Annotated in this window: 58 protein-coding genes and 1 tRNA gene (2 of these 59 running past the window's edge); 40 read left to right on the forward strand and 19 right to left on the reverse strand. The window is 45.2% G+C overall.

Going from position 1 to position 56,577, the window contains the following annotated elements; all coding sequences use genetic code 11:
- Positions 1 to 1,214, forward strand: the 3' portion of a protein-coding gene (locus tag T456_RS0100865) for a GDSL-type esterase/lipase family protein (protein WP_024864464.1). It extends 265 nt beyond the left edge of the window; the window shows 1,214 of its 1,479 coding nt (coding positions 266-1,479); its start codon lies off the left edge, out of view; its stop codon occupies positions 1,212 to 1,214.
- A 14-nt stretch (positions 1,215 to 1,228) separates the two neighbouring features.
- Here T456_RS0100865 and T456_RS18865 read toward each other — a convergent pair whose 3' ends face one another.
- From T456_RS18865 to tnpA, 6 genes are all read right to left on the reverse strand, one after another.
- Positions 1,229 to 1,618, reverse strand: coding sequence for a hypothetical protein (locus T456_RS18865; protein WP_051464939.1), 390 nt, complete (start codon positions 1,616 to 1,618; stop codon positions 1,229 to 1,231).
- A 34-nt stretch (positions 1,619 to 1,652) separates the two neighbouring features.
- A complete protein-coding gene (locus T456_RS0100875) occupies positions 1,653 to 2,657 on the reverse strand; it encodes a phosphodiester glycosidase family protein (RefSeq protein ID WP_024864466.1) in 1,005 nt (334 codons plus the stop codon).
- A gap of 1 nt (position 2,658) precedes the next feature.
- Complete coding sequence (locus T456_RS0100880; RefSeq protein ID WP_024864467.1) at positions 2,659 to 3,072, reverse strand: glycosyltransferase; 414 nt, start codon at positions 3,070 to 3,072, stop codon at positions 2,659 to 2,661.
- Positions 3,073 to 3,226: 154 nt separating this feature from the next.
- Positions 3,227 to 3,421 (reverse strand): hypothetical protein, encoded by a 195-nt coding sequence (locus T456_RS0100885; RefSeq protein ID WP_024864468.1) that lies wholly within the window; start codon positions 3,419 to 3,421, stop codon positions 3,227 to 3,229.
- Entirely contained in the window at positions 3,402 to 3,668 is a 267-nt protein-coding gene (locus T456_RS0100890) for a type II toxin-antitoxin system Phd/YefM family antitoxin (protein ID WP_024864469.1), read from the reverse strand. The genes T456_RS0100885 and T456_RS0100890 overlap by 20 nt, the downstream gene beginning before the upstream one ends.
- A 303-nt stretch (positions 3,669 to 3,971) precedes the next feature.
- Entirely contained in the window at positions 3,972 to 4,457 is a 486-nt protein-coding gene (gene tnpA / locus T456_RS0100895; protein ID WP_051464940.1) for an IS200/IS605 family transposase, read from the reverse strand.
- A gap of 96 nt (positions 4,458 to 4,553) precedes the next feature.
- Here tnpA and T456_RS0100900 point away from each other — a divergent pair, with 96 nt between their 5' ends.
- Positions 4,554 to 5,957, forward strand: a complete 1,404-nt coding sequence (locus tag T456_RS0100900) for an RNA-guided endonuclease InsQ/TnpB family protein (protein ID WP_024864471.1) — start codon at positions 4,554 to 4,556, stop codon at positions 5,955 to 5,957.
- A 37-nt stretch (positions 5,958 to 5,994) separates the two neighbouring features.
- Here T456_RS0100900 and T456_RS0100905 read toward each other — a convergent pair whose 3' ends face one another.
- Positions 5,995 to 6,579 (reverse strand): TetR/AcrR family transcriptional regulator, encoded by a 585-nt coding sequence (locus tag T456_RS0100905; RefSeq protein WP_024864472.1) that lies wholly within the window; start codon positions 6,577 to 6,579, stop codon positions 5,995 to 5,997.
- A gap of 164 nt (positions 6,580 to 6,743) precedes the next feature.
- Between T456_RS0100905 and T456_RS0100910 the strand changes: the two genes are divergently transcribed.
- Together T456_RS0100910 and T456_RS0100915 are read left to right on the forward strand one after the other, a co-directional pair.
- Positions 6,744 to 8,231, forward strand: coding sequence for a radical SAM protein (locus tag T456_RS0100910; protein WP_024864473.1), 1,488 nt, complete (start codon positions 6,744 to 6,746; stop codon positions 8,229 to 8,231).
- Positions 8,232 to 8,248: 17 nt separating this feature from the next.
- Positions 8,249 to 9,091, forward strand: coding sequence for a DegV family protein (locus tag T456_RS0100915; protein ID WP_024864474.1), 843 nt, complete (start codon positions 8,249 to 8,251; stop codon positions 9,089 to 9,091).
- Positions 9,092 to 9,239: 148 nt separating this feature from the next.
- Here T456_RS0100915 and T456_RS0100920 read toward each other — a convergent pair.
- Positions 9,240 to 9,313 (reverse strand) — tRNA-Met (locus tag T456_RS0100920).
- A gap of 167 nt (positions 9,314 to 9,480) precedes the next feature.
- Here T456_RS0100920 and T456_RS0100925 point away from each other — a divergent pair.
- From T456_RS0100925 to sigH, 13 genes are all read left to right on the forward strand, one after another.
- On the forward strand, positions 9,481 to 10,785 hold the full coding sequence (locus T456_RS0100925) for an alpha-amylase family glycosyl hydrolase (protein ID WP_024864475.1): 1,305 nt from the start codon (positions 9,481 to 9,483) through the stop codon (positions 10,783 to 10,785).
- A 113-nt stretch (positions 10,786 to 10,898) separates the two neighbouring features.
- Entirely contained in the window at positions 10,899 to 12,737 is a 1,839-nt protein-coding gene (locus tag T456_RS0100930) for an EAL domain-containing protein (protein WP_024864476.1), read from the forward strand.
- Complete coding sequence (locus tag T456_RS0100935) at positions 12,734 to 13,171, forward strand: hypothetical protein (protein ID WP_024864477.1); 438 nt, start codon at positions 12,734 to 12,736, stop codon at positions 13,169 to 13,171. Before T456_RS0100930 ends, T456_RS0100935 begins: the two co-directional genes overlap by 4 nt.
- Positions 13,171 to 13,722, forward strand: a complete 552-nt coding sequence (locus T456_RS0100940) for a GNAT family N-acetyltransferase (RefSeq protein WP_051464941.1) — start codon at positions 13,171 to 13,173, stop codon at positions 13,720 to 13,722. The genes T456_RS0100935 and T456_RS0100940 overlap by 1 nt, the downstream gene beginning before the upstream one ends.
- 158 nt (positions 13,723 to 13,880) lie before the next feature.
- A complete protein-coding gene (locus tag T456_RS0100945) occupies positions 13,881 to 14,399 on the forward strand; it encodes a CarD family transcriptional regulator (RefSeq protein ID WP_024864479.1) in 519 nt (172 codons plus the stop codon).
- 64 nt (positions 14,400 to 14,463) lie between these two features.
- Positions 14,464 to 15,663 (forward strand): alanyl-tRNA editing protein, encoded by a 1,200-nt coding sequence (locus tag T456_RS0100950; protein ID WP_035801011.1) that lies wholly within the window; start codon positions 14,464 to 14,466, stop codon positions 15,661 to 15,663.
- Positions 15,660 to 16,406, forward strand: coding sequence for an AzlC family ABC transporter permease (locus tag T456_RS0100955; protein WP_024864481.1), 747 nt, complete (start codon positions 15,660 to 15,662; stop codon positions 16,404 to 16,406). Before T456_RS0100950 ends, T456_RS0100955 begins: the two co-directional genes overlap by 4 nt.
- Positions 16,406 to 16,720, forward strand: coding sequence for an AzlD domain-containing protein (locus T456_RS0100960; RefSeq protein ID WP_024864482.1), 315 nt, complete (start codon positions 16,406 to 16,408; stop codon positions 16,718 to 16,720). Before T456_RS0100955 ends, T456_RS0100960 begins: the two co-directional genes overlap by 1 nt.
- Positions 16,721 to 16,753: 33 nt before the next feature.
- Positions 16,754 to 17,278 (forward strand): 2-C-methyl-D-erythritol 2,4-cyclodiphosphate synthase, encoded by a 525-nt coding sequence (gene ispF, locus T456_RS0100965; protein WP_024864483.1) that lies wholly within the window; start codon positions 16,754 to 16,756, stop codon positions 17,276 to 17,278.
- Between the two features lie 40 nt (positions 17,279 to 17,318).
- Positions 17,319 to 18,743, forward strand: coding sequence for a cysteine--tRNA ligase (cysS, locus tag T456_RS0100970; protein ID WP_024864484.1), 1,425 nt, complete (start codon positions 17,319 to 17,321; stop codon positions 18,741 to 18,743).
- Entirely contained in the window at positions 18,728 to 19,165 is a 438-nt protein-coding gene (locus T456_RS0100975) for a Mini-ribonuclease 3 (RefSeq protein ID WP_024864841.1), read from the forward strand. The genes cysS and T456_RS0100975 overlap by 16 nt, the downstream gene beginning before the upstream one ends.
- Before the next feature lie 21 nt (positions 19,166 to 19,186).
- Positions 19,187 to 19,951: a 23S rRNA (guanosine(2251)-2'-O)-methyltransferase RlmB gene (gene rlmB, locus T456_RS0100980; protein ID WP_024864485.1), complete on the forward strand. Its 765-nt coding sequence runs from the start codon at positions 19,187 to 19,189 to the stop codon at positions 19,949 to 19,951.
- Positions 19,951 to 20,577 carry an RNA polymerase sporulation sigma factor SigH gene (gene sigH, locus T456_RS0100985; RefSeq protein ID WP_024864486.1) on the forward strand — a complete coding sequence of 209 codons (627 nt, stop codon included), beginning with the start codon at positions 19,951 to 19,953 and terminating at the stop codon, positions 20,575 to 20,577. Before rlmB ends, sigH begins: the two co-directional genes overlap by 1 nt.
- Here sigH and T456_RS0100990 read toward each other — a convergent pair.
- Positions 20,574 to 21,758 (reverse strand): hypothetical protein, encoded by a 1,185-nt coding sequence (locus tag T456_RS0100990; RefSeq protein WP_024864487.1) that lies wholly within the window; start codon positions 21,756 to 21,758, stop codon positions 20,574 to 20,576. The genes sigH and T456_RS0100990 overlap by 4 nt on opposite strands.
- A 188-nt stretch (positions 21,759 to 21,946) precedes the next feature.
- Between T456_RS0100990 and T456_RS0100995 the strand changes: the two genes are divergently transcribed.
- From T456_RS0100995 to T456_RS22255, 3 genes are all read left to right on the forward strand, one after another.
- The gene (locus tag T456_RS0100995) at positions 21,947 to 22,918 is read left to right on the forward strand and encodes a cyclic nucleotide-binding domain-containing protein (protein WP_024864488.1); all 972 of its coding nucleotides are present in this window, start codon (positions 21,947 to 21,949) and stop codon (positions 22,916 to 22,918) included.
- Positions 22,919 to 22,949: 31 nt separating this feature from the next.
- Complete coding sequence (locus T456_RS18870; protein ID WP_197026843.1) at positions 22,950 to 24,314, forward strand: adenylate/guanylate cyclase domain-containing protein; 1,365 nt, start codon at positions 22,950 to 22,952, stop codon at positions 24,312 to 24,314.
- 277 nt (positions 24,315 to 24,591) lie between these two features.
- Positions 24,592 to 24,774 (forward strand): hypothetical protein, encoded by a 183-nt coding sequence (locus tag T456_RS22255; protein WP_155837996.1) that lies wholly within the window; start codon positions 24,592 to 24,594, stop codon positions 24,772 to 24,774.
- A 28-nt stretch (positions 24,775 to 24,802) separates the two neighbouring features.
- Here T456_RS22255 and T456_RS0101010 read toward each other — a convergent pair whose 3' ends face one another.
- Positions 24,803 to 26,131, reverse strand: coding sequence for an IS30 family transposase (locus tag T456_RS0101010; RefSeq protein WP_024864491.1), 1,329 nt, complete (start codon positions 26,129 to 26,131; stop codon positions 24,803 to 24,805).
- A gap of 235 nt (positions 26,132 to 26,366) precedes the next feature.
- Here T456_RS0101010 and rpmE point away from each other — a divergent pair, with 235 nt between their 5' ends.
- The 5 genes from rpmE to T456_RS0101035 all read left to right on the forward strand — a co-directional run bounded on the left by rpmE (position 26,367) and on the right by T456_RS0101035 (position 30,034).
- Positions 26,367 to 26,573, forward strand: a complete 207-nt coding sequence (rpmE, locus tag T456_RS0101015) for a 50S ribosomal protein L31 (protein ID WP_024864492.1) — start codon at positions 26,367 to 26,369, stop codon at positions 26,571 to 26,573.
- 83 nt (positions 26,574 to 26,656) lie between these two features.
- The gene (locus tag T456_RS0101020) at positions 26,657 to 27,625 is read left to right on the forward strand and encodes a DUF1385 domain-containing protein (RefSeq protein WP_035800920.1); all 969 of its coding nucleotides are present in this window, start codon (positions 26,657 to 26,659) and stop codon (positions 27,623 to 27,625) included.
- Entirely contained in the window at positions 27,622 to 28,464 is an 843-nt protein-coding gene (gene prmC, locus T456_RS0101025) for a peptide chain release factor N(5)-glutamine methyltransferase (protein ID WP_024864494.1), read from the forward strand. The genes T456_RS0101020 and prmC overlap by 4 nt, the downstream gene beginning before the upstream one ends.
- A gap of 18 nt (positions 28,465 to 28,482) precedes the next feature.
- The gene (gene prfA, locus T456_RS0101030) at positions 28,483 to 29,553 is read left to right on the forward strand and encodes a peptide chain release factor 1 (protein ID WP_024864495.1); all 1,071 of its coding nucleotides are present in this window, start codon (positions 28,483 to 28,485) and stop codon (positions 29,551 to 29,553) included.
- 121 nt (positions 29,554 to 29,674) lie between these two features.
- Positions 29,675 to 30,034 (forward strand): Hpt domain-containing protein, encoded by a 360-nt coding sequence (locus T456_RS0101035; RefSeq protein ID WP_024864496.1) that lies wholly within the window; start codon positions 29,675 to 29,677, stop codon positions 30,032 to 30,034.
- Here T456_RS0101035 and T456_RS0101040 read toward each other — a convergent pair whose 3' ends face one another.
- A complete protein-coding gene (locus tag T456_RS0101040; RefSeq protein WP_024864497.1) occupies positions 30,035 to 30,547 on the reverse strand; it encodes a DUF5721 family protein in 513 nt (170 codons plus the stop codon).
- Positions 30,548 to 30,734: 187 nt separating this feature from the next.
- Here T456_RS0101040 and T456_RS0101045 point away from each other — a divergent pair, with 187 nt between their 5' ends.
- Positions 30,735 to 31,754, forward strand: coding sequence for a substrate-binding domain-containing protein (locus T456_RS0101045; RefSeq protein ID WP_024864498.1), 1,020 nt, complete (start codon positions 30,735 to 30,737; stop codon positions 31,752 to 31,754).
- Positions 31,755 to 31,871: 117 nt separating this feature from the next.
- Here the strand turns inward: T456_RS0101045 and T456_RS0101050 are convergent, their stop codons facing one another.
- Genes T456_RS0101050 through T456_RS0101060 form a run of 3 tightly spaced genes read right to left on the reverse strand, consistent with a single transcriptional unit; the run spans position 31,872 to position 34,135 of the window.
- Positions 31,872 to 32,603: a response regulator gene (locus T456_RS0101050; RefSeq protein ID WP_024864499.1), complete on the reverse strand. Its 732-nt coding sequence runs from the start codon at positions 32,601 to 32,603 to the stop codon at positions 31,872 to 31,874.
- Positions 32,604 to 32,614: 11 nt separating this feature from the next.
- On the reverse strand, positions 32,615 to 32,908 hold the full coding sequence (locus T456_RS0101055; RefSeq protein WP_024864500.1) for a DUF1294 domain-containing protein: 294 nt from the start codon (positions 32,906 to 32,908) through the stop codon (positions 32,615 to 32,617).
- Positions 32,909 to 32,911: 3 nt separating this feature from the next.
- Positions 32,912 to 34,135, reverse strand: coding sequence for an argininosuccinate synthase (locus T456_RS0101060; protein ID WP_024864501.1), 1,224 nt, complete (start codon positions 34,133 to 34,135; stop codon positions 32,912 to 32,914).
- Between the two features lie 198 nt (positions 34,136 to 34,333).
- On the opposite strand from T456_RS0101060, the gene argC reads away from it, so the two are divergent.
- The 11 genes from argC (at position 34,334) to T456_RS0101115 (ending at position 47,146) form a co-directional block, all read left to right on the forward strand.
- Positions 34,334 to 35,386, forward strand: coding sequence for an N-acetyl-gamma-glutamyl-phosphate reductase (gene argC, locus T456_RS0101065; RefSeq protein ID WP_024864502.1), 1,053 nt, complete (start codon positions 34,334 to 34,336; stop codon positions 35,384 to 35,386).
- A 38-nt stretch (positions 35,387 to 35,424) separates the two neighbouring features.
- Positions 35,425 to 35,868 (forward strand): GNAT family N-acetyltransferase, encoded by a 444-nt coding sequence (locus T456_RS0101070; RefSeq protein ID WP_024864503.1) that lies wholly within the window; start codon positions 35,425 to 35,427, stop codon positions 35,866 to 35,868.
- 27 nt (positions 35,869 to 35,895) lie between these two features.
- Positions 35,896 to 37,119: a bifunctional glutamate N-acetyltransferase/amino-acid acetyltransferase ArgJ gene (gene argJ / locus T456_RS0101075; RefSeq protein WP_024864504.1), complete on the forward strand. Its 1,224-nt coding sequence runs from the start codon at positions 35,896 to 35,898 to the stop codon at positions 37,117 to 37,119.
- Between the two features lie 18 nt (positions 37,120 to 37,137).
- Complete coding sequence (gene argB, locus T456_RS0101080) at positions 37,138 to 38,037, forward strand: acetylglutamate kinase (protein ID WP_024864505.1); 900 nt, start codon at positions 37,138 to 37,140, stop codon at positions 38,035 to 38,037.
- Between the two features lie 72 nt (positions 38,038 to 38,109).
- Entirely contained in the window at positions 38,110 to 39,309 is a 1,200-nt protein-coding gene (locus T456_RS0101085; RefSeq protein WP_330369667.1) for an aspartate aminotransferase family protein, read from the forward strand.
- Positions 39,306 to 40,799: a sugar ABC transporter substrate-binding protein gene (locus T456_RS0101090; RefSeq protein ID WP_024864507.1), complete on the forward strand. Its 1,494-nt coding sequence runs from the start codon at positions 39,306 to 39,308 to the stop codon at positions 40,797 to 40,799. Before T456_RS0101085 ends, T456_RS0101090 begins: the two co-directional genes overlap by 4 nt.
- A 60-nt stretch (positions 40,800 to 40,859) precedes the next feature.
- Positions 40,860 to 41,576 (forward strand): helix-hairpin-helix domain-containing protein, encoded by a 717-nt coding sequence (locus tag T456_RS18875; protein WP_051464942.1) that lies wholly within the window; start codon positions 40,860 to 40,862, stop codon positions 41,574 to 41,576.
- 22 nt (positions 41,577 to 41,598) lie between these two features.
- Positions 41,599 to 42,279: a response regulator transcription factor gene (locus tag T456_RS0101100; protein WP_024864509.1), complete on the forward strand. Its 681-nt coding sequence runs from the start codon at positions 41,599 to 41,601 to the stop codon at positions 42,277 to 42,279.
- 3 nt (positions 42,280 to 42,282) lie between these two features.
- The gene (locus T456_RS0101105) at positions 42,283 to 43,800 is read left to right on the forward strand and encodes a sensor histidine kinase (protein WP_035800922.1); all 1,518 of its coding nucleotides are present in this window, start codon (positions 42,283 to 42,285) and stop codon (positions 43,798 to 43,800) included.
- Between the two features lie 22 nt (positions 43,801 to 43,822).
- Positions 43,823 to 44,749 carry a GerMN domain-containing protein gene (locus tag T456_RS0101110; RefSeq protein WP_024864511.1) on the forward strand — a complete coding sequence of 309 codons (927 nt, stop codon included), beginning with the start codon at positions 43,823 to 43,825 and terminating at the stop codon, positions 44,747 to 44,749.
- Positions 44,750 to 44,773: 24 nt separating this feature from the next.
- On the forward strand, positions 44,774 to 47,146 hold the full coding sequence (locus T456_RS0101115) for a ComEC/Rec2 family competence protein (RefSeq protein ID WP_024864512.1): 2,373 nt from the start codon (positions 44,774 to 44,776) through the stop codon (positions 47,144 to 47,146).
- Between the two features lie 89 nt (positions 47,147 to 47,235).
- Here the strand turns inward: T456_RS0101115 and T456_RS0101120 are convergent, their stop codons facing one another.
- The 3 genes from T456_RS0101120 to T456_RS0101130 all read right to left on the reverse strand — a co-directional run bounded on the left by T456_RS0101120 (position 47,236) and on the right by T456_RS0101130 (position 50,996).
- The gene (locus T456_RS0101120) at positions 47,236 to 49,275 is read right to left on the reverse strand and encodes a methyl-accepting chemotaxis protein (RefSeq protein ID WP_024864513.1); all 2,040 of its coding nucleotides are present in this window, start codon (positions 49,273 to 49,275) and stop codon (positions 47,236 to 47,238) included.
- A 157-nt stretch (positions 49,276 to 49,432) separates the two neighbouring features.
- Complete coding sequence (locus tag T456_RS0101125) at positions 49,433 to 50,428, reverse strand: DUF4003 family protein (RefSeq protein WP_024864514.1); 996 nt, start codon at positions 50,426 to 50,428, stop codon at positions 49,433 to 49,435.
- Positions 50,429 to 50,489: 61 nt separating this feature from the next.
- On the reverse strand, positions 50,490 to 50,996 hold the full coding sequence (locus tag T456_RS0101130) for a hypothetical protein (RefSeq protein ID WP_024864515.1): 507 nt from the start codon (positions 50,994 to 50,996) through the stop codon (positions 50,490 to 50,492).
- Positions 50,997 to 51,524: 528 nt separating this feature from the next.
- On the opposite strand from T456_RS0101130, the gene T456_RS18880 reads away from it, so the two are divergent.
- Positions 51,525 to 51,833, forward strand: a complete 309-nt coding sequence (locus T456_RS18880; protein WP_024864517.1) for a helix-turn-helix domain-containing protein — start codon at positions 51,525 to 51,527, stop codon at positions 51,831 to 51,833.
- Between the two features lie 32 nt (positions 51,834 to 51,865).
- On the forward strand, positions 51,866 to 52,528 hold the full coding sequence (locus T456_RS0101145) for an alpha/beta hydrolase-fold protein (protein ID WP_024864518.1): 663 nt from the start codon (positions 51,866 to 51,868) through the stop codon (positions 52,526 to 52,528).
- Here the strand turns inward: T456_RS0101145 and T456_RS0101150 are convergent.
- Entirely contained in the window at positions 52,523 to 54,931 is a 2,409-nt protein-coding gene (locus tag T456_RS0101150; protein WP_024864519.1) for a ribonucleoside triphosphate reductase, read from the reverse strand. The two genes, T456_RS0101145 and T456_RS0101150, sit on opposite strands and share 6 nt — an antisense overlap.
- Before the next feature lie 122 nt (positions 54,932 to 55,053).
- Complete coding sequence (locus T456_RS0101155; protein WP_024864520.1) at positions 55,054 to 55,743, reverse strand: anaerobic ribonucleoside-triphosphate reductase activating protein; 690 nt, start codon at positions 55,741 to 55,743, stop codon at positions 55,054 to 55,056.
- A gap of 97 nt (positions 55,744 to 55,840) precedes the next feature.
- Here T456_RS0101155 and holA point away from each other — a divergent pair, with 97 nt between their 5' ends.
- Positions 55,841 to 56,577: the 5' portion of a DNA polymerase III subunit delta gene (gene holA, locus T456_RS0101160; protein WP_024864521.1), read on the forward strand. The gene runs 289 nt beyond the window's last position; the window shows 737 of its 1,026 coding nt (coding positions 1-737); it begins with the start codon at positions 55,841 to 55,843; the stop codon falls past the right edge of the window.

Raw genomic sequence — 56,577 nt, forward strand, 5'->3', positions numbered from 1 at the left:
CAACCGAAGGAATGAAGAGCGAATCAACTCCGGATACAACTGTGCTTGCGAAAAAAGAAGGTGCGAAGGACGGATATCTTAACAGATGTGTATTCCTGGGCGATTCCAGAACGGTTGCGATGGTCAACTACGGCTTTTTCAACGATGATGCCGCTTTGGCGCAGATCGGAATATCCCATCCATCATTTTCATCCAATAAATTTATTAACAATGCCGGTAAAGAATACACTTTAAAATCTTATCTGGAGTCTCATCAGGCTCCGGTTATCTATATTCTTCTGGGAGTAAACGGAATCAATGATCCCAGCGAGACCCATTATCAGAATACATTTCTTACACTCATAGATAATGTGGCAAAGATGGCGCCTAATTCCAATCTTGTACTTGTGGCGATAGGCCCCGTCGATGATAACGGAATTTACAAAAAGACTGTCCAGAACGCATGGATAGACAAATATAATGCTTTTCTGCTGGAAACGGCTAAGGAGAAACACATTTTCTATCTTGATATAGCCGAAATCCTCAAAGGATCCAACGGGCAGGTCAAGTCTGAGTATAATGGCGGTGACGGACTTCATTATTCCGGAAAAGGATGCGAGGCAATATTCAGGTACATAGTAGAGCATCCTGTGCCCGGAATATCTGATGAAGGTGAATATGTAGTTAAATATATTAAGCCTGATCCAAACAGAATCAAGGCTACGATAACCGATGATTCGGGAATTGACGAAGGCAATATTCAGGATCTTATGAACATGATGATGGGAACCTCGGAAAATCAGAATACCTCTGATGCCGGTGCTCAAAGCAGTGAGGAAACGGAAGAGGAACTTCGTTTAAAAGAAGAGGAAGAAGCAAAAAAGAAAGCGGAAGAGGAAGAAGCAAGAAAGCGGGCAGAAGAGGAAGAAGCAATAAAGAAAGCCAAAGAAGAGGAAGAGAAAAAGAAAGCCGAAGAGGAAGAAGCAATAAAAAAAGCCAAAGAAGAGGAAGAGAGAAAGAAGGCCGAGGAGGAAGAAGAGAGAAGAAAGGCGGAAGAGGAAGAGAAAAAGAAGGCGGAAGAGGAAGAAAAGAATAAAGACAACGCATCCGAAGAAGGTTCCGATGAAGAATCAGATAAGGATAAAGAAGAGGATGCAAGCAGCGCGAGCAGCTCCGAGGAAATCGAAGAAGATCTGTCCAATCAGTCTGAAGAGGAAAACGTTAATAATCCGTAAGAAACATATGGCAATCAGAGAGCATTACGACTTTTTGCAAAAGGATTTTGGGTTTTTATTGACAAAAGACTTATGAGCACCAGTACAACACCTGCAATAGGATAAACAATTATCAGCCGGTTTGTGGTGCCATAGATTTCCAGAACGCCTTTAAATACACAGCCTATGCTTAATGTGGCTATGGCTGTATTCCATATGTCAGCAAAGGCTTTGCCGGGAAATTTATCTTTGATGAGCATAACTTCATAAGGTAAAACACCCATGATTAGCGGCAGGGCAAAGGCGTAAATCATGTAGTAGGATGTTACGCCATGGCTGAATAATTCATATATGGCGCCAAAGAGCGCAAGAAATGCTGCCCAGACAGTATTGTAGAATAAGTTCTTCTTTATTTCTTTTTCCATAGTCAGATCCTTTCTGATCGTTTATCACCGGTCCTCAAATATATACGATATCGCTGACGCTTCGTTCTTTGATGCTTCCACCGGAAGTGGGATTGTTGATAACATAGCCATTGAAATACATGGTAGACGATCCGCCTCCATCAAGGTTGTAGGCAGTTGTTACCCCCAGATCTTTCATGAAGTTTGCAAGCTCATACAGGCTTAAGCCTTCGCTCTCGGAGGTTCTTCCGTCTGATACCACAAAAACAAAATGGTTGGCATCAATGACTCCGATGGCAGTTCGCGGGTTGCTGGTCTTGGCTCTGTCTACCTCAGTGTTTGTATCTACTGCAACTTCACTGTCTTCTATAAGAGCAGGGCCGAAAGTAAATGCCTGCCAGACACCCATTGAAACGAGTTCCTCTGCTGTATATTCGGCATCATTTACTACTTCCATTGTGCCGTCGGCATATATGCACAACACGTCGGAACCGTTTGCCGTGCTTCTATAGACGACGCCATTTCTTATAACATATCCACTTTCCTGAACTCCGTAATAGTCTCCGTTTATGGCCAGTACGGCTCCGTTGCTTTCTGCGATAGATGAAGTGGTTGCCGTCACATTTTTTCCATAGGTGTCATCTGCGAAAGCGGTCTTTAAAAATCTGGCAGAAGAGAGGGTTACATCGGCAACGTAGATCCTGGTTTCATTCTGATAATATTCAGACAACGTAATAGTGTAGTCATCTGTAGATACGGTATTTTCTCCGGTATAGCCGTTAGCTGAATCTGAAATCGCATAGGAGGCTGAAGTATCATCAGATGTGGCGTTTTTTTCGGAAGACGAAGAATGATGCTTTCCGGACCCTTTACTGTGTTTTGATGCGATGCTGCCTGCTGATTCATCAGAAGTATCGGCAGCCTCTGCAAACATTGCAGTGTTCATTTCTGTAGCATTTGTATTATAGCCCTTGCTGATAACAAAGGTGTCCAGTGTGATGTAGATTGTAAAAGCCGCTAGCAGGACTGTTGAAACTACCGGCCAAAGATTCTTTTTCATGCTATGATCCCTTCCTTTCGTGAATATAAAGCTTCGCTGGATAAGATAGCTGAACGCAAAAAGAACTATCTCTGTGAGTATCTTTGCTGCATAGAACGGTATATTCATGCCGGTCAGCATCTCTAAGATCAGTGTGTTGCTGTCCGTCTGCGTCGACAGTGACAATGGTATAAGGAGCTTCATAAATGCTGTTTATGAATTCAAGACCTGTTTTCAGCGCTTTACCTTTTCCCTGGTTTTTCTCATGACTAAGCACTTTGGCATATCGCGAAGCCTCTTCAAATACTCTGATGCAATCATCTGAACTGCAATCATTTACAATGATGATTTCAAAACCCGCGTCATATAGCTGCCTGACAATTGCAATCATTTTGTCATCCGGCATATAAGCAGGAATAAGGGCAATTCTCTTCATATCAGTTTTACCTCCCTCAATTTAGTGTTTGCCTCTTATGATGAAATTGTATTCGAGTATCCTAAAAAGAACTTAAAAACTTCATTAGGGGTATAGAGAAAAAAGAGATGGTCTTAGGGACAACAAAAAAGGAAAGCAACGAATGCTTTCCTTTTTAAGCAGTAGCGAGAGGGGGACTTGAACCATTTGTTCTCCCGTAAACAAGCATAAATACAGGGCCTGCGGCTTCATCAGCCAGGTCTGATGCAGCTTCAGGATTGTTCAATGTATCACTGATATATGAGAATGTGAGATCGATATCAGCTTCGGCAGATTCAGTAAAAATATATTCATAGTTCTGAGATGCCATGTTTCTGCCTCAGTTTCTTCAAAGATTCCTTGCCATTAACGACCTTGCCAGCTTCATAATCTGTAATGCCTTTATTCACAAGACTTGCTTCATTGATTTTTTGCATGGTCCGCTCATAATAGTCAATATCCATTACTACGAGCCTTCCATATCCGTTCTTGGTGACAAATACCGGTTCATTGGATTCTGCACATAAACGTTCGATTTCTACAGTGTTTTTAAGGTCTCTCATTGGAACTATCTGCATACTTTTTACTCCTTTCTGTGGCCAAATTATACATTATATTTGGGCACACAACAAGTGATCGTGTTGCTTAAAAAGCAAGTGGTACTTTTTATGTTTGCGGTCATGAAAATAACCCCTGGTCGTTGATTCAACATTTAAATCTGTGATTTGCAGTCAACAAAAATCAGTCCATCTGTTGACTCATCAGCTACAATACTTCATTTGGGGTCAACAGTTTACATTCTACAAAGTTGACCCTTCTGGGATTATAAATTACGTGCGAGAAAACCCCTTCCGATGAAGTCGGTTGCGGGATGAATCGAACTAGCTTTTCTTTTTGTACTTCCCGGTCTTAATGTATTTTCGTTTGTGCTCTTCCGCTCGCTGATCTTCAATGTATTTCTTAATAGTATCAAGTGAAACGCTCCCGGTGGTAGCACAAAAGTAACTTGCACTCCAGAAGGGAGAATCTCCCCACAGATACTTTTCTACATGTGTTCTATATGTGTTTCTTACTTCCTTGGATAATTGCGATTTTAATGAGTTGATTAGTTTTACAGGTGCCACATCAGGTGGCATGGAGATCAAAAGATGCATATGATCGACATCTGTCTCTGCAGAGATGAGCTCACTGTTCATGCGTCCACAGAGGTAAGCAGCGTAATTCTTCATGAAATCACCGATCTCATCTGTGATCACTTTCTTTCTATATTTAGTCACGAAAATTACATGGTATGTGAGTTTGTATACTGAATGTGAGCCTCTTCTGTACTCGTTCAGGATATCTGATTCTACTATTGATTTCTGCATAAATTTACTTCCTATCCAAAGAGAACAAATGTTTGCATATTTCTGAAAAGTGTGCTATAATACTAACTATAAAATACTAATAAGGAATTTTCAACCGTGTACAGAACAAGGCAATACAGGATAAGCAAAAACCACATACTCTATGACTACTGCAGGGATATCTGCAGATCATCAGCCGTTCTGTACAACAGGGCAAATTTCATCTTAAGGCAGTATTCGTCATCGGTTGATTCAATGGCTGAGTTCAAGCCTCTTTTCCCAAATCAGATGATGGTTTACAGGCTCGTAAGAGATAATCTTTCAGGGACTAAATATCTTGGTAACAGTAAGCGGCTCTCATACAATGGTCTGGACTATCTGCTAAAGGTTACAAGGGATAAGGCGTACTATGCCCTTCCGGCACAGGCTAATCAGCAGATACTGAAACTCCTCCTTCGGGACTATAAGTCTTTCTTTGAAGCTGTAAAAGCATATGGAAGAAATCATGAAGCTTTCACGGGGCGCCCCAGGATGCCGGGATATATGTCACGGGGCTCGTTCAAAACAGCCATCCTGACAAATCAGATCTGCAGGATCAATAATGGCTGTCTTAAGTTTCCCGGTACCAGGGATAAGCTGTCTCTTGGCCAGCTCCATGAAGAAGCATGCCTTAAGGAAGTGCGTATAAAGCCCTGTGGAAACAGCTTTGTCCTGGATGTAGTCCTGTCGGTTCCAGACAAGGGGCTGATCCCTATGGGCGATAAGGATATCCTCTCTGACCTTTCGGATATAGTGGATCTGAAAGATTTGAGGGTGATGGCCATCGATCCCGGGACAGACAACATAGCAGCTGTAGTGAATACGTTTCGTGCAAGGCCATTTGTGATCAAGGGAGGAGTGATCAAATCAATAAATCAGCTTTACAACAAGGAGATGAAAAGACTCTCATCCTGTGCCATGACCTGTAACAACAGGTACAGGACAAGAAAGATGAATGCGATTACTGAAAAGAGGAACAGGAGGATAAAGGATCAGTTCCATAAGGTGAGCAGACAGCTTGCAGACTATGCAAGGGATAACCATGTGGACGTTGTGGTGATGGGTCATAATACATACCAGAAACAGGAGATAGGTATTGGACATGTCAATAACCAGAACTTTGTGCAGATACCAATGCTGATATTTGCAGACATGCTCAGATACAAACTTGCTGAATATGGTATAAGGTTTGCCCTCACGGAAGAAAGCTACACATCAAAGGCAGACTACCTTGCAAAAGACTATATCCCTGTGTATAAAAAGAATGCGAAAGAGAACTTCGCTTTTTCAGGCAAGAGGATACAGAGAGGTCTTTACAGACACTTCGATGGCACAATAACAAATGCAGACATAAATGGAGCTGCAAATATCTTAAGGAAAGTATTCCCAAAGGTAAACCAATGGGATAGAGGCATAGTGGACATGCCCTGTTCTGCAGGCTGCGTAGAGCATCCTGCAGGTTCATGCCGCTCTGCGGCATAACAGAAACCCTTTCCGACGTGGAGTCGGTGAGGGTAGTTCATGGCAGTTTTTTCAATGTGTTATCAAACATTTCTACGCATATATCAGCCATGCGCTGTTCGCTTTCCTGCATCCCTTCTCTGAACCAGCTGATAAGTATCTGGAAAAAAGCTGCTTCTGTAGCAAGCTTGATGTATTTGATCTCTGTATCTGTTGTAGGATACAGAAGTTCTGATATGGACCTGCTGGAAAAGAGCTCACGTTTCAATATACCTGCCTGATCAAACAGGGCAATGGTTTCTTTATCCTCGCGGATGGTACGGAAAACATCTTCAAACCACTGATGAGGATTCTCATGCAGTTCTGGTTTTTCACAAATTTCTGCTATTCTTTTTATCAGTCTGTTACCGAGTTCATGCAAAATATCTTCCTTGTCAGTATAGTTGCGGTAGAAGGCAGTACGTGAAACTCCAGCACGACGCACGATCTCACTGACAGTGATCTTTTCATACGGGTGTTCGCCCATTAGGTGCATAAGCGCAAGCTGAAGGCATTCTCTGGTCAGCTGGTTAGACTCTTTGTTATTCATTCGCAGAACTTCTTTTTTCTGCATTTCTGTCAAAGGCTCTTTAGTGGCTTTCATATTTCTTTTCCCCTGTTGTTACAAAATAAGTGATTATGTCACGTCGCGCCAATTGACACTTCTACTGTCATGTCCGAGAGTAGAGCCGTTGTATTGCATCTCCTGCGGCGTTACACTTGTAACATCAAAACGATTGTAACACTTAAAGGGGAGGAATAACAAGTATGGAATTAGTAGAAAACTTATCTCACAAAGCGCAGAGACAGGCATTTAGCCTATTGATCGATAGATTTCTTGCAAATCTCGACAAAGCTGAGAACAGAACAGAAACGTATTTAAAACTCGTAGATCAGGCAGAGAAATTCTGGGGGAAAGATGGAGCAAGAAAGGACAAGCTTGATCAGGTAAGAGCAGCTTTCAAGGACCCTGACAATAGATGGGTCAAGTTTATAAATAAAGTAGTTGATGAGACAGATCCTCACGTTGCAAAGATGACAATGCTCAACCTTGGTTATGAGGCCTTTTTCAGAGGTACCAAGATGATCAGGGCAAACAGGGAAAAGTACGGATGCAATATCCCATGGCTTATTCTCTTTGATCCTACAAGTGCCTGCAACATGCATTGCCAGGGCTGTTGGTCCGGTACTTATGGCCCTAAGCACAACCTGTCTTTTGAAGACATGGATAAGATCGTTACCCAGGGAAAAGAGCTTGGTGTTTACCTATACATGATGACAGGCGGGGAGCCTCTTGTAAGAAAAAAGGATGTACTGCGACTTGCTGAAAAGCACAATGATGTTGAGTTCTCTATTTTTGACAACTCCACTTTAATTGATGAGGACTTCTGTAAGGAAGTTGTAAGACTTGGAAATATCACGTTCCAGCTTTCTATCGAGGGTACTCCTGAAACAAATGATGCGAGACGTGGAATTGGTCATTATGACGCTGTAATGAAAGCCATGGACCTGTTTAAGAAATACGGAATTGTCTATGGAACTTCCATCTGCTATACAAGAAATAATATCGAGGCAGTAACTGACCCTAAGTTCATCGAGTTCATAGCTGAAAAAGGCGCAAGATTTGGATTCTTTTTCCACTATATGCCAGTAGGAAATAATGCGGTACCAGAGCTTATGCCTACTGTAGAGCAGAGAAGAAAGATGGTAGATCAAATCAGATACCTTAGAAGTGACAAGTGCGATATAGGGTTCTTCCCTATGGATTTCCAGAATGATGGAGAGGCAGTTGGTGGCTGTATCGCTGGCGGAAGAAACTACTTCCACATCAATTCAAGTGGAGATGCAGAGCCCTGCGTATTTATCCACTTCTCCAACACTAATATTCATACTCATTCAATACTTGAGATGCTTCAGAGCCCTCTTTTCATGGAATATCACAAGGGACAGCCTTTCAATAAGAACCATTTAAGACCATGCCCAATGCTTGAAAATCCTGAGCTTCTTCGTGAGATGGTGGCAAGATCTGGAGCCCATGGTACCAATGAAGAATCAGAGGAAAGCGTTGAGCACCTCTGCGCAAAGTGCGATAATTATTCAAAAGAGTGGGGACCTGTAGCAGATGATATCTGGGCTCGCCAGAAGCACTATAGAAAAGCATACGAAAACTATGCAAAAGAAAATATAGAAAGCACCGAGAAGTTGGAATTTCCTAAGACTTTGGAAATCAAGAAAGAAGAGAACAGAGGCGCTTGATTGTTGGGGAAAAGAAAATGATAAAAATACTTTCAGATAGTACTTGTGATCTGTCAAAGGAACTGGTTCAGAGATACAACATAGGAATAATTCCGCTTTATGTAAGACTAGGAGATGAGGAGTACCTGGATGGCGTCAATATTACTCCTGAACAGATCTATAAGTGGTCTGATGAACATGGGGAAACGCCCAAGACAGCAGCAGCCAGCATTGAAGATATCTCAAAATTCCTGGATCCTGCGGGTTCGGATGAATATATTGTTTTTACTATATCTTCGTCCATGTCAGTAAACTTCAATAATGTAAGGCTTGCGGCGCAGGAACTTGGCATGTCTGACAGAGTTCATGTCATAGATTCAGCCAATCTTTCCACCGGAGTTGGCCTGTTGGTAGTATATGCGGCAGAACTGGCTAAAGAGGGAAAGGCAGCAAAAGAAATTGTTGAAGAGATAGAGAATACCAGGGATAAGGTCAGAGCAAGTTTTGTAATCGATACCCTTGTCTACCTTCATAGAGGTGGTCGCTGTTCGGGGCTTGCAGCCTTCTTTGGTACGACATTAAAGATCCATCCACGCATTGCAGTAACTGACGGAGCAATGCACCCGGAAAAGAAATATCGCGGATCCAGCAGACGCTATGTGCTTGATTATGTCAAAGACATGGAGGCTGATCTAGAGAATGCCAGACCTGAGCGTGTGTTCATAACCCATTCAGGATGCGACAGGGAAGTTGTTGAAGCTGTAAGAGAGTATCTTAGCGGCCTCGGCGTGTTTAAAGAAATCCTTGAAACCCGCGCAGGAAGCGTTGTTTCATCTCATTGTGGTCCAGGAACATTGGGAGTACTGTTTATCTCAAAATGATGGGAACAAGGTAATATTTTTCTTTTTCCAGGAAATATTTCCAAGTGACGCCGGCGGAAGAGATTGCGGGGGTGACGAGCAAGCTGCGATGCAAATTAGCAATGCCAGAAGACACAAAAAAAGGAAGCGATAAACGCTTCCTTTTTAGTAGCGAGAGGGGGACTTGAACCCTCGACACCGCGGGTATGAACCGCGTGCTCTAGCCAGCTGAGCTATCTCGCCATATTCATTCGGAAGTGACTGTTTGTCACAGCCGACTAAGATAATATACCGCGAAGAAAGTCTGTTGTCAACACAAAAAATTAAAATTTTCGGAAGTTATTCCGGGTACACTTTTTAATGTAAAATAGAAATATGTAATGATGTTAACTATAAGGAGGAAACAATGCATGTGGGCTTATGAAACTTCTTTTTATCAGATATATCCCCTGGGCTTTTGCGGTGCACCCTTTGAGAATGACGGAAAGCTTGAGCACAGGATACTTAAGGTTTTAGACTGGATCCCGCATCTTGAAAAGCTGGGAGTGGGAGCGGTACTCTTTAATCCGGTATTCGAGTCCGATACCCATGGATATAACACCAGGGACTACCAAAAGATCGATGTGCGTCTTGGAACCAATGAAGATTTCAAAAAGGTCTGCAACGCTCTCCACAAGAAAGGTATAAAAGTAGTGCTTGACGGAGTGTTCAATCATGCAGGCCGCGGTTTTTTCGGATTTAAGGATGTCCTTGAAAAGAAATGGGACTCCCCTTACAAGGACTGGTTCCATATAAGCTTTGACGGGAACAGCAATTATAATGACGGCCTCTGGTATGAGGGCTGGGAAGGCAATTTCGACCTGGTTAAGCTGAATCTTCGAAATCCCGCTGTTACCGACTACCTAATGGAAAGCGTCAAATTCTGGATCGAGGAGTTCGGGATCGATGGCCTTCGTCTTGACGTGGCTTACTGCGTGGAGACAGATTTTTTAAGACGCCTTCGCCACGAGACAGCCTCCTGGAAAGAAGACTTCTTCCTTATGGGAGAGATGATAGGCGGCGACTATAACCGCATCATGGGGGATGATCTATGCCACAGCGCCACCAACTACGAGTGCTACAAGGGCATGTTCTCGGCCATGAACAGCATGAACATGTTTGAGATAATCCATTCGCTGCTCAGGCAGTTCGGACCTGAGAACTGGACACTGTACAAGGGAAGACATCTGCTTAGTTTTGTGGACAATCACGATGTAAGCAGGATTGCCAGCACACTGAATAATCCAAATCATCTGAAGCTGATCTATACCCTGATGTTTGGCATGCCCGGAATTCCCACTATCTACTACGGAAGCGAGTGGGGTGAAAAGGCAGACAAGAAGCAGGGAGATCCGGCTCTGCGGCCGTGCTTTGACAGCCCGCAGTGGAATGACTTAACGGATCACATCGCAGCACTGTGCAAGGCTCAAAACGGCTCCAAGGCCCTTAATTACGGCGGCTTCAAATCACTGGTACTTACCAACCGCCAGTGCATTTTCGAGAGAGAGACAGAAGATGACAGAGTTTTAGTGGTGATAAATGCAGATGAGAATCCCTACCATGCTCACTTTGATGCAAGGGCCGGCCGTGCCACGGATCTTATCACGGGAAAAGCGATAGATTTCGGCGGAGGCCTTGAGATTCCCGGATACACTTCCTACCTGCTTCAGATATAGTTGAAGTTGTTGTTGTTTGCTAAATGTAATATAATAAATTTATGGAAATACGCACACCTATTATTGCAATTATGGTATTAACTGTATTGGTTCTTATCTACATGAGGAACACAATGCCTCAGGTTTATTCCACCCGGGTATTTTTCCTCTTTGTTGTTGCGGCCTATATTAATATCATCTGTGAAATAGTAGAGTGTGCTGTTTTTTTGTATCTGGTAAATGTTAATAATGAGTTCTCCTCACTGAAACGAACGTCTCAGAATCTTTATGTGGCATCGCTTTTGGTCTGCGCAGCCATAATATCCGTATATGTCTATGCCAAGATCAAATACGGCGGAAAAGTTCGTAAAGGAGTTGTGGCTTCGATATGCGTTCCTGCTATTATTGGCATTACCGTAATCATGGTCAGCAGAGTATATTATGCCACCAATGACCTTGGTGATTACTATAATACAGGCCCGGGAATCAACTTCTGTTATTTCATCGGATTTATATATATCTTTACTACCATGATAATTGCGGTGGCTTTTAGGAAAAGGTTGAACAAAAACGATGCCAGGGCCATAATCCTGGGACTTGTAATGTGGGCTATTCTGGCACTTTTCCAGTTCTGGTACAAGGGACTTCAGGTTTCATCCATAGCGATAATGCTTATGGCGCTGACTCTTTTCCTGACCATGGAAAATCCCAAGGAATACTATGAAAAGAGTATGCCAAAGATCAGAAACAGGGACGCCTTCCAGATGGTGCTTACTGACTGGTTCTGCTACAAGAAACACTTTTTCATAGCATCTGTTATATTTACCGGAAAGACCAATGTTCTTTCGGGAGAGGACAGGCAGGTATTTTATGACCTTCAGTCCGGAGTGGCTGAAATGGCGGACAGGTGCATAGGGGAGGCGGCATATCTCTCCAACTGGAATACCTTAAGCTTTTTCATGACGGATCCTGCGAAGGTTGAGTCCCTTATGTCAGTGGTAAACAACTACAAAGATGAGGTGGCCAATTATAAACTCACATTTTCAATTCTGGAGATTCCCAGGCATACCTCGCAGTATGATGAGGCTTTGCAGGTTCTGTCTTATGTATCTCAGGAATATGTTCTTGCCCAGTCATCTCCTAATCTTGTAATAGATGAGAAGATAATTGACAGGATGTCCTACAGGAACAGCATAGAGGATGTAGTAAGACAGGCCATTAAGGACAAGGCCTTTGATGTATATTATCAGCCGATCCTGAATGTGGCAGAGGGCAAATTCTATTCCGCGGAGGCGCTGGTAAGACTTCGAAGACCCAGCACGGAGAATTTCATTTCTCCCGAGGACTTCATTCCCATAGCGGAGCAATGCGGACTGGTCCAGGATATAGACGATCTGGTATTTGAGAAGGTATGTTCCTTCATTGCCAGGGAAGATCTCATAAGTTACGGCATAAAGAGAATTGAGGTTAACTTATCCGGGAACGAAGCCGTGGACAGACAGACCTTTGGGAGACTCAGGACCAAGATGGAGAAGTACCATATTCCGCCAAAGTTCATCAACTTTGAGATCACCGAGACAGCTTACATCAACAATGACGAAGCATTTAAGGATAATGTCAGAAGGCTCAAGGAGCTTGGAAGCTCTTTTTCCATGGACGATTTCGGATCGGGTTATTCAAATCTTCTGGAACTGCTCAAAATGGATTACGTACTGGTCAAGATGGACAAGGAATTCATCTGGAACTGCCTTGATAAGAACAAACCCGAGAACCTCAGGATGCTGGAATACTCAATAAGCTTCCTTAAAGATTACGGACTGCATGTGCTGGCCGAGGGTATTGAGACCCTGGAGCAGGCACAGACCCTGATAGATTTCGGAGTTGAGTATCTGCAGGGATTTTACTACTCAAGACCGCTCCCCGAGAGCGAATATGTTGAGTTTCTTAAGACACAGAAAGGAGACAGACTATGAACGAAGGACTCTATGAGGCGGTTTTTTGCTACGGAGAGAATAAGGTTGACCCCTTTGCGCAGACCTGTGTTGATTTTGACAGGATCATCGGGGACATGAGACTGGTGGGCTATGAGCTTACATCCTTTAACATTGCGCATCATATCATGCTTGAGCAGATCGATTCCATGATCAAGACCAAGGGCAGAATTGTCGAGGAGACCATGGACATGGATAACAGAGATGAGTTCTGTCGTGAGAAATACGGTCTGTCCTTTAAGGATATCGATGCCTTAGATCCCAGAAACGACATCGAGTGCGACATCAAGAGCGGAAAAGTCATATATTATCTGGTCCCGGAAGCGCAGCATAAAGAGGCACAGTATTTTGTCCTCTTCAAGAAATCCCTTGATGCATTCACACAAAAGACCGGCTTTGAGTATATAAGCCAGTAATGGGAAAAGATATGGTGCTTGAAACCGACAGACTGATACTTCGAGGCTGGAGAGACGATGATGCCCCCAGCCTCTTTGAATATGCAAAAGACGAGAGAGTCGGTCCTGTTGCGGGATGGGCCGTTCACAGGGATGTCGCCTACAGCAGAGCTGTGATCAGAACGATCCTGGGTAGGGAGGAGACCTATGCCATCTGCTTAAAGGGCAGTGACACTCCCATCGGCAGTATAGGGCTGGTTTTAAAGGGAAGCCCCGAAAGGCCTCTTGGCGCCGGCGAGGCAGAGCTTGGCTACTGGCTTGGAGTTCCCTTCTGGGGAAGAGGCTTTGCCACTGAAGCGGGAAAAGAGCTGGTAAGGCACGGATTTACGGATCTTAAACTGAAAGGTATTTACTGCTGTTATTTTGAGGGCAATTTAAGATCAAAAAATGTGCAGCAAAAGTGCGGCTTCAAACCCCATCACGTCAATCCGAAATGCCATATCCCAATGCTCAAAGAGACCCGTGTGGAATATATAAATTATCTGACCTTTGAGGAGTGGAAAGGCTTATAAAAAGTCACAAAAAAGTCACATTTTTTTGTGACTTTAAATATTACAAAACTCGTAATAATGTGATATAATTAGTCTTGTTCCTGTCAATGAAAGCGCTTACTTCGGGGGCGCTTTTTATGTCGGTATTTCGTTTGGATTTCTTTGTAAGGAGGAACAAGATGCTGGGAATTGGTGAGTGTGTGATTTACGGAAGTCACGGTTTGTGCAGAGTGCAGGATATTCTGGTGCCTTCTTTCCTTGAGAGAGGCAAAGAGAAGGAATATTATCAGATGGAATCTGCAGTAGATACAGGTAGTGTACTTTATGTTCCGGTGGACGGAGCAGAGGACAAGGTAAGAGATGTTATTACAGCTGACGAGGCTGAGGGACTTATTGAAGAGATCGAGGCAACACCTGAGCTGGAGCTGCCCGAGGGCAAGAAGGCTGAACCCGCCATCATGGAAGTGATCAAGAGGAATCTCACAGATGAGATGATGAGCCTTGTTAAATCCCTTCGTAAGATCAAGGCTGTAAGAGAGGCCCACGGCAAGAAGTTCGCCGCCCTCAATGAGAAGTACCTCAACATAGCTGAGAAGCTGCTTTATACCGAGCTTGCATTTTCACTTAAGTCCGAGAAGGATGTTATCAAGAGAAGAGTTCTTGAGGTGCTTTCACAGCTGCCTTTGGAAACCGCATAAATTCGCACATAATTAGGGAGACTGCTTAATGCAGTCTCTTTTTATTTGTGGTACAATGTGTTCTATGGTTAAAACAAGAGAGATTTATTACGAAGACGCATATATATCGGAATTTGACGCCACTGTCCTTGAATGCACCAGGAGGGACAAGGGCGGTTTTTCAGTGATACTTGATGCCACAGCCTTTTTTCCCGAGCAGGGAGGACAGAGCAGCGACATCGGAGTTTTTCGCATGGAGGACGGCTCACAGATTCCTGTATCCCATACATCCATAAGGGACGGTGTCATAAGCCATATCACCGATGAGGGAATTGAGCCGGGCAGTGCGGTCCACGGCATAATCGACTGGGAACACCGCTTCTCCAACATGCAGCAGCACACCGGAGAGCATATCTTCTCGGGTATCGTCAATTCAAGGTTTGGCTATGACAATGTGGGCTTTCACCTTAGCGACTCGGAAGTTACCATGGACTACAGCGGCCCAATAAGCGATGAGGATATCAGCAGGATTGAGCTTGCGACTAATGAAGCCATCTGGCAGAATGTTGCCGTAAGATGCGAGTTCCCAACAGATGAAGAGCTTAAGGACATAGATTACAGAAGTAAGAAAGAGCTATCGGGGCAGATCCGTATCGTAACGGTGGAGGGGTACGATGTATGCGCCTGCTGCGCGCCTCATGTCCTTAGAACCGGAGAGATCGGGCTTCTTAAGGTCGTTGGCTGCCAGAACTACAAGGGCGGCGTAAGGGTCAGTATTTTATGCGGCAAAAGAGCCTTAGACTACCTTTCAGGCTGTCAGAAACTGGTAAGTGACCTCACAGGCTTTTTTACCACAAAGAGCTCCAAGATCATGGATGCCGTAACCAGGCAGAAGGATGAGATATTTGAACTCAAGGGAAGATTAAGCGAATCTACCGATAAGCTTCTTAAGTACGAAATGGAGGATCTTGCGGCTTCTTCTGAAAAAGACGGAGTGTTCCTTGTAAGAGACCATGCTCTTGAAGGAAATGATATGAGAAAAACGGCCAATGCCATTACCGAGAGGTTTCCGGGATTATCGGGTGTGTTTGCTCCGGCGGAAGGCGGCGGTTACAGATATATTCTTGCATCGGGATCGGCCGGTTTAAATGCCAAAGATCTCCAGCAAAGACTTTTTGAAACTTTCGGTGCCAAGGGCGGGGGAAGCCCACAGATGGTGCAGGGAAGTATAAGCTGTGATAATATATCAGAAGTTATTAAATGGTTAGAGGAAGCAAAGGTATGAATGGTGGGAGCAATAAGGACTTCAGGCAGGGGCTTGCCGACGGCATTCCGATATGTCTCGGATATATAGCTGTTTCTTTTGCCTTTGGAATTGAAGCCTCAAAGATCGGCATGACAACATTTCAGGCTGCCATGACATCTTTACTGAACGTAACAAGCGCAGGGCAGTTTTCGGCACTGGAGATAATAGCCCGGAATGGCAGCTTTATCGAGCTGGCCATACTTCAGTTCATAATCAATCTAAGATACATGCTGATGAGCTGTGCTCTGTCCCAGAAACTTGACAGCAGTGTCGGAACTCTTCACAGAATGGGTATTTCCTACGGCGTTACCGACGAGATATTTGCCCTTAGTGTAATGAAAAAGGGAAGGCTGTATCCCGCTTATTCCTACGGACTTATAGTGATATCGGTTTTCGGATGGGTATTCGGTACAGTTCTTGGAGCGTATTCGGGACAGATCCTGCCCCAGAGACTTATAAGCTGTCTGGGACTGGCTATTTATGGCATGTTTATTGCCATCATCATTCCTGATACCAGGACCAGCAGGGCGGTCATGGCGGTTGTACTTTCCGCTATGGGCCTTAGCACTGTGTTTACCTATGCGCCTTTCCTTAAAGCCCACATTTCATCCGGCTTCAGGATAATTATAATAACAGTTGTTGTGGCTGCACTTGCTGCCGCTATCGCTCCAAGATCTGATGAAGAGGGTTCCGAGGAAGAAGCAAAAGGGGGTGAAGGCTGATGGAAAAGATCTACCTTTACATTCTTTTGATGGCAGTGGTGACATACCTTATCAGGGCCCTTCCCCTTACTCTTATCAGGAAGGAAATAAAGAGCACCTTCATAAAGTCTTTTCTTTATTATGTGCCCTATGCGACTCTGGCGGCCATGACTTTCCCGGCGATACTTAGCGCCACCGATTACCTTGTTTCATCTGTGATCGGATTTATTGTGGCTCTGGTGCTGGCATTTAACAAAAAGAGTCTAATCGTGGTGGCAGCCGCTTCCTGTGGCGCAGCTTTTATAGTTGAGCTGTTCCTGCCCTATATATTATGATAGTAATGACGATTATTCAGTGAGGTGAAATATATGCGAGTTGGAATGGGATATGATGTCCATAAACTTGTTGAAGGAAGAGATCTCATAATAGGCGGTGTTAAGATTCCTTATGAGAAGGGGCTTCTTGGCCACTCCGATGCGGATGTTCTTCTGCATGCGGTAATGGATGCTCTGCTTGGAGCAGCTGCCCTCGGGGATATAGGTAAGCATTTCCCCGACAGTGATGAGAAATACAAGGGAGCTGATTCCCTGGAGCTTCTTAAGGAAGTTGCTTCGATCATCGACAAAGAGCACTACACGGTTGAGAATATTGATGCAACCATAATAGCTCAGGCACCTAAAATGAGACCTTATATAGATGAGATGAGGATCAATATTGCTCAGGCACTTAGGATAGAAATGAGCAGGGTAAATGTGAAGGCCACAACGGAAGAGGGCCTTGGATTTACCGGAAGCGGGGAGGGAATATCCTCACAGGCCATCTGTCTTTTGTCAAAGCCAATGGAAGGCAGTGACGGGGGATTTGCACGATGTACAGGCTGTGACAGAGGCTGACACAGGTTAAGATAAATAATTATGGCGAGGAGTTAGAAAAATGGCGCAGGATTTTAGTTTTTACAATTCACTTACGAGAAAAATAGATAAACTTGAGACCAATGAACCCGGCAAGGTGTCCATATACACCTGCGGACCTACTGTTTATCACTATGCACATATCGGAAATATCAGGACCTACATCATGCAGGATGCTCTTGTGAAGTCTTTGGAGTATGCAGGCTACGAAGTTAAGCGTGTCATGAACATAACCGATGTTGGACACCTTTCCTCCGATGCGGATACAGGTGAGGACAAGATGCTTGCCGGAGCCAAGAGAGAGCACAAGTCCGTAATGGAGATTGCCAAGTTCTACACAGATGCATTCTTTAAGGATTTCCAGGCAGTGGGCAATAAAATGCCGGATGTTATTGAACCGGCAACCAACTGCATTCCCGAGTTTATTCATATGGTTGAGGTGCTGCTTGAGAAGGGCTTTGCTTATCAGGCAGGCGGCAACATCTATTTTGACACCAGCAAACTGGATGATTACTATGTCTTTTCCTCAGCTCTTGAAAAAGAGCAGCTGGAAGTAGGCGTTAGAGATGACGTTGAAGAGGACACCAACAAGAAGAACAAGACAGACTTCGTTCTCTGGTTTACCAAATCCAAGTTCGAGGACCAGGCTCTTAAGTGGGACAGCCCTTGGGGCGTCGGATATCCCGGCTGGCACATAGAGTGCTCCTGCATCTCCATGAAGCATCTTGGAGAGAGACTTGATATCCACTGCGGCGGCGTTGACAACATGTTCCCTCATCATACCAATGAGATTGCCCAGTCCGAGAGCTATCTTGGACACAAGTGGTGCGGCTACTGGTTCCACAGCAATCACTTAAATGACAGGGCGGGCAAGATGTCCAAGTCCAAGGGAGCGGTTCTTACGGTATCCCTTCTCAAGGAGAAAGGTTATGATCCGCTGGTTTACAGATTCTTCTGCCTCCAGTCTCATTACCGCAAGCCTTTGGAGTTCTCCTTTGAGGTACTGGACAGCACTGTTGCCGTATACAACAAGCTTGTAAAAAGAGTCGCCGAGTTCAAGGAAGACGGCGTTGTAGACGAGAAGGTCAAAGAGGAGTTTGAGGCAAAGTTCAGAGAGACTCTCTCAAACGATCTTAATACCTCCATGGCTATCACAATCCTTTATGATGCACTTAAGGCAGATACAAATGATGCCACAAAGCTTGCCATTGTTAAGAGTTTTGATAAGGTTCTTTCCCTGGATCTCATAGGCCACGCAGCAGCTCTTTCAGAGGAGGCAGAGGTTGATCCCGAGCTTCTTAAGTATATCGAGGAGCAGATCGCAAAAAGAACCGAGGCCAAGAAGGCCAAGGACTTTGCTACAGCCGATGCCATCAGAGAGGAGCTTCTTTCGAAGGGCGTGGAGATCAAGGATACTCGCGAGGGAGTTAAATGGCAGCTGATTTAAACAGATATATAAATGATGAATTTGGCATAGAGGCCAAGGATATCAGGACCTATTCGCCTCTGACGCTGGCTTATATAGGAGATGCCCTGTTTGACCTTATCATCAGATCCGTTCTGGTGAACAAAGGTAATACCGCGGTGAACAATCTTCATAAAAGAGCAAGCGCTATTGTTAAAGCCCCCTCCCAGTCTGCCATAGCAGCTGCTATTATGGATGATCTTACGGAGGAGGAAAAAGACATCTACAGAAGAGGACGAAATTCCAAGCCACACACCAAGGCCAAGAATGCCTCCACCATGGAATACCTTGAGGCAACCGGGTTTGAGGCGGTAATGGGTTATCTGTACCTCTCCGGGAACATGGACAGGGCAATGGAACTTATTAAGCTTGGGGCCAAAAGGCTTGGACTTGATATCGTCTGACTTAAGATTTGAGGATTTGAAATGGATAAAGACAATAAGGAAATACTTGGTTCAAACGAAGAAAAAATAGAGGGAAGAAACGCTGTCATAGAGGCTTTTCGCTCAGGCAAGACTATAGATAAGATATATATCCTTGACGGATGCCAGGACGGACCTGTGGCTACCATAAGGCGTGAGGCCAAAAAGCAGGGAAGCCTTATAAAGTTTGTAAGCCGCGAGAGACTGGATCAGATGTCGGAGACGGGCAAGCACCAGGGAGTTATCGCCATTGCCGCTGCCTACAGCTATTCGGAGATGGAGGATATCTTTGCTCTTGCAGAGAACAGAAATGAAGATCCCTTTATCTTTATTCTGGATAATATAGAGGATCCCCACAATCTGGGAGCTATTATAAGAACAGCAAATCTTTCCGGAGCTCACGGAGTCATCATCCCCAAGAACAGGGCGGTGGGACTTACCGCTACGGTTGCAAAGGCTTCCGCCGGAGCGCTTAATTATACTCCCGTAGTTAAGGTTACAAATATCGCACAGACCATTGAGGAGCTTAAAAATAAGGGACTGTGGTTTGTCTGCGCCGATATGGGCGGCACCACCATGTACAAGCTTAATCTCAAGGGACCCATCGGTCTGGTTATAGGAAATGAGGGAAGCGGCGTAGGCCGTCTTGTAAAAGAGAAGTGTGATATGATAGCTTCCATTCCCATGAAGGGAGATATCGATTCCCTGAATGCATCAGTGGCAGCCGGAGTACTGGCTTTTGAGATCGTCAGACAGAGGTCAATGTAATGGGTAATGACAAGTACAGCGACATCGATGATGAGCAGCTTATCGTCCGTATCCATGACGGAGATGAGAGCGATGCTGTGGAGTACATAATGAACAAATATAAGGGGCTGGTTCGTAAGAAGGCAGCCTCTATGTTTATATTGGGCGCTGACAGGGATGACCTTATCCAGGAGGGAATGATAGGTCTTTTTAAGGCTGTCAGGGACTACGATTCGGGAAGAGATGCCAGCTTCTCCACCTTTGCGGATCTTTGCATATCAAGGCAGATGTATTCCGCAATCAAGGCTCTGGCCAGGAAGAAGCACGCACCTCTTAACAGTTATATTTCAATCTATGCCAGCAGGGTAGGGGGAGAGATGGGCCCTGAGCCTCCTCTGGAGGAGATGCTTGAATCCAATCCCGGGCTTATCCCGGAGCAGCACGTGATCGACCAGGAGAATCTTCAGGATCTTGAAGACGGCATAGAAAGGGAGCTGAGTGACCTTGAAAGACAGGTACTTGACCTTTATATCACCGGAATGAGCGTAAAAAATATCTCTGCAGTGCTGGGCAGGGATGAGAAATCCACTGACAATGCAATGCAGAGAATAAGGCATAAGTTAAAGAAGTATCTTAAAAAGAATTAAACAAAGGCATCAAAGCTTACGCCGCCCCCTTCACCTCCATAGCTTCCGGGAACAGTAACGGATATGGGAGTAGGGGAGAAGGAAGCGCCTGATCCCGATACAGGGGATTGGGATGAAGCTGCCGCACTTGCAGCAGAAGCTCCCTGGTGGGCAGCGTCCTTTTCATATTTGTCAAAAATGGCTTTCAAATAGGCACCGTCTGCCTCGGAGATCTCTTTCATCTCTTTGGTGCGGTGTTTTATTTTGAGCATTTTCAGATCGTCCTCGGACATATTTGGATTGGGGGCGACCATTGAGGAGGCCAGCTCTGTGAGGTCAAGTGCCTCGGTCATTTCCTCCATGGCATCCTGTACCATGCTCATCATATCTGCGTTTAGCTCATCCATGGACTGGGAGGAGTTTTCCTGAACCTCGGCTATCTGCTCCTGCATTTGGGCTGCCAGTTCTTCCATTCTGTAAGCCATTTCTTCCTGAAGATCCGACATCTCAATCTGGAACTGACTTACATATTCTTCGGGGTAGCCTTCTTCTAAGACCTGTTCTTCTTCGAGAGCAGCAGCTTCTTCCTCTGACAGGGCCTCATCCTCGTACTCCTCATTTTCCCTGATCTCTTCCTCTTTTTCCTCAAGAGAGGCCATGGCACCGTTTTGACCCCGCTCTATCATCTCTTCCTGGGCAAGGTGAGCAGCTTTCTTTTTTGCCACCCGCTCCATGGACTTGGCGTGCTCTATGGAAATCTGAAGCTCTTCCTCATCGTACTCACCGCTGTTCTGGAGGCGCTTCAAGCGCTGAACCTCGCGTCTTGCGGCAGAAGCGGCTCTTTTGGCGCTGGTTGAGTTTTTGCTTCGAACTATCTGAGAAGATATCTTCTTGTAGCTGTATTGAAGTTTCTTTTTCTCAAGGGAGGCATCCTTTTGTTTGGTACGGGAAGCCTTTAATGTATTTGCATAAGCCATTGCCTGATCAACAACGCTTGCCGGCTTTTGAGCTTGCTTTTGCTGATACTCAAGGGACCGGGCAGTAGCAGTCTTTTTTCCATCAAAGGAAGACCCCGATCCGCCGGTCCGGGCCTTGTTATCCTGCAACTTATTACTGCTCGCGGGATTGTATTGAGCCGAGCGTATTTGATTTACGTTGATACCTACACTCATTACATCCTCCCTGATGTTTGCTCCTGCCATAAATCCTTTTATGCATATTTTCAGTTTTCTTATTACATATTTCGGATTTATTCGTATAAATATTTATAGTGACATTAAAAAAAGTCACAGAAAATCGTAATTATGCATATTTGTGTGTAAATTATGGTATAATATCAATGTATGAAATAGTACAATTCTACGGTATTGAAGGAAGGAAGGTCGCATCTATGGCTACAAAAAACTTTGCAAAAGGCGAGATCATCTTTAAGGAAGGAGCAAACGGAGACAGCTTTTTTGATGTCCTCAAGGGAAGTGTGGGGATCTTCATAAATTACGGCGAAGCCGATGAGCAGAAGCTTACAGAAGTTAAGGAAGGCGGTATTCTCGGTGAGATGGCTCTTATCGATGCTTTCCCCCGCAGCGCTACAGCTGTTGCACTGGACGACGTTGAGGCCGATGAGGTATCCGTTGACCAGGTAAAAGAGTATTTCAACTCCAACCCCAACAAGATCGAGAGAATTCTCAATGTTCTCTGCCAGACACTGGCAAGACTTACCAATGATTATACTGAAGTATGCGATACCATCAGAGAGCTTTATCCCGAAAGCGGAGAGAGAAAAGAGTCTCTTGCAGATAAGATCAAGAAGTTTGCCGGGTATTATAAGAGACTTGGCAAGAACAATCAGCCCAGTGCCGAGTTCCTTCGTGAGACAGGCCAGTCCGGACACAAGAACGGATATGCCAAGAAGGTTGAGTCCTACAGCGAAGGCACAGTTATCTTCAGAGAGGGCGAGGCCGGAAGATGCATGTATGATATTCACGCAGGAAGCGTTGGAATCTACACCGACTATGGCAAGCCTGAGGAGAAACTCCTCACCAAGCTTCATGTAGATACATTCTTTGGCGAACTGGGAATGCTTGAGGATATGCCCAGATCAGCTACAGCAGTAGCTCTTGAAGACGGAACAACCGTTGAGAGCATCTACTCATCAGAGTTTGCTGAGCTGTTTGAGAAGAATCCCGCCAAGATCGAGATGATCTTAAGACATCTGTCCTTCAGGATCAGAAGACTTACAGGAGAGTATGAGAATGCCTGCAAGATGATCAGTGATGTAGCTGATGCAGAGGCTTCCAATATGAATGTAAGCGATGAGATGAGACAGAAAGCAAGAGAATTCAAGTCAAAATTATATGATTGATAATTCATCAGATGTTTTTCAGAAGAATATAATGCTGAATATGTCCGAGGGTGTTATGACCATAAGCTTCGACGGCGTCGTAGCTTATGCTAACCCCTCGGCTCTTGACATACTCGGGTTTAGTGAAGATGAGCTTGTGGGCAAAAAGTTTGCAGGCTTATTTTTTGACCGCGAAGAAAACGATAAGTTCTCCCAGGCCATACTGGACGCCATATATGACAGGGAGCATCCTCATGACGCGATCGCGCCTTACACCACTGATGGCATTACAAGGCAGCTTCGTGTTGTCACATCTTTTTTGCAGGATAACGGTGAAAAGATAGGCATTATCGTTGTGTTCAGCGATCTTAGTGAGCTTATGGACCTTAGAGACGCCGTGAAGTCCATGGAGAAGATCCGGGCTCTCAACGAGCAGCTGAATCTTAGAAATAAGCTCCTTAATGAGACCTTTGGACGGTTCCTGTCGGATGAGATAGTAAAGCAGCTTCTTGATACACCGGATGGACTTAACCTTGGTGGAAGCAAGAAAAAGCTTACCATCATGATGAGCGACTTAAGGGGATTTACCGCCATCAGCGAGAGGATGGATCCCGAGGAGCTTATCACCATGCTCAATCATTATCTTGGAGAGATGACTGAGATAATCCAGCGTCATAACGGCACCATTATTGAGTTTATGGGGGACGGCATATTTGCGATCTTCGGCGCTCCGGTGGCTTCCGATACCCATGCGGATGATACCGTTGCGGCGGCTCTGGAGATGCAGGCCCGTATGGAACCCATAAATGAATGGAACAAAGAGCGGGGCTATCCTGATCTGCAGATGGGAATCGGCATAAATACAGGTGAAGTCATTGTGGGCAACATAGGCTCCGAAAGACGAACCAAGTACGGCGTTGTTGGCAGCGATGTAAACCTCTGCGGCAGGATCGAGAGCTATACAATAGACGGACAGGTATTGATATCACAGTCTACCCTGGATAATGCCAAGGCAGAAATAGTAATAGAAAAAGAAATTGTGGTAACTCCCAAAGGGGCGGCCCAGTCCATGACCCTTCGAAGAGTCACAGGAATCGGAGAGCCTTACAATATCTATGTTCAGGATAAGGTGGAGGAAGCTCCCGAGAAACTTGAGAGGATAATCCCCGTTACCTTCTACAGGATAGAGGGCAAGCACAACCTGCAAAAGCCATTCTTTGGCGGTATTGTGGCTCTTGCTCCTGATAAGGCAGTGCTGGATACTTCAGCAGAGCTTAAGGAGTATGACAACATTACCATAGATGTGGGAGAGAAGCTTTACAGCAAGGTTATCGAGAAGACTGATGACGGCTTTCTTATCGGTTTTACCTCTGTTCCGGCAAGCTATAAGAAGTGGCTCGAGATCAATAAAAAATAAGGATTGAATGAATAGTTAAATTCCACATGTAAAAGTAAATTCCATACTGAAGACTAAATTCAGCTTTTTAGAGGGTTTGACATATTTTGTCAGACCCTTTATTGTGGAATTTAGCCACTTATGCATTTGCTAAAATAAAAAAGAGTATGCGGTCGCTGACAACTGGAATTGGGTTCTGCAAGACTAAATTCCACTTATCTCGTGGTGAACATATGGTGGTCTCGTCCGCAGATTTCTTTCAAATTTTGTAATGCTTAGTGGCTTTTGTATTTATGTATTGGCACCGTCCGCCACCCTTGACAGGCACCTGAAGAAACGCTTCGCAGCCGTTGCCGACGATGAGGAACTCAGGAACAGCTTCAATAGCTTCATCGTCGGAATGAGCATTGTAGCGTTTCTTCAGGCACCTATCAAGGGCACAGCCTCGCAGGAGCGAGGTGGCTGCTTTAACTGCCTCTGACTCAGAATCTAGGAACAGCTTCTGAGCTTTAAACCTCGATTTTTCCTTTTAAAAGCGCGGGAGTGAGGATTACTTCGTCAGAGGGTATTTCCCACAAGCCAAAGTGTTTTAAGAGCTTTTTAGGAAGCATCATCTTGGCTAGTTTAAATGGTGTGAGCCCTCCAAGGCTTTCACGGTTTGCACTGTTTATGTGACTCATCATGAGATTGACATCATCCTGGGTAAGTCTGTCGAAGGTAGTTGTTGTCTGAGGGCATATCTTGCGGATGTATTCATGATTCTTTTCACAGTGAGGCTTCTGCCATGAAGCCATAGGATCACAGTAATAGATGCTTGTTCTCAATACGTTATCTATTCCACACTCAAGAGCTTCAGGATGCTTGAATTCTCTTCCGCGGTCTGTGACGATCAGAGGCATGGTTTTGCAGAACAGCTCAGTGCCTATAGCTCTATTGATATCATCAAATGTATTCTCAACGCCGATGGCTTCTTTTGAATTAAGCAGATATGCCATCATAAAGTCAGCATTGCAGAAGTGAAGTGTCAGGAGCACCTTATGACTTCCTTCCGGACCTATGACTGTATCCATCTCGGTTATCTTTGTGTCAGGGAATTCCTTGATAAATGCCTCATAATCCTTGTAGGATCTTCCTTCAAATATGCCGGTATCATCGATTTCTGAGGCATGAGCTTTACGAGGTTTGTACTTGACCAGCTTCGGGAGGTCAAGGTTACTGACAGATAAAGCTCCCTGATCAATGTAGTTGTAGATGGTTTTCTCACACTGGGATATCTCCGGGTGATTCTGAAGTATCATGTAAGGTGACTGCCCGTTAAGGATCAGAGGGCTTACAGTTGCATCAAGTGTTGCGAGATCCTCCTCGGTTATGTTTATGCCACGCCTTGCTTCAACAAGGATTGCCTTGTATTCACTCTGAGCTCTAACAGCGCGATAGAAGTACTTGTCTAACCGGCAGCCTCTCTTCTTATCGCAGCCATTGCATACAAAGGGGGCTTTATCTGTCAAAGGGCAGTGATAATCATAGGGAACATAGTCCTTACAATAGCTGTGACATTTATTGCAGCGTTTACATTCACGGTTGCAGAAAGGCACTGTTGTGCATACATGTTTTCTATGACAGTCTTTTGCATTGGCACATTTAAATAGCTTCTCATTGAATGTATTATGCATCTGGAACACACGGTGTTTTTTGACTTCCTTAGCTATAGTTGTTGGATCTTTTCCCAGTTCTATACCGATGGCTCTGAAAGATACTGATGCATCCAACCTCTTCTCAATAACAACACGGTTATCCTGATTCATATGCTTCTGATTGGTTTCTATTTTCTTAGACATGATTCCTCTTTCTACTGCGAAAGAGACCTGTATTAGAATACCTATATATGAACCAGAGTGTAAGACTTAATTCCGTATAATGTGGAATTTACTTTTTTATTCAATGAATAAAAAATAAGTGATAAAAAATGCTTGCTTTGAAAAGATAATTATGCTATATTTATATAGCTGTTGTGAAACAGATGTAACTATAGTTAATTAGAAGATATTTTGTCATATAGAGAGGTGAGAAAAGATGAGACAGGACATTCAGCCGGAATTCCATCAGGCAACAGTTACTTGCAACTGCGGTAACACATTCACAGTTGGATCAACAAAGGGCGATATTCACGTAGAAATCTGCTCCAAGTGCCATCCGTTCTACACAGGTCAGCAGAAGGCAACAGCTGCTCGTGGACGTATTGATAAGTTCAACAAGAAGTACGGAATGGACAACAAGTAATATCGTATCAGATTTAGTATTTGATGAAGATGAGAGGTTGAGGCTAAGGCCTCGGCCTCTTTTTTCGTAACATGGAGAGAAGTATGAGGAGAAAGCGCAGGATCAGACATTACTCCGGAATCGGCGGACAGGCCGTTCTTGAGGGAGTAATGATGAAGAACAAGGACATGTACGCTGTGGCTGTAAGAAAGCCGGACGGGGAGATAGCGGTTGAAGTTGACGAGTACCACGGACCGGCCTATGGCAGCAAACTCAAGAATATTCCTTTTATAAGAGGAGTATTCGTATTTTTGGATTCGCTTATACTGGGACTTAAATCCCTTAATTATTCATCATCCTTTTATGAAGAGACCAAGGAGAAGCCCACCAAGCTTGATGAGGGCATAGATCAGGTGTCACAGGGACATGAGGATACTTTCCTTATGGTCCTTACCACCATCATTTCTTTTGCATTTGCCATAGCTATTTTCATGGTAGCTCCCTATGCTCTTTCAGAGGTAATCGGCAAATATGTCAGGAACGAGTCCCTTATAGCTATTATCGAGGGCGTTCTGAGGATTGTGATATTTATCCTCTATATCCTTCTTATATCTCTTATGAAGGATATCAGAAGGCTTTTCCAGTATCACGGTGCCGAGCACAAATGCATCAACTGCATCGAGAGAGGAAGACCCCTTACTGTTAAGAACGTTCGCAGAAGCTCAAGGCTTCACAAGAGATGCGGAAGCAGCTTTATCCTTTTCGTAATGCTTATCAGTATCATTCTGTTCTTCTTTATAAGAGTTGATTCCTACGCACTGAGGATCGTCTTAAGACTCCTTCTGGTGCCTGTTATCGCCGGAATCTCCTATGAACTTATAAGACTTGCAGGCAAGACCGATTTCTTCCTGGTAAAGATCATTTCAGCTCCGGGACTTTGGCTTCAGAGACTTACCACCAAAGAGCCTGACGATGATATGATAGAAGTTGCCATAAAGTCTGTAGAATCTGTATTTGACTGGAAGGAGTTCCTTAAGGATTCCTTCGGATATGAGTTTGAAGAGGAAGAATGAATTACAAAGACGCCTATATAAATGGTAAAGAAGAACTTACAAGAGCCGGGATCTGTGAAGCTAAGCTTGATGCCCGGCTCCTTTTGGAATATGTATGCGGCACGGATCACAGCGCACTTTTGACCCATCCGGAGCGGGAACTGACAGATACGGAGGCAGAGAGCTATGAAAGCGCCATCAAGCGCCGAAGCGCCCGTGAGCCGGTGGCCTACATCCTTGGAACCTGGGACTTCATGGGACTTAGCTTCAAGGTGACGGGGGATGTGCTTATTCCCGAGCAGGACAGTGAATTTCTTGTGGAGGAGGCCCTTAGGCACTGCGAAGACGGTATGAAAGTGATGGATCTTTGTACCGGTTCAGGCTGCATTGGTCTTAGCATCCTTAAGTTTACCAATGAAACTAAGGCCCTCTGCACCGATATCAGCGAGGCAGCACTTTCTGTGGCAAAAGAAAATGCGGATAAACTGGGACTTAGTGACAGAGTAAACTTTTTAAAGACGGATCTTTTCCCGGAGGATTGTAATGAGAAATTTGATCTTATCGTATCAAATCCTCCTTACATAAGAAGCGACGTTATAGGAACTTTGGAGCCTGAGGTGAAGGACTTTGAGCCAAGGCTTGCCCTTGACGGAAGTGAGGACGGACTTGTCTTTTACAGAAGGATAGCCGATAAGGCGCCCTCATACCTGTATTCCAGCGGGTATCTTATCATGGAGATAGGATATGACCAGGCGGAAGCCGTGACCGGAATTCTTGAGGAGAAAGGGTGCTACCATGGCATAGAGGTCATCAAGGACTTCTCCGGCAATGACAGAGTTATAAAGGCCTGCTTTTACTAAGAGGCGGAGGAAATTCAGATGTTTGACAGACTGGAAGACATAATCAGAAGATATGAAGATATAACCATGATGCTGAACGACCCTTCTGTGGTCTCGGACCAGAACAGGTTCAAGGCCCTTATGAAGGAGCAGAAGAGTCTTGAGGCACTGGTTGATTGCTATAACAGATATAAGAAATGCAAGGAGACTATAAGCGAGTCTCTTTCAATGCTTGAAGAGGAATCGGATCCCGATATGAAGGAAATGCTAAAGGAAGAGCTTTCCGGGGCAAGGGACGAGCTTCCAAAGCTTGAGGAGGAGCTTAAGATTCTGCTTCTTCCCAAGGACCCCAACGATGAGAGAAATGTTATCGTGGAGATCAGAGCGGGTGTTGGCGGTGATGAGGCAGCTCTTTTTGCGGCAGATATGTTCAGGGCCTACACCAGATATGCCGAGAGGCGGAACTGGAAGGTTGAGACCATGAGCGTGGAGGATATAGGCATCGGCGGTATCAAGGCTGTGAGCTTTATGATCAACGGAAACGGAGCTTATTCAAGGCTTAAGTTTGAGAGCGGTGTTCACAGAGTCCAGAGAATTCCCGCCACTGAATCCGGCGGAAGGATACATACATCGGCCATAACCGTAGCTATCATGCCCGAAGTTGATGAGGTCGAGGTGGAAGTGGATCTTAACGACTGCAAGTTTGATGTTTTCAGGGCTTCGGGAAACGGGGGACAGTGCGTAAATACCACAGACTCTGCGGTAAGACTCACACATCTTCCAACGGGTATCGTTATATCCTGTCAGGACGAGAAGAGCCAGCAGCAGAACAAGGCCAAGGCTCTTAAGGTCTTAAGGGCCAAGCTTTACGAAATGGAAGTAAGCAGACAGCAAAACGATGAGGCTCAGCTTAGAAGAAGCCAGGTGGGAAGCGGAGACAGGTCGGAGAAGATAAGGACCTACAATTTCCATCAGGGAAGAGTTACAGATCACAGGATCGGGCTTACTCTGTACAAGATAGACCAGATCATGGACGGAGACCTGGATGAGATAATTGATTCTCTTACAGCGGCAGATCAGGCCCAGAGACTCCTGTCAATGAATGAATAATTATATAATAAGTAAAAAAAGTCTAAATAACGTGCAATTAGTTTGAAGGCATCATTTAAATGATGTACAATCATTATATAGGATTTTTCCGAAATATCGTGATCACACGGACGGGTGGCTTATGGATGCTGGTTTAAAGACTGAACTTATAGAATGGGGTGCTGACTGGAACGAGCTCCTGGACAGATTTATGGGTAATGAGGACCTGATCGCCAAGTTTATGTTCAAGTTTCTCAACGATCAGAGCATGAACGATCTTACCAAATATCTGGCAGAGGGAAATGTTGCTGAAGCCTTCAAGGCTGTACATACTCTTAAGGGCGTTGGCTCCAATCTTGCACTTAAGGGGTTCCTTACACCTGTGTGCGAACTGACGGAGATTTTAAGGGCCGGCTCCATGGAAGGCTACAAAGAGAAGTATGATATCATCAAACCCAAATATGATGAGCTGATCGTTATTCTGCAGAAATATCAGGCCTGATCAGAGAATTTCATAATCTATACCATTTGAATCAAGAAAGCTTGGGATGTACGCATCCCAGGCTTTTTCTGCGGTTTTATCCATTGTAAAAGTCTTATGGGATATCCCTGTGGTGATCTGAACCTCTCCCGAAGAAAACTTAATAATTATACCAAATGACACCTGATCGGGCTGCATATCTATGTCTTTTGTCCGGAAGAGTTCTTCCTTGGAATTATCATCAAGAAAAAGGACAAACTTGAAACTTAGCGGGGTTCGCTTACCTTTAATCAGGTCAAGACAGATGGGGCGGATCATGGACCAGGTTGAGAATGCTGCGCCGGGATCTGCAGCATTTTCACCATCTTCAAGGCCTTCGTAGCCGTCGTAAAAATCCCTGTTTATCTTGCCGTCTATGGTGAAGGTGTTAAAGGTTTCAATGGTGGCTTCTTCCAGAAGATACCTGTCAAAAAGGTCTGTTGTAAGAAGCTTTGCCATGAAGTTTTTCTGCCCGCGAATTCTGATAGCAATCATACTTTTCTCCCTGATAACATGGTTAATTATAAGCTATGATTAAGTTTGTATCAATATTAACAAGAAAATGAAATAAAGATACCAAATCGAATAATTATGCATTGAAAACCATGTGAAACTTGTATACTATAATGATATAAAACTGCATACAGGAAGTGAAAATTAGTAGGATTGGAGAATAACTTTTATGGCAAAAAGCGTAAGGTTAAAGGACATTGCTGAAAAAGCAGGTGTCAGTACCGTTACCGTTTCCAAAGCTCTTTCCGGTCAAAAGGGAATGAGCGATGCAGTAAGGGAGAAGATACACGCCCTTGCCAACGAGATGGGATATGTTGCGTCGGTATCAAGAAAGGCGGAAGCAGGAGCCAGAAGCTACACCATCGGTGTTCTTATCTCTGAGCAGTACATGAGCGAGTATAACACTTTCTACAACAGGATGCATCAGCAGGTATCTCAGATAGCTATGGAGAAGGGATGTTTCACCATGCTTGAAGTGATCTCAGAGCAGAATGAGACTGAAGGAAATATCCCCAAGCTTATCCTGGATCGCAAGGTAGAGGGAATCATGGTCATCGGAAGTCTCAATGCCGATTACCTTCGAAGCATTAAACAGCAATCCGGAATTCCCATGGTTTATCTGGACTTCTGTAACCACACAGGGGATGAGGATGCAGTTGTTTCCGACAGCTACAATGGTGCTTATTGTATGACCAATTACCTGTTTGATCAGGGACATCGCAAGATTGCCTTTGTTGGTACACCTCTGGCATCGGGAAGCATTACCGACAGATATTTCGGCTATTGCAAATCTCTTATGGAGAATGGCCTTTCTGTCAAAAAGGACTGGATAATAGAAGACAGGGATTTATCCACAGGAGTTATGGATGGCAACAGATTTTTTAAGCTCCCGGATGAAATGCCTACAGCTTTTGTGTGCAATAATGACCTTACAGCCAGTGTTCTTATCAAGAAACTTGGAGAGAAGGGATATCGTGTTCCTGCGGACATCTCAGTGGTAGGCTTTGATAATTACCTCTTCCCGGGACTTTGCGATATCAAGATAACCACCTATGGTGTTGATACCTATGAGATGGGACGCAACGCTGTTATGAATCTTATCCGCAAGATCAGCGGTGAGCGCTATCGTCAGGGCATCATGATCCTTGAGGGACATATGATCGAAGGAGAGTCAGTAAGAGCACTCTGATCAGAAACTAATAATACAAATAGAATACCCCGCTTTGCAGCTTTGAAATAACGGGTTTTACTCGCTGTTTCAAAGATGCAGGGCGGGGGTTTTGATTGTCTTAAGGTGGCCACCGGGTTATTGTTTTGTCTTTGCAAGGTTCTCCCTGGTCTTTTGAATGTAGCTTCGGTAGGCAAAGGCTACCGGAATAACAAGGCCGTTGTCCATGGTGACCTTACCGAAGGATGTCTTGGAAACGTGATCCACATTTACAAGAGCATAGTCCGAAACGGGACAGATCTGAGGAAAAATACGGCACTGGTCGTAGATATTGAAAAGATCTCCGATAATACCGATGGTGCGGTTATCGGTAAGTGATACTTCAATCTCGGATTTTTGCTTTCTAAAGCAGATTATCTCATCGCCGTGAGCATAGATGGTCTCGTCTTTCCCTCGAAGCTCCAAAGAAGGGATGGTAACGGAATTCTTCTTGCGGATAAGCTCAACCATTTCCGTAAGTTCCGCAACCTTCAAGGGCTTATCCAGAAAATACAGATTGTCGGCTTCTATGGCGGCATCAGATATCATCTTCCTGTAATCGAGAGAAGATACGCACATGATAATGGGCTGGTCTATGCCCATTTTCAGCAGGAGCCTTACGATGTCAAAACCGTTTATATCCCCGGATACCATGTCGATAAAAAGACCCGCATACATCTGAGGGTGTGACATGAAGGCATCCTCGTTGCCGTAGGAGTCTATGTATATACGCTCGCCGAAATCCTTGAAGACACGGTCTGACTGGCGGGAGAGCAGTCTCTCGGTCTGCTTTCTGTCTGCTATGTTGTCGTCACATACTGCCAGATACATCGCCTACTCCTTTACATAAAACTGAATTCTATGGGACTGAAGTGCAAAAAAGCAATTAGTCCTATCTGTAATAATAATATTATAGGCATACCGAACTTAAAATACCAATGCTTTGTCTTGTGGCGGAAGAGGAACATGCCAAGAGTAGTGCCAAGACTTCCTCCCACCAGCGCAACGGAAAATAGGGTCGCCTCCGGGATACGGAAGGCATGACGCACAGCCTTCCGCTTATCGATTCCCATTAAGGCAAACCCTAAAATATTTACAATTACAAAATATCCAATTATAAAGAAGATGGATTTCATGTGTTATTTATTGTTTTCCACTTCCTGCATCTTCATGGCACGAACCTTTGAAGCAAGGCCAAAGAGATTGATGAAGCCCTCAGCATCGTGGTGATCGTAGAGGTCACCGGTCTTGAAGGATGCGATGCTCTCATTGTAGAGAGAGTAAGGGGACTTGGTGCCGGCCTTGATGATGTTGCCCTTGTAGAGCTTGAAGGTAACTTCACCGGTAACATATTTCTGTGTTGACTCGATAAAGGCCTGCTCGGCTTCGCGAAGAGGAGTGAACCATTTCCCTTCATATACTAGATCGGCAAATTTGTTGCCCATATCCTTCTTCATTGTATAGGTATCACGGTCCAAAATCAACTCTTCAAGCTGCTGATGAGCTTCATAGAGTATGGTTCCTCCGGGAGTCTCATAGACGCCTCTGGACTTCATTCCAACAACACGGTTCTCAACGATATCAACAATACCGATGCCGTTCTCACCGCCAAGTTTGTTCAGGGTGCGGATGATATCGGAAACCTTCATTTCCTTGCCGTTAACTGACTTGGGGATACCGCCCTCGAAAGTCATTGTAACGGTAGTGGGCTTATCGGGAGCATCCTCAGGTGTTTTGCCGAGTACTAAGAGGTGCTTGTAATTGGGCTCCAGTGAAGGATCCTCAAGCTCCAGACCCTCGTGGGAGATGTGCCAGAGATTTCTGTCACGGCTGTAGCTGGAATCTGCAGAGAAGGGAAGGTTGATGCCGTGGGCCTTACAGTACTCAATCTCGGATTCGCGTGAATCCATTGTCCACTTATCATTTCTCCAGGCTGCAATGATCTTGATGTCGGGAGCAAGAGCCTTGATACCAAGCTCAAAACGGATCTGGTCGTTGCCCTTTCCGGTAGCGCCGTGGCAGATAGCAACAGCGCCTTCTTTTCTGGCAATCTCAACCAGCTTTTTAGCAATAAGAGGACGTGCCATGGAAGTTCCAAGCAGGTACTTGTTCTCATATACAGCATGTGCCATTACGCAGGGAACGATGTACTCATCACAGAACTCGTCAACTACATCTAAAACATAGAGTTTGCTGGCGCCGCAGCTCTTAGCTCTCTCATCGAGGCCATCCAGCTCTTCTTCCTGTCCGCAGTCGATGCAGACACAAACTACTTCGTAATCAAAATTTTCCTTGAGCCACGGAATGATAGCAGTGGTATCAAGACCGCCTGAATACGCAAGAATAACTTTTTCTTTAGCCATAGTACTTTCCTCAACTTTCTTTATGATTCGCTTAATCTGAAAGCTACTATAAACCCAAAATGCATAAAATGCAATAGTAAATGCATAAATATTTAAAAAATAATCAAAAAGTGCATAATTATGAAATTTCATGTTGCATATTTCATTTTTGAGCCGTATACTAAAACAAGCATATTCTTATATGGAAAGGCGAAAACTATGATAAAGGCAGGAATCATCGGTGCTACCGGATATGCAGGAGCAGAGATCGTAAGGCTTTTACTTGCTCATCCGGAAGCGGAAGTTGTATGGTATGGCTCCAGAAGCTATATTGATGAGAAATACAGCAGCATATACGGAAATTTCTTTAAGCTTGTGGATGCAAAGTGTATGGACGACAACATGGAGGTCCTTGCAGAAGAGGTGGATGTTATCTTCACAGCAACTCCCCAGGGACTTTGCGCATCACTTGTAAATGAAGATATCCTTAATAAGGTAAAGATCATTGATCTCTCCGCAGACTTCAGATTAAAGGATGTAGCAGTCTATGAGAAGTGGTACAGGATTGAGCACAAGGCTCCTTCATATATAGAAGAAGCTGTCTACGGACTTTGCGAGATCAACAGGAAGGACATAGCAAAGGCAAGGATAGTTGCAAATCCCGGATGCTATACCACCTGTTCCATTCTTACAGCCTATCCCCTGGTAAAAGAGGGACTCATAGATCCTGACACTTTGATAGTGGATGCACTTTCCGGTGTCTCCGGTGCAGGAAGAGGTGCCAAGGTGGCAAACCTCTACTGTGAGGTAAATGAGAGCGCCAAGCCCTACGGTGTTGCAAATCACCGTCACACCCCCGAGATCGAGGAGCAGCTGGGCTACGCCGCAGGAAAAGAGATAGTGATCAACTTCACACCTCATCTGGCTCCAATGAACAGAGGAATCCTTGCCACGGAATACGCTTCCTTAATAAAGAAGGACGGCAAGCTTCCAACCTACGATGAAGTAAGAGCTGCCTATGAGAAGTATTATAAGGATGAGACCTTTATAAGGCTTCTTGATAAAGATGTTTATCCCGAGACCAGATGGGTTGAGGGCAGCAACTTTGTGGATATAGGCTTTAAGATAGATGAGCGCACAGGCAGGATTATAATGATGGGCGCCATCGACAATCTGGTTAAAGGCGCAGCCGGACAGGCGGTCCAGAATATGAACATCCTCTTCGGACTTGATGAGGGCATGGGCCTTAAGCTTGTTCCGGCTTTCCCGTAATTTTGCGGGATATTCCTATGTAAAAGAGGTATTGAGCAATGGTTCGTGTAATGACAATGGATGATTATGATGCTGTTTACGGGCTGTGGATGTCTATTCACGGCTTTGGAATCCGCACCGTTGATGACTCCCGTGAGGGCATAGAGCTCTTTTTAAAAAGAAATCCCACCACCAGCGCGGTATATGAAAAGGACGGCAAGATCGTCGGAGCAATCCTTTGCGGACATGACGGCAGAAGAGCCTGCATGTATCACGTATGCGTAAGCGAAGAGTACCGTATGCACGGTATAGGCAAGAAGATGGTGGAGTTCTGCTGCGAGCAGCTTAAGAAGGAGAAGATCAACAAGGTATGCATCAACGCCTTTGTCACCAACAACGTGGGGAACAAGTTCTGGCAGAAGATGGGCTGGACCTTAAGGGATGACATGAACTATTATGACTTCACCTTAAACCCGGATAATCTTACAGTATTTAATAAGTAAAAGATCACTCTTTTGGGAGGATATAATATGAAAACTATAGAAGGCGGAGTAACAGCTGCAAAGGGCTTTAAGGCTGCCAGCTGCGAGGCCGGTATCAAGTATCAGGGAAGAACCGATATGGCTTTTGTTTTTTCGGATAAGCCCTGCGTCAGTGCGGGAACCTTCACCAGCAATCAGGTAAAGGCAGCCTGCGTTCAGTGGGATATGAAGCTGGTTCATGGTGACGGCCCTCTGCACGGCGTTGTCATCAATTCGGGAATAGCCAATGCCTGCACGGGAAAAGAGGGATTTGATGCCTGCGAGGCTACCGCAAAGGCCGTAGAAGAGACGCTTTCCGTACCCTTCGATTCCATCGCCGTTGCATCAACCGGAGTTATCGGCATGCAGCTTCCCGTGGACAAACTTACCGCAGGAGTAAAGAAGATGGCACCGGACCTTTCAGAGAGCATCGAGGCCGGAACCGCAGCATCAAAGGCCATTATGACCACCGACACTGTGAACAAGGAAATCGCTGTTTCTTTTGACATCGGGGGTAAAGAGGTAACTCTTGGCGGAATGAGCAAGGGAAGCGGAATGATCCATCCCAACATGTGTACCATGCTGGCTTTCCTTACAACAGATATTTCCATTGAAAAGAAACTGATGCAGGAGGCCATTTCCGAAGTTGTCAAGGACTCCTTCAATATGATAACCGTGGACGGAGATACCTCCACCAATGATACCCTGATCCTTATGGCCAACGGCGAGGCAGGAAATGAGAAGATCACCGGAAAAGGTGAAGCTTACGATGCTTTCATGGAGGCGCTTAAGTTTGTCTGCACCTTCCTTGCCAAGAAGATGGCGGCAGATGGTGAAGGCGCCAGCAAGCTTTTCGAGGCAAAGGTTGTAAATGCAAAGAGTAAGGATGATGCAAGGACTCTCTCAAGAGCCATTGTTGGTTCCAATCTTTCCAAGGCGGCAATCTTCGGATGCGACGCCAATTTCGGAAGGTTCCTGTGTGCCATGGGATACAGCGGAGCCGAGTTTGACCAGAACGATGTGGAGCTTTTCTTTGAGAGCGCAAACGGTCGCCTTCAGGTCTTTGACAAGGGAACGCCCCTTGCCTTTGACGAGGACGAGGCTCTTAAGATCATGAAAGCAGATGCGGTCACTGTTTTTGTTGACATGCATGAGGGCAGCGAAGAGGCCACTGCCTGGGGATGCGATCTTACCTATGACTATGTAAAGATAAATGCTGATTATAGATCTTAATAGAAAGAGGAGACAGGTATGGACAAGGATATGCAGGATGTATTGAAGAAGGCAGAGGTGCTGGTTGAGGCCCTTCCCTATATTCAGAAGTTCAACAGAAAGATCATTGTTGTAAAGTACGGCGGAAGTGCCATGAGCAATGAGGAGCTTCAGAAGAACGTCATCACCGACGTTACTCTTCTTAAGCTGGTAGGCTTTAAGCCCATCATCGTTCACGGAGGCGGCAAGGCCATCAGCAGCTGGGTTTCCAAGGTGGGAAAAGAGGCTGAGTTTGTAAACGGACTTCGTGTGACGGATTCAGAGACAATGGAAATTGCGGAGATGGTCCTTGGAAGAGTCAACAAGCAGCTTGTTACCATGGTTCAGGAACTTGGGGTAAAGGCCATCGGTATCAGCGGCAAGGATTCAGGTCTTTTGCATGTTAAAAAGAAGTACTCTGACGGCAAGGACATCGGATACGTAGGCGAGGTAGACAGCGTCGATCCCAAGGTTCTTTATGATCTTCTTGATAACGATTACCTGCCTATCATTGCCCCTATCGGACTTGATGATAATTTCGATACCTACAACATCAATGCAGATGATGCAGCCTGTGCCATTGCCAAGGCAGTAGGGGCTGACAAGCTGGCTTTTTTGACCGACATTGAGGGAGTGTACAAGGATATCAACGATCCTTCCACCTTCATATCAAGGCTGACATGTTCCGAGGCGGATGCTCTTATCGCAAGCGGAAACATCGGCGGAGGCATGCTTCCCAAGCTCAACAACTGTACCGATGCCATCAAGCAGGGTGTTAACAAGGTGCATATTCTTGACGGAAGGATCCCTCACTGCCTGCTTCTTGAGATCTTTACCAATAAGGGTGTCGGGACCATGTTTATGGGCGACAACGACGACCTGGCGCAGAATGCCGGATGAGAATGAATGCGGGCGCATGGGCTCTAAGATAAAGTGCCCCGGTTTTTAACAGATGAAATGGGAGAGAAAGCTATGAGCGAACAGATGAAGAAGTATATAGATGAAGCGGAGAAGGCTCTTTTGCACACCTACAATCGCTATCAGATTGTTCTGGATAAGGGCGAAGGCGTATATCTCTATGACATTGACGGTAAGAAGTATCTGGATTTTGTTTCCGGAATTGCTGTGTTTGCCCTTGGCTACGGCAACAGGAAATACAATGATGCCCTTAAAGGTCAGATTGACAAGCTTCTTCATACCTCCAATTATTACTACAACGTTCCTGCCATTGAGGCTGCAAAGAAGATCAAGGAAGTCTCGGGAATGGACAGGGTATTCTTTACAAACAGCGGAGCGGAGGCTGTAGAGGGGGCTCTTAAGGCTGCAAGAAAGTATGCTTATCTTAAGGATGGCAGAACGGATCACGAGATCATAGCCATGAATCACTCCTTCCACGGAAGGACCTTCGGCGCCCTTTCGGTTACGGGAAATCCCCACTACCGCGAGGCTTTTGAGCCCATGATAGGTAATATAAAGTTTGCGGACCTAAACGACCTTGACAGCGTCCTTTCTCTTGTGAATGAAAAGACCTGTGCCATTATCCTTGAGACTGTTCAGGGAGAGGGCGGTATTTTCCCTGCAGCAAAAGAGTTTCTTGAAGGGATCAGAAAGGTGTGCGATGAAAAGGACATCCTGATGATCCTTGACGAGATCCAGTGCGGCATGGGAAGAACAGGGTATATGTTTGCATGGCAGAAATACGGCATTAAGCCTGATATCATGACAACAGCCAAGGCGCTTGGCTGCGGAGTTCCTGTCGGAGCATTCCTTATGACCGAGAAAGTAGGGCAGAATTCACTGGTGGCCGGAGATCACGGGACCACCTACGGAGGCAATCCCTTTGCCTGTGCGGCCATCAATAAAGTCCTTGATTTATTTAAAGAGGACAATATAATAGAGAATGTGAATGCGGTGGCTCCCTATCTGGAGCAGCGTCTTGATGAACTTAAGGACAAATACGACTTCATTACAGACAGAAGAGGTGCAGGTTTAATGCAGGGTCTTGTCTTTGACAGACCTGTTGCGGAAGTGATCAACAAGGCTCTTGAAAAGGGACTTATCCTTATCAATGCCGGCACCAATATCATAAGGTTTGTGCCGCCGCTGGTTATAACGAAGGAGAATATTGATGACATGATCTCTATTTTGGATTCATGTCTGGAGTCTATATGAAGTTACGTATCAGGATTTTTTCAATAATACTGGCGCTTTGTGCTCTGGCGGGCACTTTTGTCTATGCCCGTTCTGACAGGAATATTTTTGAAGATTATTCACTATTTGGCAATAATAAGACTACAGTCAGGCTTTGGTACACGGATGATTCGCTTACTCCGTATCTGCAGAGCCGGGCTGTTGCCTACGCCGAGTCCAATGATGATGTTCGTATCGAACCTGTACTGGTCTCCGGTCTTGAATACCTGGAGGAGATCAACAGGGCATCTGTCGATATGGACAATTACCCGGATCTTTATATCATAACAAATGACTCTCTGGAGAAGGCCTATCTTGCAGGTCTTGCCATGGAGGTTGATGAGGACGGACAGTTTCTGACAGGAAGTATTTTCCCTGAAGCTGCCCTTAATTCCGTGACCTACGAGGGCAAGAAGATTGCTTATCCCTTCTACTTTGAGACAAGTTCACTGATCTACAACAAGACCTACCTTGAAAATATGGCTGTTGAGACCATGCAGTCCGAGATTGACACTGCGGAGGGCGAAGCGGCTCAGGCTGCGGCAGAAGAGGCATCAAGCGAGGGAGAGCTTGAGGATGCAGCTACTTCCGATGTCAGCACTGAGATCACTCAGGGCATGATCGATGAGGCGGTGGCTGAAAGCCTTCCCCTTACCATTTCCGATATCCTTAAGTTTGCCGAGAGCTACAACGCTCCTGAGCAGGTTGAAGCGGTGTTTGAGTGGGATGTTACCGATATCTTCTACAATTATTTCTTTGTTGGAAACTACATGAATGTTGGCGGAGATGCCGGCGATGATGTCAATCAGATAGATATTTACAATACCGATACCATCAGCTGCATGAAGATCTATCAGCAGCTCAACCAGTTCTTTGCTATAGACCCTGAATCCATTGATTATAATCAGGTGGTTCAGGACTTCATAAATGGCAAGGTAGTATTTACTGTGGCCACCACGGATATCATCAAGAAAATTGAGGATGCCCAGGCTGCAGGAGAGTGCGACTTTGAATTTGCGGTTGCGGATATGCCCGGTATCACAGCTGATTTTGGTTCAAGGACCATGTCGGTTACAGAGTGTCTTGTGGTAAACGGCCTCTCCGAGCATGGAAAAGAGGCAGCTGACGTTGCCAAATTCCTGTGCAGCGACACTTCAGGTGACCTGTTCAGGCATTCCGATAAAATAGCTGCAAGATACGGCGTAGAATACGGTGATCCCAACATTGTGACCTTTGTAAAGGTATATGCGGATTCGGTTCCCATGCCCAAGACCATCGAGACCAGTAATCTGTGGATGCAGCTTGAGATTGCCTTCACCAAGATCTGGAACGGTGAGGACTGTAATTCCACTTTAAGGCAGGTGTCTGAGAATATCATGACCCAGATCACCGGTGAGCCCTTCTCCGAGGAAACTCTTCCTGATCCCAGTAATGTAGACATTACTGCCGATCTTAATGAAGATAATGATTGAAATATTACAACAAATTTAATAAAATAGATTAGCATGGTGGGGTCCTCCATAGGAGGAAACATGCGAAAAAAGTTAATGGTTTTAATAGCGGTAGTTATGCTTATAATGCAGACAGGATGTACATCAGCAAGTACTGAAGTGGTACTTGAATCCGTTGCGGAAACATCTGCTTTTGAATCACCTCAGGAGATTTCAGCTCCTGCTGTGGATAAGAGTGATGGCTCTTTTCCCGGGGAAGAGAAAGAGGATGCAAGCGATGCTGCGGCGTCTGAATCCTTGAATACGCAGGTTGTGGTATATGTCTGCGGAGCGGTAAAAAGCGCCGGAGTTTATGAGCTGGAAGCCGGGTCGAGGCTTGATGATGCAGTGAAGGCTGCTGGCGGCTTTGGCGATGAGGCGGACAGGACCTATGTGAATCTGGCTGCCCCCTGTGAAGACGGGATCAAGCTGTATATTCCTACCGTGGCGGAAGTTGAAGAGATGATGGAAGGAAGCGGTAACGGCTCCTTATCCGGGACAGATGAGTCCGGAGGTATTTCCGGAGGATTTTCAGCCTTTGAGGGTAAAGCGGCAGCTGCGGACAACGGTCTTATCAACATCAATACCGCGACCAAAGAAGAACTTACCTCTTTGCCGGGAATCGGCGCGGGGTATGCCGACAGGATAATATCCTATCGCAGTGATAAGGGGGCCTTTAAGAGCATAGAAGATATCATGAAGGTTTCCGGTATCAAGGAAAAGCTTTTTTCCAAAATCAAAGATAAGATAACGGTTTGAATTATTTAGGAATGGTGAAGAAATGAGTAAGAGAGCGCTGGTTGTTGACGACGAGAGAGCAATTGTAAAGGGAATAAAGTTCAGCCTTGAACAGGATGATATCGTGGTCGACTGTGCCTATGACGGCAACGAAGCGCTGGAGATGGCCAGGAATAATGAGTATGATATCGTACTTCTGGATGTTATGCTTCCGGGACTGACGGGTTTTGAAGTATGTCAGCAGATAAGGGAGTTTTCCAACGTTCCCATTATCATGCTTACCGCCAAGGGCGATGACATGGACAAGATCCTTGGACTTGACTACGGCGCTGACGACTATATGACCAAGCCCTTTAACATTCTTGAGGTTAAGGCCAGGATCAAGGCGATCATGCGCAGGATGAGCAGGCCCGGAGATACAGAAAAGGTTATCAGCTACGGTGATCTTAAGCTCAACGAAGAGTACAGACGTGTCTTTGTGAAGGAGAGGGAGATCAATGTCACCAGCAGGGAGTATGAGCTTTTGGAGCTTCTTGCATCAACTCCCGGCAAGACCTACTCAAGGGAAGAGCTTCTTGAGACCATCTGGGGCAAGGATTATCCCGGTGATGAGAGAACCGTGGATGTTCACATCAGAAGGCTTCGTGAAAAACTTGAGACCAATCCCAGCGAGCCTCGTTATGTTAGGACCAAGTGGGGCAGCGGATACTATTTCCAGGCATAATTTATGAAAACAACCGGTAGTTTTGCTGATTTTTTCAGGCAACTTAAAATACGTGACGTACTAAAAAGTCTTAGAGTGCGATTCTTTGTCATAGTTTTCCTTACAGGATTGATTTCATGCCTTGTTATGCATGTTATCATCCTGGATAGCTATGAGGATCGTGCTGTCAATGTCAAATCGACGGAAGTCCAGACACAGCTCAGGATTCTGGCGAATCACCTTATTGTTTCCAATTATCTTCAGGATACTTCCTCCGAGGTCATAAACGCGGAGCTTGATATGCTGGCCAATCTTTATGACGGGCGAGTTATTGTCATTAACGATGACCTTAAGGTTGTAAAGGACACCTATAATATCAGTCAGGGGAAGACCATTATTTCTGAAGAGGTGGTCAGATGCTTAAAGACCGGGTCAAAGGGCTCTGTCTCCAAGTATGACTCTGCCAGCGGATATATCGAGGTCGTAACCCCCATCATTGAGTCGGAGCTTATCCAGGAAGAGGACGTATCCGTATCGGGGCAGAATGCTGAGGTTGTAAGGGGCGTTCTTCTTACCAGTGTTTCAACGGATACCATCGCCACAACTCTGGAGATCTTAAGTAACCGCGCCCAGGCTATTGAGGTTATCATCATCCTTTTCATTCTGATGTTTGCGGCCATTGTTTCCTATACACTGCTAAAGCCCTTCGGCAGGATCACCGCCGCCATTAACGATGTTAAGGCCGGCTATGCCGATGAGCCCATCACAGGCCCCAACTACCTTGAGACCGAGCAGATAATAAACGCCTTCAATGCGCTTCTTAAGCGAATGAAGGTTCTTGATGACTCCAGGCAGGAGTTTGTTTCAAACGTGTCCCATGAGCTTAAGACTCCCATAACTTCCATGAAGGTTCTTGCGGATTCTCTTCTGGCTCAGGAGGATGTGCCCAATGAGGTTTACAGAGAGTTCATGACCGACATAGGTGCGGAGATCGACAGAGAGGATAAGATCATCAACGATCTTCTTGCTCTTGTTAAGATGGACAAAAAAGCTTCCGGCCTTACCATTACATCAGTGGATGTGGTAAGCCTTACAGAGGTGGTGCTTAAGCGCCTTCGCCCCATTGCAAGAAAACACAATATTGAACTGACTCTGGAGAGCAAAAGAGCCATCACTGCTGAGATTGACGAGGTTAAGATATCACTTGTTATCATGAACCTTGTGGAGAATGCCATCAAGTATAACCGGGATGAGGGATGGGTCAGAGTTGAACTTGACGCGGATCATCAGTTTTTCTATGTGAAGGTTATGGATTCAGGCTACGGAATTCCCCCTGAGTCCCTGGATCACATTTACGAGAGATTTTACAGAGTTGACAAGTCAAGGTCCAGAGAGATCGGCGGAACAGGACTTGGACTTGCCATTGCAAGAAATGCTGTGATCATGCACAGAGGAACCATTGAGGCAACAAGTGTACCGGACGAGGGTACTACTTTTACTGTTAAGATACCGCTGACAAGCTCTGCGGCATCCGCGAAGTGATTAGGATATGAGACGATTTTTATTGAAACGTAAAAACATAATAGCGTCTGTGCTTGCCATGATCCTTGCCATGACATGTCTTACAGGCTGCAGCGTCGGAAGACCTTCGGCTGATGATGACTCTTTTAAGCTGTTCTATGTAAATAACAGCGAGACAGCAATTGTGGCGGTTGACTATGAGATAAAGAGCAGCAGTACGGACATTGAAGCCGTGATCGAGGAACTTTTGGAGCAGCTGGGAACCATGCCTGAGAGAATGCAGTACGAAGCGCCTCTTACAGGTGAGGTGAACCTTCTTGGCTATACCATTACCGACAAGCTCCTTTCCCTGAACTTTGATATCTCCTATCTGGAGATTGAGAGGACCATAGAGATCCTGGACAGGGCAGCCATTGTCAGGACCTTTACTCAGCTTCCCCAGATAGAATATGTCAACTTCCAGATTGAGGGCAATCCCCTTACGGACAAGTACGGGACCGTTATAGGCAATATGTCTGCGGATACCTTTATCTACAATATGGGTAACGAGATCAATACCTATGAGAAGATCGAGCTGAAGCTGTATTTTACCAACGAAACCGGAGATAAGCTGGTGCCTGTGTACAGATCCGTTGTCTATAACAGTAATATTTCCATGGAGAGACTGGCGGTGGAGCAGCTTATCAAGGGACCCAATTCCGATATCTGTTATCCCACTATTTCCAAGGATTCCAAGATCAACAGCGTCAGCGTCAAGGACGGAGTCTGCTATATCGATTTTGACCCATCCTTCCTGACAGAACCATACCAGGTCAGCGCTGAAGTTGCGCTTTATTCTATTGTTAATACCGTTACTGAGTTTTCTTACGTGAACAAGGTGGCTTTCTCCATCGGCGGAGAGGCATCCTTCACGTTTATGGACTATGCAGTATCCGGACCTTTTGAGAGAAATCTGGATATCATAGAGTAATATTTTTCTTAGGAGATCAAATCTTTGAAGCGGCCGTTATGCGTCTTTGCGCTTATCTTAACGGCGGCTGTCTTTCTCTATCTTGAACTGCTTTATCCTGATATTGCAGCCCGTTCTTATTGCCCCGCACCCGATGGCAGCTATACCGAGATCACAGGAAGAGTTTCGGGAAAAGAGCCGGTGAAGGGCTATGATGGTACAACGCAGGTTGCAGTCTATATTTCCGGCAATGATTCCATGTCAGTTCAGTGTTATCTTGATGGGAGTGATGCTCCGGCCATAGGCACCTTCGCCCGTATCGGGGGGAAGGTAAAGGAGTTTTCATCACCAACCAATCCCGGCGAGTTCGACAGCCGTCTCTATTACAATACCCTGAAAATTTCATACAGAATTACAGATGCCAGGGTCCTTGGCACCGGAGGAGAGGAAAACAGGTATAGGGAGGCTCTGTGGCGCCTTAAGGTTATCTTTGGGGATTCCTTGGATGACAACTTATCCCCTGAAGATGCAGGTATCATGAAAGCAATGCTGCTGGGAGATAAGAGCAGTCTTGACAGCGATGTGCAAAGCCGCTTCAAAGCTGCAGGGGTAGTCCATGTACTTTGTATAAGCGGAACCCATATCGCCCTTTTGGGAATGCTGCTATACAGGCTATTGAAGCGTATCGCAGATGTCATATACCTGTGCGGCAAAAGATTTGTGAAAAGAACTTTCTTCTTACATCTTGGAAGTGCTGTAGCCTGCATATTATCCGTGATGGCTATGTATTCCTACGGAGTTATGTGCGGAATGGGAAGCTCTGCCTTCAGGGCAATCCTGATGTTCAGCTTAAGACTGCTGGCTCCGGTGCTTGGAAGGACCTACGATATTCTTACTTCCCTGGCCCTTTCGGAGATTCTTTTGCTGCTGTATCAACCTCTGTATATCTACAACAGTGGCTTTCTCATGTCCTTTGGGGCAGTTGTTGGAATAGTTGTCATAAAGCCCTGTCTTACAGTCATGGGCCTGTCAAAAGGACAGGAGATGAGATTTGTGGATGATAAGAAGAGCAAAGGGATAAGCGGCGAAAAGGTGTCTGATTTTATTAAGGGAGGTGTTCTTACCTCAGTCTCCATCGGTATTGCGACCCTTCCTGTATACGGGCTGTATTACTATACTTATCCGCTGCATTCCATTATTCTGAACCTTCTTGTGATTCCGGTTCTGGGAGTGCTTCTGGCTCTTGGAGCGGGAGCAGTAATCATAAAACCCTTGGGACTTTTGGTGCACCTTATACTTTCAGGTTACAGTCTGATAAGTTCTTTTAGCGGGCTAAATGCTGCATTTACCTGGTATATGGGGCATCCCGCAAGGTGGCAGGCATTTACATACCTGTGCCTGATATGTCTCTTTGTAATAGTAACAAAAAGATATGGTGAATCCGACGCAGCACCTTCAAAGACTCCGGGCAAAAGCAGGACTATGGGCAACGGAAAGACTCCGGACACCCGAAGAAGGAGCTTTTTTATTCTCTTTCGAAGGGACATTATAAGATATGCCATTTTGCTGGCAGCAGTGGTGATCTTCTCCTTGAGATTCCATCCCGACCTCGAGGTGAATATGATCGACGTGGGGCAGGGAGATTCCATCCTGGTTTCAAGCAAAGGGCGGAATCTTTTGATAGACGGCGGCAGTACCTCAAAGAAAAACGTAGGTAAATACCGTATCATTCCGTTTCTTAAATATAAGGGAATAGGAAAGCTTGACGCTGTGGCTGTAACACATGAGGATGAAGACCATATAAGCGGAATTCTTGATATCATGGACGACATGGAGATGGGCGGAATCAGGATAAAGAAGTTGTTACTTCCGGAAGTGGCGGAAATTACCAGAGGAGAGAATTATCATATCCTGGAACAAAGAGCGGTAAAACTTGGGATTCCAATCCTATATATAAACAGCGGAGAGGGATTCAACATTGGAGAGGCGGATCTCACCTGTCTTAATCCTGCCCGGAACAAGTCATTTTCCGGAGCCAATGAATACTCAATGGTTCTTCATCTTCGCTGCGGGGAGTTTACGGCTCTTTTCACCGGAGATGTGGAAGGAGAGGGGCAGGAGTATCTGCGGGATGCCATAAAAAATAATCTGCCTCTTTACGCAGATGTTGATCTTCTCAAGGTCGCTCACCATGGTTCGCAGTACACAACGGACTGCGAATTCCTCGGACTTGTACGTCCCGGGATTGCACTTATAAGCTGCGGTAAAAACAATTCCTATGGTCATCCACATGAAGAACTGCTGGATAGGCTTAATCAGGCCGGATCTATGGTATACAGGACCGACAAAACGGGCTGCATCACAGTGAAGCTTAATGGAAAGGCATTGAGGGTCAGAGGATTTATAAGTCAAAGGTAGGGCAGGGCTTATAAGGATAAAAAAGGCCTCCCAAAGACATACATCTTTGAGAGACCTTAAATTTATCATTGCTTTTACGATTAGCGGTCTTATTCGCCTATCTTGAAGAACTTGATGTTCTCACTGATCTGGTCTGCGGAATTTGCAACAGATCCCGCAGCTTCCGATACTTCACGGCTGGAATCGGCAACTTTTCTGGAGCTCTGTGTAAGACGATTTACAGTCTCGGTGATCTCCTGGGTAGAAGCAGACTGCTCCTCGGAAACGGAAGCCATGTTGGTGGCAACGTCGTTTACGCTGTTCATCTTGTCAGCCATTTCGATAAGGGTCTTGTTTGCTTCATTAAGGTCATTGGAGATCTGCATGAAGGTATCGGCGGCTGCATTTATGGACTCTGCGCTGCTGTTGATAAGATTGGTGTTGGTCTCTGACTTGGTGGCAAGATCTCGAACCTTCTCAACCATTCCCTCGATTATCTCAGCAATCTGCTTGGTGGCGTCGGAACTGTTATTGGCCAGCTGGCCGATCTCTGTAGCAACTACAGCAAAGCCCTTGCCGGCTTCACCTGCTCTTGCAGCCTCGATGGAAGCATTAAGGGACAGGAGATTGGTCTGGCTGGCGATACTGTTGATCATATCCACGATCTGATTGATCTGATTAGCTGCATCGTCCACGGACTGTACGGCTTCGTTCATATCGTTCATGGATGCAACGATATTGCTCATCTCGCTGCTTACAGCGCTCATGTCTTTCTGGCCTGTAGCTGCCTTATCAACAAGAACTGACATACTGCTTTCAATATTCTGCTCGGCATCTGTGAGCTCGGATACTGTCTGGGCCAGTGATGTGGCATTCTCCGCAACCTCAGCTACTGCACTGGACATGCTCTCCATGTTATCAAGGATCTGCTCCATTGACTGGGACTGCTCATCAGCTTCCTGACTCAGGAGTTCTGAAGTATCTCTTGATCTTGAAGAGTCTTCTTCCAGCTGACGGGTAGCATTTTGAATATCCTTGATTGTGCCACGCATGTTTCCGATGAATCCGTTCATGGAACTGTTCATGAAGGCTATTTCATCATCGCCGGAGTTATTGATATCATTGGTGAAATCACCGTTAGCGATATTCTCGATATTGTCAGTAAGGTCTTTTATAGGCCTTCTGATAAGTTTTCCAACCAGAAGAGCAAATACTGCAGCCAGTACAATAAGAAGGACAACTACAATGATGGCAAGGACTATGATCATGTAGGTAATGGACTTAAGAACGGAAGCGGAGTTGGCATAATCAACAACCTTCCAGTTTGTCCCGCTTACAGTCTGCATAACAGCATAGTAGGTGCCGTCGTTTCCTTTGATCTTCTGTACTTCACCGTCCTGGCCGGAAGTGACCATTCCGTATATGGAAGTAAGAAGCTTATCATTTGCTACATCGGCTACATTCTGGCCGCAGACATCAGCTACGGGATAGCTAAGAATAAGGCCTTCATCAGTGAGCATCATGGCATGTCCGGTCTCATAAATGGAAATGCCGTTGAGATATTCCTGAGCTGCAGCCATGAAAAGATCCGAAGCGATAACGCCTTCACGGCCGTCCGGAAGATGAAGATGCCTTACCACGGTAGCACACAGCTCGCCGGTGTCACTGTCAAAGTAGGGTACATCATAGTAATAATAAAACTTATTGTCATAACCGATTCCCTGCTTGTACCATGCGGATTCACGGGTATCCTTTCCGGGATCCCATCCCGAAGGATCGATATATGCACCATCATTTAAGGTAAGATATGTACCGGTGGGGATTATGTCATATCTTCCAAGAGATGTTGCCATGTATTCCCTGATCTCTTCGTCATTATTAAATTTGACTGTTTCAATGGTGTCACCGACACCGTTGAGGTAATAGAATATGGAATTCAGCTGCTTATTGATCTGACCCGCATCAGAATTTACCTGCTGTTCAAGAGAGGTATAAAGAAGGTTTCTGATAACGGAGCTTATAAAGGTGGCCAGAACAGCAAGCATCACTGCAACACCTACTGCAAATAATGGAATAATAAACTTTATAAGTTTGGTACTGAGCTTTTTGATCTTCTTGGGATTGGTGTTCATTGTTGTTTCAGAGCTCATAAATTGTCCTCCTGATAAACGAATAAAAGATCACAACCGTATTATAATTGTATCATTTTAGCTATATTACGTTTATAAAAATACAATAAAAAAACAAGGAACGAAAGAGCATGCTTTCGTTCCCTGTCATATATCTGATTATTATAAGTGTTGAGACTCAGGTAGATGAGCTGCTGGCAGCATTTGAAGCGGTTATCACAGTAAGAGCGATCATCAGAGCAATCTGCTGTGCGATAACCGATGCAATGGTTCCACTTATAACCGAGGCATTCATGGATGTATCCTCAGGGGCATATACACCGGCTGCAAGCAGGGCTGCGAACATATGTCTAAGGCTCTTGCCCATTGTGATATTGCCGAATCCTTTTCTTGTCTTGAGATAGTCGGAAGCTTCGGCGATGTCGCTGACAAGGGTGGCTGTGTCCACATTAAGGTTTACCAGAGCACCAAGAGATGCCAGCTCGTATTCCTTACCATACTTGACCTTTGAAGCTTTCAAAGCATCGTAGATCTCTATGGCTTTTTCACATTTGCTTTCAACGCTTCCTTTGCTCAGAGCGATGATCTGTGCAAGAGAATGAACTGAGTTACTGTGGAACGGGAACTTGTCCTTGAGAATCTTATATCCTGTATCTACTTCATCGACTATGTCATCGACGCTTCTGTCTGTAAGAGCAAGAAGTGCAACAAATGAAGTATCGGAACTGTCAGTAAGGAAAGGATGATCTTTCTTCATTGCAGAAAGGATCTCCCGGGTTTTACGGGCAACATCCTCTGCCTTATCAAGGTTTCCTGTATCGACAATGCTAAGGGCTGCAAGAGCCATGTGCTCAGAGGTGAAGATCTTTCCGCTTCTTAAGACTTTATAGATGTCGATCACATCCTTGATGTAACTTTCGGGATCTTCTGCAAGTGCCATCTTGGATATTACAAGGAGCTCAGCATAGCTTCTGAAATCAGAAAAGATTCCCTGGTGCTTTTTAAGTATCTTGCGGCATTCCTTCATGCGTGCAGGGTCTGCATTTTTGCCTGCTCCGGTGAAGACGGTAGCAGCAACGATCCTCATAAGATCCCGCTCCCAGAAGAAACCTTTTTTGACAGCATCCCTGTTGTCGGCCAACAGTTCACATTTTGTTCGTAATACGTCATTCATGTTCATTTCCCCTTTCTTTTTCCATACTTGCCAACAATTATATCAACAATAAAAAGACCTCTCAAGAGGAGAGGTCCCTAACAACGATAGATCTTGGAACGCCTTTTTGGGGGCTTTCCATGTGGACGGTAAATCCGTAGATGCCGTCAGAGAACAGGAAAGTGTGAGTTCCGTCTTTTTCACTAAGGACGGTTACTTCGGCCCTGCAGATGTTTATCTGGGGGAATGTGATCTTTGAGATGACATCCCTTGAAACCATCATTGCGGTTTCGGCCATCATTCTCTCTCTGGATTTGCTTTTTTTCATAGATGCATCGCCTGTTTCCACTGTCTGCTCCTCATCTTTATTTGAGGATGCGGGCAGTTCCATAAAATAGAGCTTAAGGCTCTCGATGCACAGGGATCTGCAGATTACAGAGGAGAAGAGATCAGATACCGCAAGGAAGAGAGCATATTCATACTGGAACTGCCTTGTTAAGGGGTTTTTATAGTTCCTGTCGAACTGTGAAGTGCCGGGGATCTCTACCTCGCTATAGGTTTTGATAGTTACTTTTTTTACTTTGTTCATGGCTTTTGTCTCCTTTTTTTAATGAATTTTGTAGTTTTCAAGGTCCAAAAACCGCAATTAAAAAGACTGATATTGCGGTAGAGAAGGGCATGGTTATCCCGCGCTCTCTCTTTATTAACCTTCTATATCAGTCTTTTTTATTTGCCCCACCGGGCTTGTATGTATTCATTTTACCAAATTGCATCCCGGGAGCAATAAACCGTGGGTTTATTTTCAGCTGCGCAAAAATGGTGTATAGTATACAAGCACCAAAAATATAAATCTTATAAAATCCAAAAAGCCGCCGATAAATTAAGCGGCGGTAATTTTACAAAGATGCCGGATAAGAACTTCTATTTGGCGATTCCGGACCTTTATAGATTTTCATTATTGCTGCATAATTGTTTCACTAAGAGCGACACAGCACATTCTAAAAATAATAAATAGCCTTGCATCCTTTAGAGGCAGAGGTGCCAAATGCCGGCGGCAGAGGATGCTGTAACTGAAACCTAAACCATCAAACAGCTTACACTAAGGAGGCAAAATCTTATGACCAACTATTTCTCAATAAGACTGGACACCAAGGCTACAGGAGCCAAGATCAAGCAGCTTCGGACAGAGAATCACATAAAGGTATCAGAACTGGCAGAGATGCTCAGCAGTTCTGAAAATGCCATCTTCAAGTGGCAAAGGGGAGACAGCGTTCCCACAATAGACAACTTAATAGTACTGAGTGTGATCTTTAACACACCGATAGATGAGATAATTCAGAGAGAAGAAGAGGCCCTTGAGCCTCTTCTTCCCTTTTGCGGTAAAATACCTGAAGATGAAAATGCACCTATGGTTGTGATACTATAACGGTAGAAAATTCAGACAGGAGATTATCTAATATGAGAATACAGTATTACGGAAATCCCAATTCAGATACAGTGATCATTCAGCCTGCAGACATCAGGGATGATTCGCCGGAAAGTGAGCTTGCGCTCATAAAAGAGAATACGGGAAAAGACATACTGATAGCAGCGGTCTTTGTGGATGACTGGAACAATGATCTGTCGCCCTGGGAAGCCCCGGCTGTGTTCGGAAATGAGAATTTTGGCTGCGGCGCCGCAGGAACCCTGGATTATATCATTAATGATGTGCTCCCTGAAATTATGTCTCCTGGCAAAAAAGATAGCGATGAAAGAAAAGCCGCAACAAAAAAGCTCTACCTGGGTGGATATTCCCTGGCAGGGCTGTTTAGTCTGTGGGCCGCATATAACACGGATAAATTTGACGGGATAGCCGCAGTATCACCATCTGTCTGGTTCCCCGGATTTATGGAATATGTGGAAGGAAACAAGATCCTGACCCCAAAGGTGTATCTTAGCATAGGCGATAAAGAAGAAAAAGTCAGAAGCAGTGTGATTTCCAAGGTAGGAGACAACCTCAGGGAAATCCACAGGCTTCTGACATCTTTGAACATTGAAACTACGCTTGAATATAATCCCGGTAATCATTTTAGAGACCCGGATATCCGGGTCTCTAAAGGATTTTCTTACTTGATATTATGATACATGAATATTCTCAATCCATGACTTGATGTCTGATACTCCCAGCAGCTTCTCGTAACCTTCTCCTGAAGGAACAACAAGGGTAGGAGCCTGCATGATACCGTATTTCTCCACAAGATCGGGATTTTCGTTGGCATCAAGAGTCTTGTAGATAACGCCGGCCTTGTCCAGGAGAGATCCTGCAATCTTGCAGTTAGGACAGGTCTGAGTCTTGAACAGCATAACTGTATTGGTAGTAAGGTTAGCTGCATTCTCTTTGGAATCTGAGTTCGACTTCTTAACAGACGCCTCTACAAAATCAACTTTCCTTGGGCCTTGGTGGGTAAGCTTGGAGTGGCCGATGTTGTAAACGCGGCGATCCTTGTACTCCTGAGCCTTTCCGTCATTCCAGTTTGCAACAGGGCGGTAGTAGCCGGTGATTCGGCTGTAAACCTCTGTCTTTGCTCCGCAGTGAGGACAAACGGTCTGCTCACCTGCAAGGTATCCGTGCTCCTTACATACTGAGTATGTAGGTGACATTGTGTAGTAAGGAAGCTTGTAGTTCTCTGCAATCTTTCTAACAAGGGTAGCGGCTGCCTTCCAGTCGGGAAGCTTCTCTCCAAGGAATGCATGGAATACTGTTCCTGATGTATAAAGTGTCTGCAGCTCATCCTGAATATCAAGTGCTGAGAATATATCCTCAGTAAATCCTACAGGAAGATGAGATGAGTTGGTGTAGTAAGGTGTACCGTTCATGTTTGCAGTGATGATATCGGGATAGAGCTCCTTGTCATGCTTAGCAAAGCGATATGTGGTAGACTCTGCAGGTGTTGCCTCAAGGTTGTAAAGATCTCCGTCATATTTCTCCTGATAATCGGAGAGACGCTCTCTCATGTGATTGAGAACTGCCTTTGAGAATTCCTGAGTCCTCTCATCTGTCATATCAGCTCCGAGCCACTTTGCATTAAGGCCAACCTCGTTCATGCCGATAAGGCCGATGGTTGAGAAGTGGTTTGAGAAGGTTCCCAGGTATCTCTTGGTATAAGGGTAAAGTCCCTGATCAAGGAGTCTTGTGATAACCTGTCTCTTGGTATGAAGACTTCTTGCAGCAACATCCATAAGGTGATCAAGTCTCTTGTAGAAGTCAGCCTCATCGGATGCCAGGTATGCGATCCTGGGCATATTGATGGTAACAACACCGATAGATCCTGTTGACTCGCCGGAACCGAAGAATCCGCCGGATTTCTTGCGGAGCTCTCTGAGGTCGAGACGAAGTCTGCAGCACATGGAACGAACATCTGAAGGCTCCATGTCGGAGTTGATATAATTTGAGAAATAAGGTGTGCCGTACTTGGCGGTCATTTCGAAGAGGAGCTTGTTGTTCTCGGTCTCGCTCCAATCAAAATCACGTGTTATTGAATAAGTAGGGATAGGATACTGGAATCCACGTCCGTTGGCATCGCCTTCGATCATGGTCTCAAGGAATGCCTTGTTGACCATATCCATTTCCTTCTGGCAATCGCCATAAGTGAAGTCAAGTTCCTTGCCTCCAACTATTGCGTTGAGGTTCTTAAGGTCAGCGGGTACAGTCCAGTCTAAGGTGATGTTTGAGAAAGGCGCCTGAGTTCCCCATCTTGAAGGAGTGTTTACGCCGTAAACAAAGGACTGAACACACTGCTTAACTTCCTTATAGGAAAGGTTGTCAACCTTAACAAAAGGTGCAAGATATGTATCAAAGGATGAGAATGCCTGAGCACCGGCCCATTCATTCTGCATGATTCCAAGGAAGTTGACCATCTGATTTGCAAGTGTTGACAGATGGTTGGCGGGAGATGAAGTTATCTTGCCGGGAACACCGCCAAGACCTTCCTGGATCAGCTGCTTAAGACTCCAGCCAGCGCAGTAGCCTGTGAGCATGGAAAGGTCATGAATATGGATTGCGGCTGATCTGTGGGCGTTTGCTATCTCTTCGTCATAAACTTCTGAGAGCCAGTAGTTAGCTGTGATGGCTCCTGAATTGGACAGGATAAGTCCGCCAACAGAGTAGGTTACTGTAGAGTTCTCTTTAACTCTCCAGTCGTTGATCTTAAGATAATCGTCAACAAGGTCCTTGTAGTTAAGAAGGGCAGAGTTGACGTTACGAACCTTCTCACGCTGCTTACGATAAAGAATATATGCCTTTGAAACATCAGAGTAGCCGGATTCGGAAAGCACCTTCTCTACGCTGTCCTGGATCTCCTCTACGGTGATCTTGCCATCTTTTACCTTAGCCTCGAAATCTGAAGCTACCCTCAGAGCGATAAGGTCGATGACGCTTGAGTGATAATCTTTCTCAAGGGCAACGAAAGCTTTGGTTATAGCTGCAGAGATCTTGGAAATATTAAACTCCGCAATTGTTCCGTCTCTTTTTACTACCTGATACATAATAATCCCCCTACAAATGATGTTGTGGCTATTTTCGATAGATAAACCATATCATAATTGTTAATCTGTGTCAATATATTGATAAACGAAAAAACATAAACACAATATATTGTGGTTTGATGTCAAATTCCCCGGATCTTCGCAGAAGGCACATATTCTCTGACAGTCTCCAGGAAAAGAGCCATCTCTTCCTCGGAAGGACTCGAAAGAGCCTTGTCAGGTACGGTATCCCGCTCCACAAACTGCTGAAGATAGTATGCTTTGGCGCCTTGTATCCATTTGCCAATCTCAACAAAACTTTCCTTATTATGGAGCTCTTTTACCACGGTAGTGCGGAACTCGTAGTCGGGAGCGCTATTCATGATGATACGGACGCTTTCTTTGATATTGTCAATATTAAGGTTTGAAACTCCCGATGTGACACTATATCTTGTGGGAGAATTCTTTATGTCCATGGCAACATAATCCGCAAGCCCTCTTTCAAGAAGCTGCGAAAGCCGCTCCGGGTGGCATCCGTTGGTATCCAGCTTGATGAGATAACCCATTTTACGTATCTTTTCCATAAAGACATCGATGTCCGGCCGCATCAGAGGCTCACCTCCGGTTATCGCTACACCGTCAAGCAGTCCCTGCCTCTTTTTCAGGAAGAAAAAAAGCTCCTCCTCGTCCATTACAGGCTGCGCGGTGCCGTCCACCAGCTCAAAATTGTGGCAGTAGGGGCACCTTAGATCGCACCCCGCAAGAAACACCGTGCAGGCCACATGTTCAGGGTAATCCAAAAGGGTCATTTTCTGTAAACCATGAATCAACATATTGTTTCTCCTTAACTAAAATCATAGGGAATATGCGCCTATCTAGTATATCAAAAAAAGCCATATCGTGATAACATAGAAAACGAGGTGTTGAAAAATGGCAGCCAAAACTTCGGACTTTAATGTCAAACAAAGACAATTGAATGAAGATATTACCAGCGGCAATTTTAAGCCCTGTTACCTATTATATGGAGAAGAGGCGTACCTTCGTTTCCAGAATCGCGACAAGCTCCTTAAGGCCCTGTCCTGCGATGCAAGTTCCATGAACTTCAACAGATACAAGGGCAAGGATATAGTCCCCGGAGAAGTGATAGACATGGCAGAGACCATGCCGTTTCTTGCGGAGAAGAGAGTGATCCTTATTGAGGACAGCGGCTTTTTCAAGGAGGGATGCCCTGAACTTGCAGAGTATCTCAAGTCTCCGGCAGATACGGTGATCTTTATTTTTGTGGAGCAGGAGCTGGATAAGCGCAAGGATATGTTCAAGGCGGTTTCCAAGCTTGGATTTGAGATGGAATGTGAGATCCAGACCGAGGATACCCTCTACAGATGGATAAAGAGCAGATGCGCAAACGAGGGAAAAGAGATATCGCCAAGAGCCCAGGCCCTTCTTGTGGAGCGGGTCGGTACCGACATGTCAAACATAGCAACTGAAATTGAAAAGCTTGTGTGCTATTGTATCGACAGGCCTTCCATTACAGAAGACGATATTGAGGCTGTCTGCGCCCATTACCTTACCAGCAGGATATTTGCCATGACCGATGCCATATCCGAGAGGAATCAGAGAAAGGCTATCGAGCTCTATTACGATATGCTGGCGCTGAAGGAACCGCC

Origin of the sequence: Butyrivibrio sp. FCS014 (assembly GCF_000526935.1) — a bacterium.
Lineage (GTDB): Bacteria > Bacillota > Clostridia > Lachnospirales > Lachnospiraceae > Butyrivibrio.

Excerpts from the sequence above, each read along its gene's own strand:
- T456_RS18865 (WP_051464939.1), bottom strand. The coding sequence starts at position 1,618 with ATGGAAAAAGAAATAAAGAAGAACTTATTCTACAATACTGTCTGGGCA.
- T456_RS0100875 (WP_024864466.1), bottom strand. The coding sequence starts at position 2,657 with ATGAAAAAGAATCTTTGGCCGGTAGTTTCAACAGTCCTGCTAGCGGCT.
- T456_RS0100880 (WP_024864467.1), bottom strand. The coding sequence starts at position 3,072 with ATGAAGAGAATTGCCCTTATTCCTGCTTATATGCCGGATGACAAAATG.
- T456_RS0100885 (WP_024864468.1), bottom strand. The coding sequence starts at position 3,421 with ATGGCATCTCAGAACTATGAATATATTTTTACTGAATCTGCCGAAGCT.
- T456_RS0100890 (WP_024864469.1), bottom strand. The coding sequence starts at position 3,668 with ATGCAGATAGTTCCAATGAGAGACCTTAAAAACACTGTAGAAATCGAA.
- tnpA (WP_051464940.1), bottom strand. The coding sequence starts at position 4,457 with ATGCAGAAATCAATAGTAGAATCAGATATCCTGAACGAGTACAGAAGA.
- T456_RS0100905 (WP_024864472.1), bottom strand. The coding sequence starts at position 6,579 with ATGAAAGCCACTAAAGAGCCTTTGACAGAAATGCAGAAAAAAGAAGTT.
- T456_RS0100910 (WP_024864473.1), top strand. The coding sequence starts at position 6,744 with ATGGAATTAGTAGAAAACTTATCTCACAAAGCGCAGAGACAGGCATTT.
- T456_RS0100915 (WP_024864474.1), top strand. The coding sequence starts at position 8,249 with ATGATAAAAATACTTTCAGATAGTACTTGTGATCTGTCAAAGGAACTG.
- T456_RS0100925 (WP_024864475.1), top strand. The coding sequence starts at position 9,481 with ATGTGGGCTTATGAAACTTCTTTTTATCAGATATATCCCCTGGGCTTT.
- T456_RS0100930 (WP_024864476.1), top strand. The coding sequence starts at position 10,899 with ATGCCTCAGGTTTATTCCACCCGGGTATTTTTCCTCTTTGTTGTTGCG.
- T456_RS0100935 (WP_024864477.1), top strand. The coding sequence starts at position 12,734 with ATGAACGAAGGACTCTATGAGGCGGTTTTTTGCTACGGAGAGAATAAG.
- T456_RS0100940 (WP_051464941.1), top strand. The coding sequence starts at position 13,171 with ATGGGAAAAGATATGGTGCTTGAAACCGACAGACTGATACTTCGAGGC.
- T456_RS0100945 (WP_024864479.1), top strand. The coding sequence starts at position 13,881 with ATGCTGGGAATTGGTGAGTGTGTGATTTACGGAAGTCACGGTTTGTGC.
- T456_RS0100950 (WP_035801011.1), top strand. The coding sequence starts at position 14,464 with ATGGTTAAAACAAGAGAGATTTATTACGAAGACGCATATATATCGGAA.
- T456_RS0100955 (WP_024864481.1), top strand. The coding sequence starts at position 15,660 with ATGAATGGTGGGAGCAATAAGGACTTCAGGCAGGGGCTTGCCGACGGC.
- T456_RS0100960 (WP_024864482.1), top strand. The coding sequence starts at position 16,406 with ATGGAAAAGATCTACCTTTACATTCTTTTGATGGCAGTGGTGACATAC.
- ispF (WP_024864483.1), top strand. The coding sequence starts at position 16,754 with ATGCGAGTTGGAATGGGATATGATGTCCATAAACTTGTTGAAGGAAGA.
- cysS (WP_024864484.1), top strand. The coding sequence starts at position 17,319 with ATGGCGCAGGATTTTAGTTTTTACAATTCACTTACGAGAAAAATAGAT.
- T456_RS0100975 (WP_024864841.1), top strand. The coding sequence starts at position 18,728 with ATGGCAGCTGATTTAAACAGATATATAAATGATGAATTTGGCATAGAG.
- rlmB (WP_024864485.1), top strand. The coding sequence starts at position 19,187 with ATGGATAAAGACAATAAGGAAATACTTGGTTCAAACGAAGAAAAAATA.
- sigH (WP_024864486.1), top strand. The coding sequence starts at position 19,951 with ATGGGTAATGACAAGTACAGCGACATCGATGATGAGCAGCTTATCGTC.
- T456_RS0100990 (WP_024864487.1), bottom strand. The coding sequence starts at position 21,758 with ATGGCAGGAGCAAACATCAGGGAGGATGTAATGAGTGTAGGTATCAAC.
- T456_RS0100995 (WP_024864488.1), top strand. The coding sequence starts at position 21,947 with ATGGCTACAAAAAACTTTGCAAAAGGCGAGATCATCTTTAAGGAAGGA.
- T456_RS18870 (WP_197026843.1), top strand. The coding sequence starts at position 22,950 with ATGCTGAATATGTCCGAGGGTGTTATGACCATAAGCTTCGACGGCGTC.
- T456_RS0101010 (WP_024864491.1), bottom strand. The coding sequence starts at position 26,131 with ATGTCTAAGAAAATAGAAACCAATCAGAAGCATATGAATCAGGATAAC.
- rpmE (WP_024864492.1), top strand. The coding sequence starts at position 26,367 with ATGAGACAGGACATTCAGCCGGAATTCCATCAGGCAACAGTTACTTGC.
- T456_RS0101020 (WP_035800920.1), top strand. The coding sequence starts at position 26,657 with ATGAGGAGAAAGCGCAGGATCAGACATTACTCCGGAATCGGCGGACAG.
- prmC (WP_024864494.1), top strand. The coding sequence starts at position 27,622 with ATGAATTACAAAGACGCCTATATAAATGGTAAAGAAGAACTTACAAGA.
- prfA (WP_024864495.1), top strand. The coding sequence starts at position 28,483 with ATGTTTGACAGACTGGAAGACATAATCAGAAGATATGAAGATATAACC.
- T456_RS0101035 (WP_024864496.1), top strand. The coding sequence starts at position 29,675 with ATGGATGCTGGTTTAAAGACTGAACTTATAGAATGGGGTGCTGACTGG.
- T456_RS0101040 (WP_024864497.1), bottom strand. The coding sequence starts at position 30,547 with ATGATTGCTATCAGAATTCGCGGGCAGAAAAACTTCATGGCAAAGCTT.
- T456_RS0101045 (WP_024864498.1), top strand. The coding sequence starts at position 30,735 with ATGGCAAAAAGCGTAAGGTTAAAGGACATTGCTGAAAAAGCAGGTGTC.
- T456_RS0101050 (WP_024864499.1), bottom strand. The coding sequence starts at position 32,603 with ATGTATCTGGCAGTATGTGACGACAACATAGCAGACAGAAAGCAGACC.
- T456_RS0101055 (WP_024864500.1), bottom strand. The coding sequence starts at position 32,908 with ATGAAATCCATCTTCTTTATAATTGGATATTTTGTAATTGTAAATATT.
- T456_RS0101060 (WP_024864501.1), bottom strand. The coding sequence starts at position 34,135 with ATGGCTAAAGAAAAAGTTATTCTTGCGTATTCAGGCGGTCTTGATACC.
- argC (WP_024864502.1), top strand. The coding sequence starts at position 34,334 with ATGATAAAGGCAGGAATCATCGGTGCTACCGGATATGCAGGAGCAGAG.
- T456_RS0101070 (WP_024864503.1), top strand. The coding sequence starts at position 35,425 with ATGGTTCGTGTAATGACAATGGATGATTATGATGCTGTTTACGGGCTG.
- argJ (WP_024864504.1), top strand. The coding sequence starts at position 35,896 with ATGAAAACTATAGAAGGCGGAGTAACAGCTGCAAAGGGCTTTAAGGCT.
- argB (WP_024864505.1), top strand. The coding sequence starts at position 37,138 with ATGGACAAGGATATGCAGGATGTATTGAAGAAGGCAGAGGTGCTGGTT.
- T456_RS0101085 (WP_330369667.1), top strand. The coding sequence starts at position 38,110 with ATGAGCGAACAGATGAAGAAGTATATAGATGAAGCGGAGAAGGCTCTT.
- T456_RS0101090 (WP_024864507.1), top strand. The coding sequence starts at position 39,306 with ATGAAGTTACGTATCAGGATTTTTTCAATAATACTGGCGCTTTGTGCT.
- T456_RS18875 (WP_051464942.1), top strand. The coding sequence starts at position 40,860 with ATGCGAAAAAAGTTAATGGTTTTAATAGCGGTAGTTATGCTTATAATG.
- T456_RS0101100 (WP_024864509.1), top strand. The coding sequence starts at position 41,599 with ATGAGTAAGAGAGCGCTGGTTGTTGACGACGAGAGAGCAATTGTAAAG.
- T456_RS0101105 (WP_035800922.1), top strand. The coding sequence starts at position 42,283 with ATGAAAACAACCGGTAGTTTTGCTGATTTTTTCAGGCAACTTAAAATA.
- T456_RS0101120 (WP_024864513.1), bottom strand. The coding sequence starts at position 49,275 with ATGAGCTCTGAAACAACAATGAACACCAATCCCAAGAAGATCAAAAAG.
- T456_RS0101125 (WP_024864514.1), bottom strand. The coding sequence starts at position 50,428 with ATGAATGACGTATTACGAACAAAATGTGAACTGTTGGCCGACAACAGG.
- T456_RS0101130 (WP_024864515.1), bottom strand. The coding sequence starts at position 50,996 with ATGAACAAAGTAAAAAAAGTAACTATCAAAACCTATAGCGAGGTAGAG.
- T456_RS18880 (WP_024864517.1), top strand. The coding sequence starts at position 51,525 with ATGACCAACTATTTCTCAATAAGACTGGACACCAAGGCTACAGGAGCC.
- T456_RS0101145 (WP_024864518.1), top strand. The coding sequence starts at position 51,866 with ATGAGAATACAGTATTACGGAAATCCCAATTCAGATACAGTGATCATT.
- T456_RS0101150 (WP_024864519.1), bottom strand. The coding sequence starts at position 54,931 with ATGTATCAGGTAGTAAAAAGAGACGGAACAATTGCGGAGTTTAATATT.
- T456_RS0101155 (WP_024864520.1), bottom strand. The coding sequence starts at position 55,743 with ATGTTGATTCATGGTTTACAGAAAATGACCCTTTTGGATTACCCTGAA.